This window comes from Citrobacter sp. Cpo103 (genome assembly GCF_030332605.1).
GTDB classification, from domain to species: domain Bacteria; phylum Pseudomonadota; class Gammaproteobacteria; order Enterobacterales; family Enterobacteriaceae; genus Citrobacter; species Citrobacter portucalensis.
The window spans coordinates 722,741-780,411 of record NZ_JAOWHO010000035.1 but is presented as its reverse complement, the minus strand read 5'-3'; the positions used below and the strand labels follow the sequence as shown (position 1 = coordinate 780,411).

Here is a 57,671-nt window from a genome sequence, read left to right as displayed (position 1 = left end):
TTGTTTTAGCCATCATATTTAGCTTAATGTTCTTTGCATTAAGCACATCCGAAATATTCATAACTCACCTTCATTAATATAATAGGGTTACAGCGCCCTCAACCGAATAAATCAAGAGCGAGAGTAAAGAGACAGATCGGTTAAATAGACTCTTTATCCCAAGTAATGGCTTAATACGGTTGAGCGCGCTGTAATTTTAGGCAGCGACTTCGCGCTGGTAGATATCGACCATTTTATCCCAGGCATCACTGACATTATCCGCCAGGGAGAACAGACCCGAGGTTCCCACAATAAAGACGTCAACACCGGACCGGGAGATCACATTAAAGGTTTTCTCGTTGCAGGATCCATCAATCTCAGTCAAGTAGTGGTAGCCTTTATTTTCACGCATCGCAATCAGTTCTTTGATTTTGGTGAGTGATTCCGGAATAAACTTCTGCCCTGCGTAGCCGGGGTCAACCGACATAACGGTCACTTTATCCAGCAGATGAGCGTACTCTTTAATAGCATCCGCTGGAGTTGCCGGATTCAACACGACGCCACAGCGGCGACCAGCATCTTTAATCTGGTTCAGCAGGCGGAATATTTTGTTATTCGCCGTTTCCGGATGGAAACTGATAATATCGGCTCCGGCCTCAATACACATTGGAATTATATCTTCCGGGTGATTCACCATCAGATGCACATCAATTGGCACATCGGTGATTTTCTTCAGATTTTCGATAAAGAAGGGTGACAACGTAATGTTCTTCACATAGCTACCGTCCATAATATCGACGTGATAAAAATCAGCCCGGGCGTTCATTGCCGTAATTTGTTCTCTGAACCGCGTTAAATCCATACACATTAACGAGGGCGAAAATTTAGCTGCCATACCTTACCTCTATAAGAATCAATTAGTTAAATAATGAAACGACATGCCCAAGTATGATGCCAACAACGCCGAAATCCGCATCACCAAAGGTGGTGGATGCAAAACCAAGGTCGCCCATTAGAGGCAGCAAGATTGCAGGCAAAAACGAAATCAGCAGGCCGTGCGCGAAGGCCCCCACCACCGCACCTCGGCGACCGCCGCAGATGTTGCCGTAGACGCCCGCCGTCGCGCCGCAGAAGAAGTGTGGTACCAAACCCGGAACAATGACGCTTAAACCAAACAAAGGGCATAGGAACATGCTCACCAGACCGGCGGCAAAACTTGACAGAAAACCGACGATTACGGCATTCGGGGCGAACGGAAAGACGGTTGGGCAGTCGAGCGCCGGTTTGGCGTCTTTCACCAACTTGTCGGCGATACCTTTAAAGGCTGGAACAATTTCGGCAATAATCATGCGCACACCCGCAAGGATGATCCACACGCCTGCCGCAAAGGTCAGCGACTGGATAACGGCGAAGATGATAAAGTTCTGACCACCACTGACGCTGCTCTCAACAAATTCCTTACCTGCAACCAGCACCAGAATTACAAACAGGATCATCATCGTCAGAGAGATAGCAACCGAGGAGTCCCGCAGGAAATTCAGTGATTTCGGCACCTGCATTTCTTCAATTGATGGGCTACCTTTACCGACCGCTTTTCCCACCAGCGCCGACAGCAGATAGCCAGTTGAACCAAAATGACCTAGTGCCAGATCATCAGTACCGGTTATTTTGCGAGTGAACGGCTGCAGAATGGCCGGAGAGACCACCATCATGATGCCGAGGATCACCGCCCCGACCAGTATCACCCAAAATGGTGACAAGCCGCCGACGGAGAGAATGACAGCCAGCATCGCCGCCATATACAGCGTGTGGTGCCCCGTTAGAAAGATGTATTTCAGCGGTGTAATGCGGGCAAGTACAATGTTAAACAGCATCCCCAGCACCATGATCATTGCCGTCGCGGTACCGTAGTTTTTCTGCGCCAACGCCGCCATAGCGTCAGTATTTGGCACAACGCCCTGAATATGGAATGAGTACTCAAACAACTGGCTAAACGTTGTTAACGTAGTGGCAACAATCGCCGCACCGGATGTTAGTATTACAAAACCCATTATAGTTTTAAGAGTTCCGGAAATAACCTCGGAGATTGCTTTTTTTTGCAATAATAAACCGATCATGGAAAACAGACCGACCAGTATTGCTGGTGTACCCAATACATCATGAATAATAAACTGCAGCATAGAATGACTCCGTAGGGCCGCAAAAAATTAGTCAGAGATTCTCGGAAAGAATTTCTTTGATTTTATTGTTATCCAGTAAATTTGATAAGCCAAAGACCTGTGCAGCATGGCTGGATAGGTGCTCAGCAATATCTTTAGCGCTAAGAATAATATCTGCAGTTTCGCTTTTCGCCGACGTCAGATCAGTATGAGAAACAACTGCTTCTTTATTTAACTCTTTAATGATTTTTTTCACGTTCATTTCAACGATAAAACTACTGCCTAAACCGTTACCACACACAATCAGAATTTTTTTCATCTTTACCTCACCATCCGTTGATAACGGCTTGAATTTTTTCCATTGAGGATGCTTTTAACAACGCTGAGAGTCTTTCATCATCGCTAAAAATATCCGCAAGGGCTGTGATCATATTAATGTGCTCATCTCCCGAAATCGCACATAACATAATCACCACATAAATAGGATCATTGCCTTCCGAGTCAAAAGAAATGCCTTGTTTAATATGCAAAAGCGATAAGCCATTTTTAATCCCACCCTGTTCCGGACGAGCATGGGGCATCGCCAGACCAGGTGCTAAAATATAATAAGGACCGAGTTCCTGATGGCTATTTAAAATGGCTTTAATATAAGCCTGAGTTATCGACTCTTTATCCAATAAAGGTTGTGCCGCTAACGTAATGGCCTGTTTCCAGTCACAGACTGAATCCACAATTTGGATATTTTCCGTAGGTAACCAGGTCGTAATCATAAATACCCCGATAGCGTTGAAATTGAGCCTACTATAGAGGAATGCCTTCACGCCTTACCGTGATCTCCCTCGCAAAGTTAGCGCTAACACCATGGCGATGTTAAAATTCTTGTTACCGCTAACTTCATTAACCATACTTATCATTACTTTGCAGTTGGGCAATGCGCAAAACGCTAAACATCATTTACAATGGGAGCCCAGACAGGCTATAGGAGGACATCAGTGCAGACGTTACAAGCGGACGATAGCGCGCGAGAAAAACGCAGGAAAAACACTGGCAAAATTACGCTCGCCGAAGTGGCAAAACTGGTCGGCGTTAGCACGATGACCGTGTCGCGCGCATTACGTATGCCTGAAAAAGTGAATCCTGAACTACGCATCCGCATCGAAGCAGCGGTGAACGAGTTGGGCTATGTGCCAAACCTGCAGGCCCGCAGCCTCGCCTCTGCTGACTCCAGTCTCGTAATGGGTGTGGTGCCTTCTTTTTCCTCCCCTGGATTTCTTGCCGTCTCCGAAACGCTACAGACGGTGATCGCGACCCAGGGCTACAGCATGATGTTTATCGAGTCCGGCCAGGGTGGACAAAGCGAAGAAAAAGCCTTTGCACAAATGCTCGCCTATAACCCGGCGGCAATTGTTCAGTTCAATATTGATAACATCAGCAGTTGTTCGCAGATGATAAGTAATACCGGCGTGCCGGTGGTTGAGATTGGTGCTATTAATCGCGATGCTAGCTGGGTCAGTATCGGCGTTGACTACGCTGCGGCCATTAAAAAGCTGGTTACCTCCCTTGCGCAGAGCGGATATAAAAATATCGGCTTGCTCTGCACCGCCTCCAATAACATTATGTTTCGCCAGGTGCTGAGCGGCTGGAACAGCGCCATGCTCTCGGTTAACCACTCCCCACATCGCGTGGTGACCTCTCACCTACCAGCAGGCATAACGACCGGTTTAAACCTGCTGGGAGATATTCGTATCACCTGGCCAGAGCTGGATGCGCTGATTTGTACATCTGATGAAATTGCCTGCGGCTGCATTATGGCCTGCCACGGTGCAGGACAAAAAGTGCCCAACTCCCTGGCATTGGCAAGCTTGAGTGGTGGTACTCTTGCCGCAGTTTGCTCACCTTCTCTGACTGCTGTCGAGTTCCCATGGAGTGAAACAGGAACTCGCGCAGGAAAAACGTTACTTGATCTCCTTGCTGGCAATTCGACGGATAAATTCATTGAATTACCATCAACGTTACAAGTTCGCGCGAGCACCAGAAAAATGTAATGCGCTAATATATTTATTGATTTGTCATCCTGCCTACAGCCCTGAATATCTCCGTAGGCCTGATAAGCGAAGCGCCATCAGGCATGGCAGTTATTGTCGGCTGAGCAGCGTTAACACTTCATAGTGCGCGGTGTGCGGGAACATATCGAAAAGTTGGACGCGTTCAATGCGATACCCGGGCAACTCACAAATATCCTTCGCCATGGTTTGCGCATTACAGCTGGAATAAATGATAAAACGCGGTGCCATGCGGGAGAGAAAATCGCACAGCGGCTTTCCAATCCCGCGACGCGGCGGGTTCACCAGCACCAGGTCAGGTACTTCGCCCTGAGCGGTAGCAAACTGGGTTGAATCCAGCGCCTGAAAATGCAGATTCTGCAATCCAAGCTCCTGCGCTGACTGCTTCGCGCAGGTAATCGCTTCTGGCGCGATTTCAATCCCCGTCAGTTTCATCTGCGGTGTGGCGCAGTGCAGACCAAAGCCCCCGACGCCGCAAAACAGATCCCACATATGATTAACCGGAAGCTGACGCACCCAGTCGCGCGCCGTGGCATATAACTGCCCCGCTACCACCGGGTTGGTCTGGAAAAAGCTCTGCGGGCGGATCCACAACGGCACATCGTTAAAGCGTTCCGCCAGTGCCTGTTGTTCAGTCAGGAAGATTTCGATCTCCCCTTCCATAATCGCCATATGCACCGGCTGAATATTGGCAGTAATCACTTTTAACTGTGGGAGTTGTGCCTGCAACCAGGGTAGCGCCGCGCGCAGTTGTGCCAGTTTTGCGTCAGAACGCAGGACAAAACGCAGCATCATACCGCCGTCGTACCGGCTTTCCGTTAACAGCAGATATTTCAGTTCCCCGCGTTTGCGCGCCACGTTATAGGGCGTCAGCCCCGCCCGAGCGATAAACGGCTTAAGCGCGGCAAATACGGGCGCAAAAGACTCAGGATAGAGCGGACAGTCGCACAAATCCTCAGGCGTACCGTCACGATGCAGCATTCCCAGCAGCGGTTTTTCCACGCTGCCGCTGACCACCATTTTAGCTTTATTACGAAACGCGCTTTCCGGACCACTGATCGGCGCGCACCATTCTCCGACCGGACGCTCGGCAAGCAGATTCTGCAGATCGGCTGTTTTAGCGAAGAGTTGATCGGCGACAGGCTGAGTTATCCACTGACAGGAGCGGCAGCGCTCGGCGTCATATAGTGCGCACTGCATACAAAAACCTATAAATTAACAGGGGGCCAATATTATACACGTTATTGCAAACGGAAGAACCGCCTGCTGGACGCAGGAACAAACAGTAACAGCAATACCAGCATATCCGGCAGTTTTTGCATTACCAGCGTATGCAGGATTTCGCGTCGGGACTCCCCCGCAATACTGAATAGTTCTGGGTATCCGTAGCCCAGCGAAGCAGCCCACAGATAGACGCTGGCGATAATCTGGGTCAACAGATAGATCCAGCGTGCCCAGTTCCGTCCTTTTACCAGCGAAAATGCGCAGTAAATTTCGATAAATAGCAGCACCAGACTGCCCAGAAACACCAGCGTCAAATTCCAGGTCTGCACGCTGCGATGAATAAACTCACTGGTTCCACGAAACCCAAGCGTATTAAAAATCATCAACAGATCGAGACAGCGGATCATGATAATAGCCAGCGCCGCCACCTGCACCAAAGCAGGGACGTTTAAGCGAGCATGTGATGTGGATGATTTCTTAAAAAATCCCAACGCGTCGTCTTCCATGAAAACGGCGCAACCACCACAGCTGCGCCGTATAGACAGGTTGGCAGATTTTAGTTTTTTCAGCCGCGTCTTGCACGTTGGATATCGCGGATCCGTTGTTTTTCTGTTCGCGCCATCAGATACCACGCGATAAATCCGATAATTCCTACCACACCAAGGATCAGCGTCGCCAGCGCGTTGATCTCCGGGTTCACCCCCATACGTACGCTGGAGAACACCAGCATCGGTAACGTTGTGGCGCCAGGACCAGAGACAAAGCTGGCAATAACCAGATCATCGAGCGACAGCGTGAAGGCTAATAACCAACCGGAAATCACCGCCGGCATAATCATCGGCAGGGTGATGACGAAAAAGACCTTCAGCGGCGTGGCGCCGAGATCCATCGCAGCTTCCTCAATGGAGTGATCCAGTTCGCGCAAACGTGAAGAAATCACCACCGCCACATATGCCGTACAGAAAGTGACATGCGCCAGCCAGATGGTCAGCATGCCGCGATCCGCTGGCCAGCCGATGGCGTGAGCCAACGCAACAAACAGCAGCAGCAGCGACAAACCGGTAATAACATCCGGCATGACCAGCGGCGCGGTGATCATAAAGGCGAAACCATTTGAACCACGAAAACGACCAAAGCGCACCATTACCACGGCGGCGATGGTGCCAAGGATTGCCGCCATCGTCGCAGCACCCGCAGCAATCGTTAAACTCATGCCGACGGCGCTTATCATCGCGCTATCGTGGAAAAGCTCACCATACCAACGGGTTGACCAACCCGCCCATACCGTCACCAGCTTCGAGCTGTTAAACGAATAGATAACCAGCATTAGCATCGGCGCATACAGGAAGGTAAAACCCAGCACCAGGATAAAAATACGCCACGGCGAGCGAACGACCGGTAAGTTATTCATCCGTGTTCCCCCACGCTTTTTTGCTGATATTTATGGAACCACATGATTGGCACAATCAGTAACAGCAGCATAATAATGGCGACAGCAGAAGCCACCGGCCAGTCGCGGTTATTGAAAAACTCCTGCCAAAGCACACGGCCAATCATGATGCTATCCGGGCCGCCCAACAGTTCCGGGATCACAAACTCGCCAACAGCCGGAATAAATACCAGCATTGACCCGGCGATAATACCGCCCTTGGTCAACGGCACAATCACGCTAAAGAAGGTCTTCAGCGGCCGGGCACCTAAATCCAGCGCCGCTTCCACCAGTGAGTAATCGATACGGGTCAGCGCGGTATAAATCGGCAGCACCATAAAGGGCAAATAGGCGTAAACAATACCGATGTAGACCGCCAGATTGGTGTGCAAAATCGTCAACGGTTGGTCGATGACGCCCAGCCACATCAGGAAGTTGTTCAGCACGCCGTTGTTTTTCAGGATCCCCATCCAGGCATATACGCGAATTAAAAACGAGGTCCAGGACGGCAGGATCACCAGCAACAGCAGAATATTACGCGTTGAGGGTTTACTGTGCGCGACGGCCCATGCCAGTGGGTATCCCAGCAGCAGGCAACAGATTGTCGAAATTCCCGCCACCTGTAACGATTGCAGGTAGGCATCGAAATAGAGCGGATCGTCCGTTAACTGCAGGAAGTTGGCTAAGTTGAGTGTGATGGATAGCTGATCATCAGCCCATGAAACGAGGTCCGTATAGGGAGGAATAGCGCGCGCCATTTCAGCCAAACTGATTTTGAAGACGATCAGAAAAGGCAGCAGAAACAGGAGCAGCAGCCACACATACGGCAGCGCGATCACCAGCTTGCGCCCGTGCTTCATTTGCAGCCGCGACATAAACAGCGTGAATCGCCCTGCTTTATCCACGCGTGCCGGAGGTTCAAGTGTACTCATCTTCGCTCCTTAAACCGTCAACACCACACAGCTGTCCGCATCCCAACATAAACGGACTTCGTCACCCCAGGTTGGTAATCCCTTGCGATAACGATGCTCATTTTGTAGCTGGGCGCTCAACATCTGGCCGCTTTTCAAACGTACGTGGTACACCGACAAATCACCCAGATAGGCAATGTGCACCACTTCGCCTACCGCGAAGTTATAACCCTCTGGCGGAGGGGCTTCGCAGAGCATGATTTTTTCCGGACGCAGCGCAACATACACCGGGACGTTATCGACAACAGAAGCATCGGCGTCCACTTTCAGCGGATGTACCAGACCAGGAGACTCAATCACCAGACCATCTTCCTGGCGTTCTTTTAGCAGTCCCTCAAAAACGTTTACCGAACCGATAAACTCTGCGCTGTAACGCGTAGTCGGATGCTCATAGATCTCTTCCGGCTCGCCAATCTGGACAAATTTGCCACGGTTCATGATCGCAATACGGCCCGCCATCGTCATGGCTTCTTCCTGATCGTGTGTCACCATCACGCAGGTCACGCCGACGCGTTCAAGAATATCCACCACTTCCAGTTGCATGCGGTCTCGGAGTTTTTTATCCAGCGCCCCCATTGGCTCATCCAGCAACAGCAGTTTTGGACGTTTTGCCAGGCTGCGCGCCAATGCCACGCGCTGACGCTGGCCGCCAGAAAGCTGATGTGGCTTGCGTTTGGCGAACTCCTGCATATGCACGAGTCCCAGCATCTCATTCACCCGACTGGCGATTTCAGCCTTCGACAGTTTGTCCTGCTTGAGGCCAAAGGCAATGTTCTGCTCCACCGTCATGTGCGGAAACAGGGCATAGGACTGAAACATCATATTAATCGGACGCAGATAAGGCGGGACATGCGCTAAATCGACGCCATCAAGCATGATTTGCCCGGTAGTCGGCAGTTCAAATCCCGCTAACATGCGCAGCAGAGTCGATTTGCCACAGCCGGACGCGCCGAGCAGAGCAAATATTTCACCTTTGTAGATAGTAAGATTGACGTCATCAACGGCGTGCTGACCGTCAAATGACTTGGTCAGATTGCGAATTTCAAGCAGCGGGGTCAGCGCCTTGCGGATTTTCGCTTGTGGGCGTGGGGTTGCATCATTCACTCAGGTGCTCTCCGGCATAAAACAAAGAAACGGTGCAAATAACGCACCATAACGGTGCGTATTGCCGGGTTATATGTGTCCGGGCTCAACACTGCCCGGCAGGCAAAAATCCTGCCGGGTCATGTCCCAAACATCGGTTTATTTCCCGCTTTTTACCTTCGTCCATGCGCGGGTACGTACACGATCGATCTTCGGATCCTGTACTTTCAGTGTGAACAGCTTGGCGCGAACATCCGCAGGCGGGTAGATACCCGGGTTGTCACGAACCTCAGGGCTGACCAGAGCCGTCGCTTCTTTGTTGGCATTGGCATAAAACACGTGGTCGGAGATATGCGCAATCACATCAGGGCGCAGCAGGTAATTGAGGAACTGATAGGCTTCATCTTTGTTTTTCGCATCGGCAGGCATCGCGAATACGTCAAAGAACGCCATTGCACCTTCTTTAGGAATTGAGAAGGAGATATTGACGCCATTTTTCGCTTCTTTCGCACGGTTTGCCGCCTGCCATACGTCCCCTGCCCAGCCAATCGCGACGCAGGTATCACCGTTTGCCAGGTCGTTAATATATTGCGAGGAGTGGAAGTAGCGAATATTTGGACGCAGCTTCAACAGCAGATCGGTTGCTGGCCCGGTGTAATCATCCGCTTTGGTACTGTTTGGATCTTTACCCAAATAGTTCAGCACCGTGGCAAATACCTCTTCTGGCGCATCGAGGAAAGAGACGCCGCAGCTTTTGAGTTTTTCCAGATTTTCCGGTTTGAGGATCAAATCCCAGCTGTTAACCGGCGCATCCGGCCCAAGCACCGCTTTGACTTTATCCACGTTGTAGCCAATACCGGTCGTAGCCCACATATACGGCATCGCGAACTTGTTGTCCGGATCGTGTTTACCCACCAGCTTCAGCAGTTCAGGATCAAGATTTTTCCAGCCCGGCAATTTGCTCTTATCCAGCGGCTGGAATACGCCCGCAGTCAGTTGACGCTCAAGGAAGCTGGCAGAAGGAACGACAAGGTCAAAGCCGGTACTGCCAGCCATGAGCTTACCTTCCAGTACTTCATTGGAATCAAATACGTCATAGATAACTTTAATTCCGGTCTCTTTTTCAAAATTAGCCACCGTATCCGGGGCAATATAATCAGACCAGTTATAAATATGCAGCGTTTTTTGTTCAGCAGCGAGCGTGCCGGCAGAGATGGCCATCAGAGCACCCGCAACCAGGCCTGATAACCATTTTTTATTTAAGGCGGTCATAATCTCTTTCCTTCTGAAAGTTCGTTAACAAACGAACAAAAATGTCACACTCTAATGATATGCAAGAAACGTGCATATTCTTTCATGCAGCACCGATGAAAAGAGAGACCTCTCCTCATGCCGCTGTTGCTCGCTGGCATCCGCCTATGCATTCAACACACATTGTGGCCACAGGTCAGGTCACAAGGGGCTGTTTAAATGATGACGTTGGTAAGCTTCGCAAGAATAACTTTAGCCAGGAATTGTGGATATAGCCCAGATTAAAAAACGTCTTTTATCAATTTTTTATGCAGGAATTGTCTATGACATAAAGCGGAAGGCGCTGAATCGAGGTGAATAATTCTTTAATGAAAGGTTAAATGCAGAATAAAAACAGGCAATACGCAACCGCTCTGGCAGCGGCTGCGCAATATATGTCCAGATTCAGGAAGAATTAATGGAGGAAATGAATTTCAGCGGTGCTGTTTTGCGCATCTTCTTCAGCATTAAATAACAGCTGATGCGCTCCGGCTTCGAGGATCACCATCGATATTTGCTCTTCGCTCTGGCGAACAAAACATTCAAACTGCTCAAACGTTACGCCCGGCGTAACGGATAAAGACTGGCAAACCACCAGCTTTGGCAGATTATCATCCTGCATATCCAGAAAAGCTTTCACCGTCAGTGAACTGGCATTGATCGCAGACAGATCGGCTGCCAGTGGCAGCAGTGCAGAAGGTCTGACTTCCGCCATCGCAGAAAACAGAATGACGTTATCGACCAAATCAACTTTTGCATCAAAGATGCCGTCAAAATTCTGCATGTGTGGCAAGTGCAGCGCCTGACAGGTATCGCATTCAAAAAAACTCATGCCCAGGTCGTCGAGCCATTGACGCAACGTATCCAGAGTGGGAACGACCAGTGATGTCATAATAATGTGCGACCTCTATTGATGAAAAAAATACCGGCACAGCTTACGCAAAAAGAGCGTGTCATACCACGATCGCAATCGATATTGCGCTTAGCCGCCGATTTTAAGACAAAATTCAGGAGTAGCATGGCGCTCGATCCACTGGATCATTTTCGCGGCAATGTCTATCCCGGTAGTTTTCTCCACGCCTTCCAGCCCCGGAGACGCGTTGACCTCCATGACCAGTGGCCCTCGATCAGCGCGCAGAATATCAACGCCTGCAACGTCCAGGCCCATAGTCCGGGCGGCTTTGAGCGCAATTTCTCTTTCGCGCGGCGTGATACTCGCAATAGTCGCCACACCACCGCGATGGAGATTAGAACGAAAATCGCCCTCTTTAGCCCGTCGTTCAATGGCGGCCACTACTTCATCGCCCACCACGAAACAGCGAATATCGCGCCCCTTCGCTTCTTTGATATATTCCTGAACCAGGATATGGGCATTCACCCCACGAAACGCATCTACCACGCTTTCTGCAGCCTGCCGTGTTTCCGCCAGCACCACGCCAATACCCTGGGTGCCTTCAACCAGTTTCACCACCAACGGCGCACCGCCAACCATGTCAATCATGTCGCTGGTATCGTCCGGAGAGTGAGCAATTCCGGTGATGGGTAAATCAATTCCCTGACGCGCCAGCAGCTGTAGAGAACGCAGCTTATCGCGCGCTCGCGTAATCGCTACCGATTCATTCAACGGATAGCTTCCCAGCATCTCAAACTGGCGCAGCGCCGCCGTCCCATAAAAGGTAATCGCGGAACCAATCCGCGGGATCACCGCATCGAAATGAGGAAGCTGACGGCCCTTGTAATGAATAGAGGATGCCGCTGGGCTGATGTTCATATAGCAAGAAAGGGGATCGATAACTTCAACCAGGTGACCGCGCCGCATCGCCGCTTCACGCAGGCGTTTACAAGAATAGAGCGTTCCGTCCCGGGACAAAATGGCAATTTTCACCCTGCACCTCTCTGAATGACCTGGTAAAAGCTGGCGTATCATACACTGGGTTAAAATCTTTAGCGCGTGGCCCATCCCTGTTTATGCAAATATTCCAGGATAAAGGGGCGACTTTCTTTAATGATGGTACGGCGAATATGATCGCTCCAGGTGTCGCGGCGGGTATTGCTGCCTCGGGTCAGATAGTACTGCGCGAGCTGCTCATCATATTGCGCCAACACATCGCTGTTGAGTGGCTGATATTGATTTTCGTGCACCACAAGCGACGCGGGCAGTCGCGGCTTGATATCCGGGTTATCCGCAGGCCAGCCGAGGCACAAACCAAAGAGCGGAAGAACATGTTGCGGAAGCTTCAGCAGTTCGGTGACCGGCTCAATATTGTTACGCAGGCCACCAATAAACACGCCGCCAAGTCCCAGCGACTCTGCCGCCGTCAACGCATTTTGCGCCATCATTGCGGTATCAACCACGCCCAGCAGCAGCTGTTCCGCCAGCCCAAGTTGCGCGTCAGGGCAAATCTGCAAATGACGATTAAAATCAGCGCAAAACACCCAGAACTCAGCGGCCTGTGCCACATGCTTTTGGCCGCCAGATAAGGTAGCCAGCGATTCGCGCAGAGATTTATCCGTTATGCGAATGATCGTCGTGCACTGTAGAAAACTGGAGCTTGACGTTCCCTGAGCGGCGGCAATAATCGCCTCACGCTGTGCATCCGAAATGGCATCATCAGTAAAATGGCGAATGGAACGGTGGCTGCGGAGTAAATCAATGGTTGGAGTCATCTCTTTTGTCTCTGTCTGAATCAGTTGAATCACCGGGTGTGCGAGACATCAGTTGCGGTGCCAGCAGTTGAGCAACACGCCACATCAACGCCACCGCAGCAGGGAGCATCAGCAGTACGCCCAGAAATATCATCACCACGCAGGCTAACGGGCTGTTAAGCGGTGCGGGCAAGGTGAGGTAATCGTTAAGCGATAGCAGTGCCAGCGATAACAAAACCATCCCAATTATTTCCAGCATCAATACGCTTTTGGGTAATACACCAATTGTGCGCATACGCGGCCTCCCGGCGAAATGGCTTCCATTATAAAACGTTCCGGCTTGCCGTGTTTAACAGATATAGCTTGAGGATATCAAAGCAACAGGCTGAACCTGCTTTCCATCCGTCACAAATCGCGGCATCATAACCAGTATTGCCATCCGGCCTGATAAGTTTGAGGAGAAAGAGATGTTTGCCGTTATTTTTGGTCGCCCAGGGTGCCCGTATTGCGTGCGCGCAAAAGAATTAGCAGAAAAATTAAGCAGTGAGCATGACGATTTTAACTTCCGCTACATTGATATCCATGCTGAAGGAATTACCAAAGCAGATCTGGAAAAGACGGTAGGTAAGCCAGTTGAAACCGTTCCGCAGATTTTTGTCGATCAAAAACACATCGGCGGCTGCACGGATTTTGAAGCTTGGGCAAAAGAGAACATGAATCTGTTCGCCTGATAGCGGTTTCTACGCCCTCACCTTGAGGGCGTCATCAGTTCTTTTTCCGCCGTTGATGCTGATTGAATAAGCTACTGATAAATAAAAAACATAATGCGCCAAGCGCGCACCAAAACACCGCACTAAACAACCACGCCAGCTCTTGCCACAATGAACGCGTCGGCATAAAAACGAACCGCATCAGTAACAGGCAGCACGGCGCCGCCAACATTGCACCAAGCAGGGGTTTGAGCACTTCCCGACGATGGGAAAAAAAGCTTGCTGCAGCACCAGGTAAGATAAAAAACAACAATCCGACCTCAGGATGCCCTGCCGCTCTGAATGCCCCTTTCACGTTCAGCGTTAATGAAAGACACACCACAATAAAGAGCACAAAGCAGCAGACCGCACTCGCCCAACTTTGCTTATGTTTCAATCGTTCCTCCTGACACATTCTCTATCGAACACTCTTTTCGCCCGCAGGCGTCCAGTCAGATAAAGTAACTCGGCATTCCATGCCAAAAACACACCCACACGATTCTTATAGCCGTTGATACGTAATGAGATTAAACTAACCGCATATATTGTTATGCTGCATTATTCGGGGCTGTGTACGATGCTATCGCCCCTTAATTTCTGGCAAAAACATTAGCGTAAATTGCCATTTCTTTCAATAGCTTACTAGTAAACAAGAAGTTAGTCTCCGTGAATATAAACGTCGCAGATTTGTTAAATGGGAATTACATCCTGTTATTATTTGTGGTCCTGGCTCTGGGCCTGTGTCTGGGCAAATTACGTCTGGGTTCAGTCCAACTCGGTAATTCCATTGGCGTTTTAGTGGTCTCCCTATTATTAGGTCAGCAGCACTTTAGTATTAACACCGATGCATTAAATCTCGGCTTTATGCTGTTTATTTTTTGCGTCGGCGTCGAAGCCGGTCCCAACTTTTTTTCGATTTTTTTTCGCGATGGGAAAAATTATCTAATGCTTGCCCTGGTGATGGTCGGTAGCGCAATGCTGATCGCGCTGGGGCTGGGTAAGCTATTTGGCTGGGATATCGGCCTGACGGCGGGCATGCTGGCTGGCTCGATGACCTCAACGCCGGTGCTGGTCGGCGCGGGTGATACCTTGCGCCATTCAGGAATGACAGGGACACAACTTTCAAGCGCTCTCGATAACCTGAGCCTGGGTTACGCCCTCACCTATTTGATTGGTCTGGTCAGCCTGATTGTTGGAGCGCGCTATTTGCCGAAACTGCAGCATCAGGACCTGCAAACCAGCGCCCAACAAATCGCGCGTGAACGAGGTCTGGATACCGACGCTAATCGTAAAGTGTACCTCCCGGTGATCCGCGCCTATCGCGTTGGCCCTGAGCTGGTGGCATGGGCCGATGGTAAAAATCTGCGCGAACTGGGTATTTATCGCCAGACCGGTTGTTACATTGAACGCATCCGTCGCAACGGCATTCTGGCCAACCCGGATGGCGACGCGGTATTGCAAATGGGCGATGAGATAGCCCTGGTGGGTTATCCGGACGCCCATGCTCGCCTCGATCCCAGCTTCCGTAACGGTAAAGAGGTGTTCGATCGCGATCTGCTCGATATGCGCATCGTCACTGAAGAAATTGTGGTAAAAAACCACAATGCCGTTGGTCGTCGCCTGGCCCAGTTGAAACTGACCGACCACGGTTGTTTCCTGAACCGCGTGATCCGCAGCCAGATTGAAATGCCTATCGATGACAACGTCGTGCTCAATAAAGGCGACGTGTTGCAGGTCAGCGGTGATGCTCGTCGCGTGAAAACCATTGCCGATCGTATCGGCTTCATTTCAATTCACAGTCAGGTGACCGATCTGCTTGCCTTCTGCGCCTTCTTTATCATCGGTCTGATGATCGGGATGATCACATTCCAGTTCAGTAATTTCAGCTTCGGCATCGGGAATGCGGCTGGACTGCTGTTCGCTGGGATCATGCTGGGCTTCCTGCGAGCCAACCACCCCACATTTGGCTATATCCCACAGGGTGCGCTGAATATGGTGAAAGAGTTTGGCCTGATGGTATTCATGGCAGGCGTCGGTTTAAGCGCAGGCAGCGGCATTGGTAATGGCCTGGGTGCCGTCGGCGGTCAAATGTTGATTGCCGGTCTGGTAGTCAGCCTGGTTCCGGTTGTCATCTGTTTCTTGTTTGGTGCTTACGTATTGCGCATGAACCGTGCCCTGCTGTTTGGTGCCATGATGGGCGCACGTACCTGTGCTCCGGCAATGGAAATCATCAGCGACACCGCACGCAGCAACATCCCTGCGTTAGGCTATGCCGGGACCTACGCGATTGCCAACGTTCTGCTGACATTAGCGGGGACACTCATCGTCATTGTCTGGCCTGGCCTTGGTTAGCACTGAAATTTTCCCTTAATTGAAAAATTTTTTGCAGGTAAGCAGAACTTTTCTTCAAGGCGTCAGTCATAACTATTGCCACTGCTTTTCTTTGATGTCCCCAATTTGTGGAGCCCATCAACCCCGCCGTTTTGGTTCAAGGTTGATGGGTTTTTTGTTGCCTGAAATTTGCGTTCATCGCCTTCCACCTCTGAAACTCCTCCCAAATTTGCAGCATGCCGGTTATGGCACATACTTTAAAACGGTGCTTTATCGGGGATGGGGGTTAGTCATGTTGCTTACTGGCAAAGTCGCAGTAATTTTTGGTGGTAGCGGGGCTATTGGTAGTGCGGTTGCGCAGGCCATGGCGCGCGAAGGAGCCCATGTGTGTCTGGGTGCTCGCAGCCAGGAAAAACTTGAACGGACGGCCAGTATTATCCGAACGACAGGTGGTACAGTCGAAACCTTTATCACCGATGTACTCGACGAGCACAACGCATCGAAGGAAGTTACCCGCCTTGCGCAGCAAACTGGTGGAATAGATGTGGTGGTTAACGCAACGGGATTTATGCACGAACAGGGCAAACACCTTGACGCATTATCCCTCTCTGAGTTTATGAGCGGCATCACCCCTTTCCTCTCGGCGCAGTTCAATATCGCTAAAGCCGTAACGCCGCACATGGGCGGCAATCGTGCGGGCGTCATTCTCAGCGTTGTTGCCCCCGCAGCCCCGATGACAATGCCTGGTCATCTGGGTCATATTGTTGGTTGTGCAGGAACAGAGGCTTTTATTAAAGCGCTCGCCAGCGAGGTAGGACCGGCAAATATCCGGGTCGTCGGCGTGCGCTCGCATGCGATTGTGGATGCTGTTGCAGCTGGCTCCTATACCGGAGAAATTTTCTCCGCTAAAGCACTGTCAATGGGTTTAACCGTCGATCAATGGTTAGGGGGTGCGGCGCAAAGTACCATGCTCGCGCGCCTGCCTACGCTTGCACAAATCGCTGAGGTCATGACCTTTCTCTCTTCAGATCATGCCAGCGCCATGACCGCGACGGTGGTGAATATTACCGGAGGCGCTACGCACAGCTGACTGTCGCGGGTATCCCTGCGATACGCTCCACCATCAGCAAGATATCTTCTCGCTGCAGCGGTTTTTTGTCCGTTACAAAATGCAGCGTCATTCCTTCAATAAACGCATCCAGCGCCCGCGCCGTAACCGGGTCAAACCACTGCTCCAGCGTTTGTTGGCTGCGTAGCATCCAGTTCTGCATCACCGTTTTCAACGCTGGTTTACGGCTGGCAAAAGCATACAGCTGATACATGAGCTCCATATTATCAGGCGTTGTAACCTGAGAGCCGTAAATCATATCGGTAATGGCATGGCAAGCCTGCGACGCATCCTTAACATCGGCAAAAAAGTCCTGATACTGCAGCATCATCCTGTCAGTAAAACGGCCAAATGCCTCCATCAAAAGCTCATCAATTCCCGAAAAGTAATAGGTCATAGAACCCAGTGGCACCTCGGCAATCATAGCGATTTTACGGTGTGTAACCCCATGAATACCATGGGCTATTACTGCATCCAGAGTCGCCTGAACTATTTTTTCCCGCCGCTGCGGATCGTTTGCACGTCGCACTACATTTCCTCTTATTGCATTTGTGTACAAATGTACACAGTCTTGCTAATGTTGTCTCCTTCCCTCTTTTCTTTGGCCCGAATTCATGACTGGCATCTCATCACGCAAAGCCTTAAGACGTCGCACCTGGGCGCTGTTCACGTTCTTCTTTTTACCAGGATTATTAATGGCCTCCTGGGCAACGCGTACCCCTGCCATCAGAGATATCCTCTCCATCTCCACTGCCGAAATGGGCGCGGTGTTGTTTGGGCTCTCTATTGGTTCGATGAGTGGCATACTTTGTTCGGCCTGGCTGGTGAAACGATTTGGCACTCGTAAGGTGATCCGCACCACCATGTCTTGTGCCGTTCTCGGAATGGCGATCCTCAGCGTAGCGCTCTGGCTGCATTCCGCATGGCTTTTCGCGTTTGGCCTGGGCGTATTTGGCGCCAGCTTTGGCGCGGCAGAAGTTGCCATCAACGTCGAAGGTGCGGCAGTTGAGCGCGAAATGAACAAAACCGTGCTGCCGATGATGCACGGTTTTTACAGCCTGGGAACGTTGGCAGGGGCTGGAGTTGGAATGATGCTTACCGCCTTCAGCGTCCCGGCTACCGCGCATATTCTTTTGGCTGCAATGGTTGCTATCACACCTATTTTCATCGCCATCAAAGCTATTCCTGACGGCACGGGCAAAAATGCCGCTGACGGTTCTCACTCCGGTGAAAAAGGACTGCCTTTTTATCGTGATATCCAGCTATTGCTGATCGGCGTTGTAGTGCTGGCGATGGCATTTGCTGAAGGTTCCGCCAACGACTGGCTTCCACTGTTAATGGTGGACGGACATGGATTTAGCCCGACATCAGGCTCGCTGATTTATGCCGGTTTTACGCTGGGTATGACCGTTGGGCGATTTACCGGTGGCTGGTTCATCGACCGTTACAGCCGCGTTGCGGTGGTGCGCGCCAGTGCACTGATGGGCGCTCTCGGGATTAGCCTGATTATTTTTGTTGACAGCTCTTGGGTGGCCGGTGTGTCCGTTATTCTGTGGGGACTCGGCGCATCGCTCGGCTTCCCGCTGACCATTTCAGCTGCCAGCGACACCGGTCCCGATGCCCCAACCCGCGTCAGCGTTGTGGCGACCACCGGTTACCTGGCGTTCCTTGTTGGACCGCCGCTGCTGGGCTATCTGGGTGAACACTATGGCCTGCGCAGCGCTATGCTGGTGGTGCTGGCGCTGGTGCTTGTCGCCGCCGTCGTCGCGAAAGCGGTAGCGAAACCGGATCTCAAAAATACTACGGTGATGGAGAACAGCTAATGAGTATCAAATTAATTGCAGTCGACATGGACGGCACATTTTTAAGCGACCAAAAAACCTATAACCGTGAGCGCTTTATGGCGCAATACCGCCAGATGAAAGAACAAGGGATCCGCTTTGTGGTCGCCAGCGGCAACCAATATTATCAGTTGATTTCCTTTTTCCCCGAACTGGCCAATGAGATCTCATTTGTCGCCGAAAACGGTGGTTGGGTGGTCAGTGAAGGAGAAGATGTCTTTAACGGCGAACTGGCTAAAGACGATTTCCATGCCATCGTAGAGCATCTGCTGACCCGTGCCGATATCGACATTATTGCCTGTGGTAAAAACAGCGCCTATACATTGAAACAGTACAGCGATGAGCATAAGAACGTTTCCGCCATGTATTATCATCGTCTTGAATTTGTAGATAATTTTGACAACCTCAGCGACGTTTTCTTCAAGTTCGGGCTGAATATTTCCGACGACCGAATTCCACAGGTACAGGCCGATCTCCACGAGGCGATTGGCGATATTATGGTACCGGTTCATACCGGCTACGGCAGCATCGACTTAATAATTCCCGGCGTGCATAAGGCTAACGGTCTGCGCCTGCTGCAACAACGCTGGAATATTAACGACAATGAAGTTGTTGTGTTTGGCGATGGCGGAAATGATATTGAGATGCTGCGTCAGGCAGGATTTAGTTTTGCAATGGCCAACGCCCATGAGCCGGTGATCGAGGCGGCAAAATATCGCGCAGGCTCGAACAACGAAGAGGGCGTTCTGGATATTATCGACCGCGTGTTAAAGAATGAAGCACCGTTTACGCATTAACGGCTCAGCACAGACGGCAACAAAATGATGGCATGATTTATTCATAATCCGCCTCAAATTAACCCGCTGGATTATTACTTCCAGTGAATATTTCAGGCGAGCGGATCATGAAGAAAAGTGTACTGATGGCGACATTGTTGCTGGGCTTTGCGGGGACAACATTTGCACAAAGCGTTACCGTTGATGTCCCCAGCGGTTATAAAGTGGTGGTAGTACCCTCTTCCGTCAGCGTGCCCCAGGCGGTCAGCGTAACGACCGCACCACAAACGGTATATGTTGCTCCAGCGCCTGCTCCGGCCCCTGTCTATCGCGCACATCCTTATGCGCGACATGTGGCAAGCGTTGGTGAAGGGATGGTTATCGAACATCAGATTGACGACCACCACTAAGTTGTCGCCAGGCCCGGACAACCGTAATACTGGTCAGTTAAGATCTTTGGTGAGCGGTAGGCCGGATAAGGCGTTTACGCCGCCATCCGGTAATTTGCTACAGGCCGCCGGATGGCGCTTCGCTTATCCGGCCTATAGCGTGATTCTCTTATCAACATAATGATGAATTTATCGGCGTCATTATGCTTATCTGCGCTGGATTGCGGAAATCCGGTCCTTAACCTTCCCGGGAATTCCCTACCCGTTTATCTTTCAGGAAGATAACCATCAGAATCAGCCACAGTACGCCGCTTGCCAGATTGAACAAGCTGAACAAGCCGTTCCCTCCCAGCAGATACGCGTGTTTACTCAGCTCAATACCAACGGTAAAAATCAGCATCTGCAGCATACCCATTGCGGCAGAAACGGTACCCTTACTCATTTCGCTGGCAAACAGCGTCAGGCGCACCAGCCCCGCATTCGCCACGCCAATGCCAAACGCATAGATACTCAAACCCGCCGTCATCCATAGATATGCATGGGATGACACCACCGTGGCCGCAGCGGCAATAATCAGGCCAACGGCGATTGGCCAGCCGCCCATGATAATTAGCGAACGCACGGTTTTTCGCGAAGTCAGACGCGCCAGCATCAGGTTACCAGCAATCAACGCGCCAAAAATCGGCACCTGCAACAGACCATATTCGTAGCTGCTGAGATGTTCACCGCTGATGATAATAATCGGGGACTGCGCAATCCACGCCAGTAACGGCAGGCTGACAAAACCCAACGCCAGTGCGCCTGCAACGAAGCGCACGTTCCTCAGCACCAGCTTATAATCCTTGCCCAACTCTTTAATGGACAGCTTTTCACCAAGCCGGGTTGCCGTTTCCGGCATCGCGCGTTGCAGACCAAAAAAGGAGATGGCCCCCAGAGCAGCAAACAGGATAAACATCCCTTCCCACGGCAGAACATGTACCCAGGCTGCGCCTACCAACGGACCCAGCAGTGGCGCAATCAGCGCCACGTTTGCCATCAGCGCGGTAATTTTTATGCAGACCGCTTCTTCAAAAGATTCCTGAATGGCGGCGTAACCCACCGCACCAATAAAGCACAGGCTTATCCCCTGCAAAAAACGCAGGAAGGTAAATTGCTCAATATTCTGTGCAAGCAGGGTTGCAAGGCAGGTAACGATGAACCAGATCACGCCGGTTAACATTACCGGACGACGACCAATACGGTCCGACAGCGGTCCTAACAACCACTGCAAAAACATGCCGCCTGCCAGATAGGCGGTCATAGACGTAGGTACCCAATCTAATCCGGCGTTATATTGCGCCACCACCGCCAACATTCCGGGCTGGATCATATCGTTGCCGATATAAGTGGAGAATTCGTAAAGCACCAGACAGAGCGGGAAAAGTAATGCCTGACGCCCCAAACGGACGCCTGAAGATAAACGGTTCTGCATGCAATCTCTTAACTATAGAAAAATCGCGCAAAGTGTAATAAATGCGCCGTACTGGTGATAGTGAATTATGTGATTTGAAAGCAAAATGCGCACATTTTTACACTCATTTGCTCAAGAACATTTTGCTTTAAGGTTAATTTAAGTTGAGACCGCTATCATGCTCAATAAGCCTCATAAATTGTCTTAAAAATCGTCATTTAACAGGCAAATAAGACAAGACCGCTTTTTATCCCGTGAAAGCAATTTTATGCTCTCCCCCTATGGGCCTTTTTAACGATTACACTGAGTCTGGACGTTATGCTGGAAAATCTGAACAATTCGCTTTTTTACTTGATCAATGCAACACCCGACTCTGCGCAATGGGCAATTTCGCTCGCCATTTTCATTGCCAAAGATCTGATCAGCATTGTGCCGCTGTTAGCCGTTGTGCTCTGGCTTTGGGGACCTCGTGGTCAGGTTACGCTCCAGCGCCAGTTGGTCATCAAAATGGCCATTGCGTTAGTAGTCGGTCTGACGATTTCCTGGCTGATGGGGCATCTTTTCCCCCACGATCGTCCGTTCGTTAACCACATCGGCTATAACTTCCTGCACCATGCGGCAGATGACTCTTTCCCGAGCGACCACGGTACGGTTATCTTTACCTTTGCTCTGGCCTTTCTGTTCTGGCATCGCTTGTGGACGGGTGCTCTGCTGATGGTTGTCGCCGTGGCGATTGCCTGGTCACGTGTTTACCTTGGCGTTCACTGGCCGATGGATATGCTGGGTGGATTACTGGCCGGGTTGATCGGTTGCCTGAGCGCCCAGATGATCTGGCAACGGTTCGGCACAACCTTGTACCTCGGCTTGCAGACGTGCTATCGCACCTGCTTCGCTCTCCCCATCCGTAAAGGTTGGGTACGTGACTAACCCGCGGTAAAAAGAGTAGTATTAAGCGCGAAACTGAGCACTTAATCTATTCTCCAGGGGAACTATGGAAACTCGACGCGACGAGCGTATTGGTCAATTACTGCAGGCGCTGAAACGCAGCGATAAATTACACCTCAAAGAAGCCGCGACGTTGCTGGGCGTATCTGAGATGACCATTCGTCGCGACCTGAATAATCATGATGCTCCCGTCGTGCTGCTCGGGGGCTATATTGTTCTGGAACCCCGCAGCGCTAACCACTATTTAATCAGCGATCAAAAATCCCGTCTGGTTGATGAAAAGCGTCGCGCTGCCCAGCAGGCGGCGAGTCTCGTGCAGGCGCATCAGACCATCTTTTTCGATTGCGGTACGACCACGCCGTGGATCATTGAAGCGATCGACAATGAACTGCCCTTCACCGCAATCTGCTACTCGTTGAATACGTTTCTGGTACTGCAGGAAAAACCGCAGTGCCGCGTCATTCTGTGTGGTGGTGAATTCCATGCCAGTAACGCGATTTTTAAACCGCTCGATTTCCAGGAAACGCTGAACAACCTCTGTCCGGATATCGCCTTTTATTCCGCAGCAGGTGTTCACATCGAAAAAGGCGCGACCTGCTTTAATCTGGAAGAACTGCCGGTGAAGCACTGGGCAATGTCGATGGCGCAGCATCACGTTTTGGTGGTCGATCACAGCAAGTTTGGTAAGGTGCGACCTGCAAGGATGGGGGAATTAAAACGCTTTGATACCATCATCAGTGATAACCGCCCTGACGATGCGTTTGTTGAGTACGCTAAAGCGCAACGTATCACGCTGAAGTACTAACAGATACTGCCGGACGGCGATTGCGCCATCCGGCAATAGATAAGATTAAGAGAACCAACCACCAAACCACTGGTGGAATTTCATCATCACAAAGTCCCACATGCGGCTAAAGAAACCACCCTCTTCCACATCTTCCATCACCATCAACGGACGCTGCTCAATGGATTTTCCGTTCAACTGGAAGTCGATAGTGCCCACAACCTGACCTTTCTTCAGCGGTGCTGTTAGCTGTGGTTCAGTCAGGGTAAAGCTGGCCTTCAGGTTTTTGAGCTGGCCACGCGGGATGGTCACAGACCCCCCTTCTCCGGCGCCCAAATTCACTTCACTCTTATCGCCAAACCAGACGCGCTGGGTCACGAAAGTCGCATCCGGCTTGATCGGCGTAACGGTTTCAAAGAAGCGGAAGCCCCATGTCAGCAGCTTTTCTGACTCATTAAAACGAATGCGGTCGGTTTTTGCTCCCAGCACCACGGAGATCAGGCGCATATCGCCCTGTGTCGCGGAGGCCACCAGGTTGTATCCCGCCCCGGCAGTGGTCCCGGTTTTCATACCATCCACGTTCAGGTTGGTGCTCCACAACAGACGGTTGCGGTTCGGTTGACGTATTTTATTGAAGGTAAATTCTTTCTCTTTGTGAATAGCGTACTCTTCCGGCACATCGTGGATTAACGCCTTCCCGAGCAACGCCATATCACGTGCGGTACTGAACTGTCCTGCCGCATCCAGGCCGTGTACCGTCTGGAAAGTCGTGTTAGTCAGCCCCAGTTTTTTCGCATAGCCGTTCATCAGACCAATAAAGGATTCCTGGCTGCCGGCAACGTAATCAGCGAGTGCAATACAGGCATCGTTACCTGACTGAATGATAACGCCTTTATTCAAATCGGACACCGCAACCTGATCGCCGGGCTTGAGGAACATGACCGACGAACCGCGCAGGGCTGGATTACCGGTCGCCCAGGCGTCTTTGCCCACGGTGACCATGTCGTTGAGGTTAATTTTTCCGGCCTTCAGCGCCTGCCCAACCACATAGCTGGTCATGATTTTGGTCAGACTGGCAGGATCCAGTTTCTCATCAGCATTACCTTCCGCCAGCACCTTACCACTGGCGTAATCCATCAGAATCCACGCGCGCGCGTCCACGCTCGGCGGGGCCGTCGGTTGCTCCGCCGCCTGTACGGTCGGCACCAAAAGGATTAAGAGTGCAGAACCTGCAGCAAAGCTGCGAAGTGAAGAGAAGTATTGCGTCATAAATGCCACCCGAGTATCCATTCCAAAAAACCACGTCATACCACACCGTGTTTACACAAAACCGGCCAAGCGACCTCGACCAACCCATGCAGAAAAAGTCTGATGGATGACGAGTAAAATAAGTGCGGTGAGTAATAACGCACTAACGAGCTTAAAGAAACCGTAAGTTGGTAAAGTTTTTAAAGTTTATGCAATAACGCCGCGCTGCGCTGCTCCTGGCACGATTTTTTTAGACTTTGTTGCGTAAATATTAGGTTTACCCCACCATGTGAGCTAGTCAGATGGCATCTGCAGCCATAAAGCTGCTCAATTAATTTGCGGGGTTACTATGATTACACTGTGGGGTCGCAATAACTCGACCAACGTAAAAAAAGTATTGTGGACGCTCGAGGAACTGGAACTGCCATATAACCAAATTCTGGCGGGCGGGCAGCATGGCGGTAACCGCGATGCCGACTATCTGGCACTGAACCCGAACGGACTGGTCCCGCTACTACGCGATGATGAAACGGACGTTGTTCTGTGGGAATCCAATACCATTGTCCGCTATCTGGCCGCTCAGTACGGACAAAAACGTTTGTGGATTGACGCCCCGGCCGCGCGCGCCGTCGGTGAAAAATGGATGGACTGGGCAAATCAGACGCTAAGCCCTGCGCATCGGATTATCTTATTTGGTTTGGTCAGAACACCTGCCGATCAGCGCGATATGGCGGCCATTGAGGCAAGTAAGCAAGTTTGCGATAACCTGTTTGCCATTCTGGATAACGCGCTGGCAGACCAGCCATGGTTCTCCGGGGCTGAATTTGGCACCGCGGATATCGCTGTGGCACCGTTCATCTATAACCTGTTCAACGTTGGCCTGAGCTGGACCCCGCGCCCGCATCTGGAACGCTGGTATCAACAACTGACCGAGCGCCCGGCGTTTCAAAAAATCGTGATGATCCCGGTCAGCTAACCAAATCAGGGACTCACTTTCAGTAATTCCCCGTCGGACTCGTCGGTTAGCACGTACAAATAACCGTCTGGTCCGACGCGCACATCACGGATCCGCTGCCCCCTTTCCTGCAACAGACGACCATCCTCAGTCACCGTATTCCCTTTAACGCTCAGCACGATCACTTCTTTATCTTTCAACGCGCCGATGAACAACTTTTGCCGCCACTGCGGGAAGGTACCGCTATTGTAAAAAGCCATTCCACTAACCGCCGGCGACTTTTCCCAGTAAAAGATGGGTTGTTCCGTGCCAGCAACAATTTGACCTTTTGCTTCGGGAATTTTCAAACCACTGTAGTTAACCCCCCAGGTCGCGATAGGCCAGCCGTAGTTTTTCCCTTTCTCGGGGATATTAATCTCATCGCCTCCGCGTGGACCATGCTCATTGAGCCACAGCACATCACTCCACGGATTCATCGCCATCCCCTGCGGGTTGCGGATGCCATACGACCAAATCTCTGCCCGCGCTCCCGCCTTGTTCACAAACGGATTATCCGGCGGAATTTTGCCCTCGTCGGTCAGTCTGACTAATTTACCCTGCAATTTATCCAGGTCCTGGGCGGTAGCGCGTTGATTATTCTCTCCCAGGCCAATAAACAGATAACCATTACCATCAAATACCAGACGTCCACCAAAATGGTTCCCGGTGGAAAGCTTTGGCTGTTGGCGAAAAACGGTCTGAAATCCTTGCAGATGTTTGAGATCGTCACTCAATCGCCCGTAGCCTACCGCGGTGCCCGCTTTGCCTTCGCGGTCGGCTTCAGCGAAGCTTAGCCATACCCGGCGAGATTGTACAAAATCCGGTGCTAACGCCACATCAAGCAGTCCTCCCTGACCATTCGCCCAGACTATTGGTACGCCGGTCAGCGGGTCGGAAAGCCCTTTATCAGGCTGCCAGAGTCGAAGCTGTCCACCTTTGAGCGTAATGAGCATACCGCGGTTATCGGGTAAAAAAGCCAGTGACCATGGGTGATCGAGTTTAGTTTGCAGCACTTCCACTTTTACCGCGGCGGCATAAGTGGAAAGTAGCGCGAATGAGGCAGCACAGAGAAAGAGTCGACGCATAACACCTCCTGAATAGCTCTGCATAAAGCGTAGCCAGCAAGGGGAATTATCCTGCCATATTTACATAATCTTAACGAAAAGGGGGAGCGCCCTCCCCCTGATTCAGACGTGTTCCAGCGTTGGATAAGATTGTAAACACTGGATACTCAGCGTCAGCGTTGTCAGGCAGTTTTCCAGTTTCTCTGCGTTAACGGCGATGAAGGTTGGACAATCGTGATGTCCACTCATAAGACAAACAGCGGCGGCGGCTAACGCCCCTTCAGCACGATGAAGGGCATTCCACTCTTCCTGATCAAGATGCATACCGTGAAGCTGTGATTGCTCGTGCAATTCGCGATTCAGTGCAAAAAAAACATCACGCAGGCGATCGCTCTCGCTAACTGACATGTAGCCTTTCGCTTTTCTCAACTGCAGATAAGCGGCAAGTTCGATACGGGCGTTTATCAATTTGTTGAGAAGATCGGTTCTCAGTCTGTCAACAACCATACTTTGTTCCTCCTCTTTCCAACTATGGTGCAACTTAATAGTATGGTTGTTTTTTGAACAAATAGATGTCCTACATCAACAAAGCTCAATTGATTAACATAATTTACAATGTTACAACTCCAGACGGTGTGCTCAGCGAATATGGTCAGTGTCTGACTGGCCTGACATTTTTTGCTATACCTGATGTGATTCCTGCCGTGGCGCTGATTATGAGGGGTGTATGTCGAAAGCAAATGATGCAGAGAAAATTCGCACGCTATCAAAAATTGATCTCAATCTGCTGACCATTTTCTGTTTGATCTATAGCGTGGGTAGCATTTCCAGAGTTGCTGACATGCTGAACATATCACCTTCCGCCGTCAGCCAGTCATTAAGAAAACTGCGAGAAATGATGGGTGATAATCTTTTTGTCCGTAGCGGGAATGCACTGTTACCGACGGTCTATTCTGATGAACTGTATGATAATACAATCCCAATTATCGATAAGCTGTCAACGCTGATGCCGCTTTCCACGCCTGCCGCCAAGAAAAGGTTAACGCTTTATACGGAATCTTTTATTTCCCCTATCGTTATTCCAGATGTCACCGCCAGAATAATCGAGACTGACGCCGATATCAGCCTCCTGCACCTTACCGCCGACCTGAATGAACAGAGTATTATTGAACTGCTGAATATGCGTCAGGCAGATGTCGTTTTTTCTACCTTTTCTGTAGAGTCAGCAAGTCTTTCATGCCAGAAAATATGCGATATGCGCCTGGTGCTGGCGGCCTCGCAGAATAATTCTTTATATGGTAACACCATCAGTGAAGCGCAATTCAGAAACGCTAACCTGGTCGGTTACAATACTAAGAATGAGAAAATCATTTATCATCGCAGTATTGTGGATAAAAAATTCAGAACCGGAGAACGCTGCCTGCTTACCTCATCGTTTACGGCGATTCTGACGATTGTGTCCAATACCCATTGTTTAGGGGTGATCCCGGAAAAGGTATTTGAAACACACGCTCAGCTGTATGGACTAAAAAAAATAAACACTCCGTTTCCCTTGCCACAATTTAGCGTGTTTGCCTCATCGCGCAAAGAAAGCAATACCCACAAAATCCTCTCACCTATTCTGGCTGATTTGCAAACAGCCTCCCTGTGATGAAAACCAGAGAGGCTGAGCGTTAGAAAAACTGATTACACGCGAATTTTTGCTATGCGCCAGATATGGTCGGCATATTCCTGAACCGTTCTGTCCGACGAGAAATACCCCATGTTAGCAATATTGTGCATGGTTTTTGTCGTCCACTCCCGGGGAGTACGATACAACTCGTCCACCGAATCCTGGCAATCTACATAGCTGCGATAATCGGCCAACACCTGATAGTAGTCGCCGAAGTTAATCAATGAATCCAACACCTCTCTATAACGCCCTGGCTCCTGCGGACTGAACACCCCCGTACCGATTTGCGTCAGCACCTGATGAAGTTCCTCATCCTTTTCAAAGATGTGCCTCGGGTCATAGCCATCACGTCGCAGAGTTTCAACCTGATTCGCCGTATTGCCAAAGATAAAGATGTTATCTTCCCCAACGTATTCGCGCATTTCGATATTCGCACCGTCGAGCGTACCGATAGTCAGCGCACCATTCATACCGAATTTCATATTACTGGTCCCGGAGGCTTCCGTCCCGGCCAGGGAAATTTGCTCTGACAGATCGGCTGCCGGAATAATTAGCTGAGCAAGACTGACGCTGTAATCCGGAATAAATACTACTTTCAGTTTGCCGCCAATCTGCGGATCGTTATTGACTAACTGCGCCACATCGTTAATCAAGCGAATAATTTGTTTTGCCATGTGATAAGAGGAGGCTGCTTTTCCGGCAAAGATATTCACTCGCGGTACCCAGTTGGCATCCGGCGCGGCTTTGATCCGGTTATAACGTGTAATAACGTGGAGCACATTCATGAGTTGCCGCTTGTACTCGTGGATGCGTTTCACCTGCACATCAAACAGCGCATCAGGATTCACCACCACGCCGTAGTGAGTGGCAATATGGTGCGCCAGCCGCTGCTTATTTTCACGTTTCGCACGATGCACAGCCTCATTCACCGACGGATAATCTATAAACTGCTTCAGCTCGCCCAACTGCATTAATTTAGTCCGCCAGCTGTCACCGATATTTTCGTCCAGCACTTTAGCAAGCGGTGGATTCGCCAGCGCCAGCCAACGACGCGCAGTCACACCATTGGTTACGTTGGTGAAACGCAGGGGAAAAATATTCGCAAAATCTGCAAACAGTGATTCGGTCATCAGTTTTGAATGCAATGCCGACACGCCGTTAACCTTATGACTGACAACTACCGCCAGCCAGGCCATACGAACGAGGCGACCATTGGATTCATCAATTAACGACACACGTTTCAGTAGATCGCTGTCATTACGATAACGTTCCTGTAAGGTCTTCAGAAAACGATCGTTAATCTCAAAAATAATCTGCAAATGGCGCGGCAAAATTCGACTTAGCATTTCTACTGGCCAGGTCTCCAGCGCCTCACTCATCAACGTATGGTTGGTATAAGAAAAAATCTGACAGGTCACGTCAAACGCGTTATCCCAACTAAACTGATGATGATCAATCAATAAACGCATCAACTCAGGGATCGCCAGTACCGGATGCGTATCATTAAGGTGAATCGCAATTTTATCGGCCAGATTGTCGTATGTTTTGTGCAACTGATAATGACGACTCAGAATATCCTGAATCGTCGCCGAGGCCAGGAAATAGGCCTGGCGTAAACGCAATTCACGCCCCGCATCGGTGGAATCATCCGGGTACAAAACCCGCAAGATACGATCGAAGTGGTATTTGTTTTCCACTTCAGTAGCAAAGTCGGCCTGCTGATTCAGTTTGCCCGCATTAACTTCGCTATTCACCTGCACGTTCCACAAGCGTAACGTATTAGTCGTGTCCGTCGCATAACCTGGAATAATTTGATCATGCGCCACGGCCAGAATATCCTCAGTTTCAAGCCAGCGGGTTTTATTCCCCTCCTGTTGAACACGCCCGCCAAAACGTACTTTATAATGCGTATTATGACGTTTGAACTCCCAAGGATTACCGTATTCCAGCCAATAATCCAGCGACTCTTTTTGTACACCGTTAACGATATTTTGTTTGAACATACCGTAGTTATAACGAATACCGTATCCACATCCCGGCAACCCAAGCGTCGCCAGTGAATCAAGGAAGCAGGCCGCCAGACGACCGAGACCACCATTACCTAACCCGGGATCGTTTTCTTCATCAATCAGTTCTTCCAGTTCAAGCCCCATTGCCTCCAGCGCGCTTCTGACTTCGTCATAAATACCTAAAGAGAGCAATGCATTGGATAGCGTACGACCAATTAAAAATTCCATCGACAGATAATATACCTGGCGCGCATCCTGAGAGAATTGCGCCCGATTAGAACGGTGCCAGCACTCGACCATCCGATCGCGTACCGCATATAACGTCGCATTAAGCCACTCCCGTTTCGTGGCGATTGCGGGATCTTTGCCAATAGTGAATAAAAGTTTATTAGCAATATCATCTCTAAGTTTATCAACATCAGAGTCCGTGGCGACCGGAAGTGGCGAAATATACATATTAACGTTACCTTTCAAATTTTGCAGGATGGTAATAGACAGGTGAATTATTTAAAGTTTGGGTACGTGAGCGTTAGCTTTTTGTCGAATATTCTCATGACTGGCGATGAACGTTAATTCTGTCATTAATACACGCCAACTTAAGCCTGTGGCAAGTGAAATATAATATAAACTCACACCATTAGCATAAAGAGTTTTAGCCATTTCAAGTTTCGACTTCAAAACAATATCTTTCAAATTAAACCTCATTAGTAACGCTCGACGAGATAAAATTTACGATAATGAGTGTCTATAGCCAAGAAGCGGCACTTAAAGCCGGAATTAGACTCACTAAACACCTTTCACTGACCGATCTACTCTTTATAGGTATCGCTCTTTATTCTCTCCGTCTTATGCTGATCAGATATAGATGTACCGTGAAGGCATCTGTATAATCCCCCGATTACGAGCAATGTACAGTATAAGAAAATGGCAAAAATTGGTTTTATATCACTAGGTTGTCCGAAAAACCTCGTCGATTCTGAGCGCATCCTGACCGAACTTCGTACCGAAGGCTATGATGTTGTGCCAAGCTACGACGACGCGGATATGGTTATCGTTAATACCTGCGGCTTTATCGACAGTGCGGTTCAGGAGTCCCTGGAAGCAATTGGCGAAGCGCTGAATGAGAACGGTAAGGTGATTGTCACCGGCTGTCTGGGCGCGAAAGTCGATCAGATCCGTGAAGTCCACCCGAAGGTACTGGAAATCACCGGGCCGCATAGCTATGAACAGGTTCTGGAGCACGTTCACCACTATGTGCCAAAACCAAAACACAACCCGTTCCAGAGCCTGGTTCCTGAGCAGGGCGTTAAGCTGACTCCTCGCCATTACGCCTATCTGAAGATTTCCGAGGGCTGTAACCACCGCTGCACGTTCTGCATTATTCCATCCATGCGCGGCGATCTGGTGAGCCGTCCGATTGGCGACGTCCTCAGCGAAGCCAAGCGTCTGGTCGATGCGGGCGTGAAAGAGATTCTGGTAATCTCCCAGGATACCTCTGCTTACGGTGTAGATGTGAAGCATCGTACCGGTTTCCATAACGGCGAGCCGGTCAAAACCAGCATGGTTGATCTGTGCGAACAGTTATCAAAACTGGGGATCTGGACGCGCCTCCATTACGTCTACCCTTACCCGCACGTTGATGATGTGATCCCGCTGATGGCGGAAGGCAAAATCCTGCCGTATCTGGACATCCCGTTACAGCATGCCAGCCCGCGTATTCTTAAACTGATGAAACGCCCGGGCTCCGTGGACAGACAGCTGGCGCGCATCAAGCAGTGGCGTGAAATCTGCCCTGAACTGACGCTGCGCTCCACCTTCATTGTTGGTTTCCCGGGTGAAACGGAAGAAGACTTCCAGATGTTGCTCGACTTCCTGAAGGAAGCGCGTCTGGATCGCGTGGGCTGCTTTAAATACAGCCCGGTAGAAGGCGCTGGCGCTAATGACCTGCCGGATCAAATCCCGGAAGAGGTGAAAGAAGAACGCTGGAACCGCTTTATGCAATTGCAGCAGCAGATCTCTGCTGAACGTTTGCAGGAGAAAGTGGGCCGCGAGATTCTGGTTATCGTTGATGAAGTTGACGAAGAAGGCGCAATTGGTCGTAGCATGGCTGATGCTCCAGAAATCGACGGCGCGGTATACCTGAATGGTGAAACCAAGGTGAAACCTGGCGATATCATCCGCGTGAAGGTCGAAAACGCAGATGAATACGATCTGTGGGGCACCCGCGTTTAATTAGCGTAACCCAACGTAGGCCGGATAAGGCATTTATGCCGCATCCGGCAATGCCTGATGGCGACGCTGAAGCGTCTTATCAGGCCTACGGTTTACCCTTTAATTTTCGGGTCCAGCGCGTCGCGCAGACCATCTCCCAGTAAGTTAAACGCCAGCACCGTCAGGAATATCGCTACCGCCGGGAAAATCGCCACGTGCGGCGCGATCACCATATCAGCGCGCGCTTCATTAAGCATTGCCCCCCACTCCGGCGTCGGCGGCTGTGCGCCTAATCCCAGGAATGACAAGCTCGCGGCAGAGATAATCGACGTACCAATTCGCATGGTAAAGAAGACCACGATCGATGAGACCGTTCCAGGCAGAATATGGTTGAAAATGATGGTCGCATCGCTGGCACCAATACTGCGCGCAGACTCAATAAACGTCTGTTGCTTCAGCACCAGCGTATTCCCGCGCACCAGGCGCGCGAAGGCTGGAATGGAGAAAATGGCCACGGCAATGATCACATTAGCAATTCCGCTGCCCAGCACGGCGACCACGGCTATCGCCAGCAATATCCCCGGAAAGGCGAACAGCACATCGCAGATTCGCATGATCAGTCGATCCCACCAGCCTTCGTAGTATCCCGCCAGCAGCCCCAGTACCGTACCAATCGCCGCGCCAATAAACACGGCAAAGACTCCTGCCGCCAGCGAGATTTGCGCGCCAACCAGCACGCGGCTAAAAATATCCCGTCCCAGTGAGTCAACGCCAAACCAATGCAGCATCGACGGCCCATCATTCAAACGGTCATAATCGAAGTAATTCTCGGCATCAAATGGCGTCAGCCAGCGGGCAAAAATCGCCACCATGATCAGGAGCAATACAAACAGCCCAGCGACCATCGCCATGTGCTGTCGACGGAACCGACGCCAGAACTCATGCCACGGTGTGCGTATCTGCTCTGGCTTAACAAGGGGCATCGCATTTAAAATCGCCTGTCGGCGCCAGTTAAAAAATCGCATCCTTACTTGTACCTGATAGCCGGATTAATGGCAGCGTAGAGCACATCCACCACTAAGTTAATAAGAATAAATTCCAGAGAAAACAACAGTACCTCGGCCTGAATCACCGGGTAGTCGCGCATTTCGACGGAGTCCACCAACAGTCGCCCAAGCCCAGGCCAGTTGAACACCTTCTCAACCACGATTGATCCACCAAGCAAAAAGCCAAACTGTAGTCCCATCATGGTGACCACCGGGATCATCGCATTACGCAGACCATGTTTTAACACCACCCAGGTTTCACTCACCCCTTTAGCCCGCGCGGTACGCATATAATCTTCGCTGAGCACATCAACAAACGAGGCGCGAGTAAATCGGGCTAACACCGCAGCCACCGCTGCGCCCAGCGTAATAGACGGTAGGATATAGTGCATCCAGGTGTCAGCGCCAACGGTGGGTAACCAACCGAGCTCAACGGAGAATATCTGCATCAGCAGCATGCCAAGCGCAAACGCCGGGAACGAGATCCCGGTGACTGCCAGCGTCATGCTTAATCTGTCCGGCCAACGATTTCGCCATACGGCAGCAATGATCCCTGCCGTCATACCAAACAATACCGCCCACGCCATACTGGCAATAGTCAGCCATAGTGATGGCATAAAACGACTGGCTATCTCTTCAGAAACCGGGCGACGAGAAACCATCGACGTGCCAAAATCGCCTTGCAATACATTGGTCATGTAATGCCAGAACTGAACATGCAACGGCTGGTCCAGACCCAGCTGCTTGCGCACCAGTTCAATCACCTCGGCGTCAGCTTCCGGTCCGGCAATCAGCCGGGCCGGATCGCCGGGTAGCAGGTGAACAAATAAAAATACCAGCACCGCAACAATCAACAGAGTTGGAATCAACCCCAGCAGGCGCTTGAAAACATAGTTAAGCATCACGCTCCCTTCGCCGGCCCCTGGGCTGCGGGGCCGAATGAATAGCTTATTTTAAATCCGCATCATCAAAGCTAAATCCGGTATCCGGCATGATCCAGAATCCGGTCAACCTGGTGCTGTGCGCCGAAATCAGTTTTTCCACTACCAGCGGGATCCACGGCGACTCTTTCCAGATAATATCCTGCGCGTCTTTGTACAGCTTCGCTTTCTGCGCCGGATCGTTAGTTTGCAACGCTGCCGATAAATCACTGTCCACCTGCTTATTGCTGTAGAACGCCGTGTTAAACAGAGTTGGCGGCCAGTTTTGTGATGCAAATAGCGGTGACAGCGCCCAGTCAGCTTCACCCGTAGACGCCGACCAACCGGTGTAGAACATCCGTACCCCGCTCTCTTTCTGCGCTTTCCCTTCCACTTCCGCGGCGCGCTGACCAGCATCCATCGCTGTAACCTGAGCCTTAATGCCCACCTGCGCCAGCTGCTGCTGGGTAAATTGCAGCACTTTCTGCGCGGTACTGTGGTTATGCGAAGACCATAGCGTAGTGGTAAAACCGTTCGGATAACCTGCTTCTTTCAGCAGTTCGCGCGCTTTCGCCGGGTCGTAGGGCCACGGCGTATAGCTTTGCGCATAGGCTATCGACGGGGGGAGAACGCCGGTTGCCGGCGTCGCGTAACCAGCAAAAGCCACTTTCACCAGCGCCTGGCGGTTGATGGCATAGTTCAGCGCTTCACGCACTTTTGGGTTGTCGAACGGTTTTTGCGTGACGTTCATGCTGATATAACGCTGCATAATAGACGGACTGGCCACCAGTTCCAGGTTTTTGTTCTTCGCCAGTAACGCCGCCTGCTCGTAAGGGATTGGGAAGGCAAACTGCGCTTCCCCAGTTTGTAGCATGGCTGCACGCGTGTTGTTGTCGGTCACCGGACGCCAGGTAATCGTATCCAGCTTTGGCAGCCCTTGCTGCCAGTAGCCCGCGAACTTCTTAACCTTCACGAAATCCGTCTGATTCCAGGTATCAAGCTGGTACGGCCCGGTCCCCACAGGATGGAAACCGATCTCCTTACCGTATTTCTCCAGCGCGGCGGGAGAAATCATCACCGTTGCCGGGTGCGCCAGAATATTGATAAAGGCAGAGAACGGCTGTTTCAGCGTAATCTTCACCGTCGACGGATCGACGACTTCGGTTTTATCGATATTCTTATACAGGTTGTAACGTTTCAGATGGTTTTCCGGGTTACTGGCCCGATCGAGGTTAGCTTTAACCGCAACGGCGTTGAAGTCGGTGCCATCCTGAAACTTCACCCCCTGACGCAGCTTAAGGGTATAGGTCAGCCCATCATCAGAAACCGTATAACTCTCCGCGAGCACATTTTTCAGTTTCATCTCTTTATCAAGGCCAAACAACCCCTGATAAAACGACTTCGCTACCGCCTGCGACAACGTGTCATTCGCGTCATAGGGGTCGAGCGTCGTGAAATTGGATCCCACCGCCACCACCACATCTTTGGCGGCCCAGCCAGGCGATGCGGCCAGTGCAGAGACCACTCCCACAGCAACCAGCCATTTTCGAGCAACAATTTTTGTCATGTTATTCTCCTTAAACCCTGCCTGCCTGTTATAAACGCGAAAGCGCATTTTCTGGTTGCCCACGCGCAACATAATGCCCCGGACCAACTAACTGGAGCGAAACGGGGGAAATCTCTTCGCCACGTTTGCGAATATTGCTGGGGATATCGTCCGACAACAGCACGCGCTGGGGACGGTGATGGGATGGATCGGCGACCGGAACTGCCGCCATCAGCTTGCGAGTGTACGGATGTTGCGGATTTTCAAACACCGCCCGCCGGGTGCCTATCTCAACGATCTGCCCCAGATACATCACCGCCACACGGTGACTGATCCGTTCCACTACCGCCATATCGTGGGAAATAAACAGATATGCGATACCCAATTCTCGCTGCAGGTCGAGCATCAGGTTGATGATTTGCCCACGAATTGAAACATCCAGCGCCGAGACAGATTCATCGGCAATAATCACTTTGGGATTGAGCGCCAATGCCCGTGCAATACAGATACGCTGACGCTGACCGCCGGAAAACTCATGCGGATAGCGCCAGGCATGCTCAGGTAGCAAGCCTACACGTTCCAACAACCATGCAACCCGTTTTGACCCCGCATCGCCCTGCAATAACCCATGTACCCGTAGCGGCTCCAGAATGGAATATCCCACGGTCTGGCGCGGATCGAGCGAGGCATACGGATCCTGGAAGATAAACTGAATATCCCGACGCAGCGGCTGCAACTTGCTGGCAGCAAGGGTATCAATACGCTGTCCGTTGAAAATGATTTCCCCACGCTGAGACTCAACCAGGCGCAGCAGCGCCCGCCCGGTGGTGGATTTCCCGCAGCCTGACTCCCCCACCAGCGAGAGCGTTTCTCCCGGCCACAGGTCAAAACTGACGTTTTCCACTGCATGCACCTCGCGAGTCACGCGATTTAGAATGCCGCTGCGCAGAGGAAAACGCGTCACCAAATTTCGTACCCGCAGAATAGGCTCGCCTTCAACCACGGTGTCCTGCTCGGTCTGCGGTTCTACATGACTGGGATCGTGCAATGAAATAAGCGGGAAACGGCGTGGAAGCTCATGCCCGTTCATCGCCCCAAGCTGCGGCACGGCTGCCAACAGCGCTTTGGTATAGGGATGCTGGGGATTGTGAAAAATCTGTTCAACGCTGCCGGTTTCTACCGCCTCGCCCTGATACATCACCAGCACGCGGTCGGCAATATCCGCCACGACGCCCATATCGTGGGTAATGAAGATCACTCCCATCGACATATCCTGCTGCAACACTTTTATTAGTTGCAGGATCTGCGCCTGAATGGTGACATCCAGCGCGGTCGTCGGCTCATCGGCAATTAAAACCGCAGGGCGACACGACAGTGCCATGGCGATCATCACCCGCTGGCGCATACCGCCGGAAAGCTGGTGTGGATATCGCGATAAAATCGCCTTCGCCTCGGGGATACGCACCTGATCGAGCATTCGCTTCGCTTCTACCATCGCCTCTTCATGGCTGGCGCCCTGGTGCAAGCGTATAGACTCTGCAATCTGCTCGCCCACGGTAAACACCGGATTGAGCGATGTCATAGGCTCCTGGAAGATCATCGCGATATCCGCACCGCGCACGTGACGCATTTGTGATGCGCTCTGTTCACCCAGCTCAATAACCTGTCGGTTACGGCGTCGTAGCAGCATTTCATCGCAGCTCACCTCGCCGCCGGCCTGTTCAATCAGACGCATCAGCGACAAGGCTGTTACCGATTTTCCTGAACCGGATTCGCCCACGATCGCCAGCGTTTCGCCACGCTTCAGGCGAAATGACAGATTGCGCACCGCACTGACGCGCTGCTGCTCCTGTTCAAAGGCAATATTCAGATTGCTGACTGCCAGCACGTCGCTGGCATCAAGCTCATCACTGTGTGGCAACGCTATCTCCTTTTTCCCGATAAATACCGGTGGTTGGCGTATCGCCTGCGTATCCCCAGGCGCGGTACATGCCTTCGCTATTAAACGGCAAGGCGACATTGCCCTCATGATCGATAGCAATTAAACCGCCGCTGCCACCGAGCGCCGGTAATTTTTCCATTACTACGCGTTCACACGCCTCCGATAAACTCAGGCCGCCGTAATCCATCAACGCCGCAATGTCATAGGCCGCCAGCGCACGAATAAAGACTTCCCCGGTTCCGGTGCAGGAGACTGCCACACTTGCGTTATTGGCATAACAGCCTGCGCCGACCAACGGACTGTCACCCACCCGCCCCGGTAATTTGTTGGTCATTCCACCGGTCGATGTTGCGGCCGCCAGATTGCCAAACATATCTAACGCGACCGCCCCCACGGTACCCATTTTATTGTTTTCATCCAGCGGGCTCGCGCTATGGTCCAGCACCGTTTCACCCGCTGTTCGCGCCGCCAGCAGTTGAGCATAGCGTTCTGGCGTAGAGAAAATATCCGCTGATACGCGTTCCATACCCTGCGCAATGGCAAAGTTCTCAGCCCCTTCACCTATCATCATGACGTGTGGGCTGTGTTCCATTACCAGGCGCGCCGCGAGAATCGGATTGCGTAAATGGCTGACTCCGGCGACGGCTCCCGCATTAAGCGTGTTACCGTCCATCACGCAGGCATCCAGTTCATGGGTTTCATCACGGGTATATACCGCGCCAATTCCGGCATTAAACAACGGACACTCTTCCAGTAAGCGCACGGCTTCGGTCACCACATCCAGTGCGCTACGACCGTCCTCTAGCATCCGCTGGCCGGTTTCAACGATATCCGACAGCGCCTGAATATAACGCAACTCTTGCTCCTGACTCAGCTGCGAACGGGTGATAGCCCCTGCGCCGCCGTGAATTGCAATGACTGCTTTACCCATTTTTTTCGTCCATTAGGTGGCAGGTACCGGGGTTATAAATATCAGAATTTCTGTGACTTATTGATTCGATTTTTGAATATAGAAAGATGCAGACGTCATGTAAAGGTAAAGGCCCGTACCTCACGCCCCATCCCATCAGGTTATTTAAATGAGTTAAACAGAAAGTGTATCTTCCAACATCGTTGAATATATTATTCAAGCCGATCGGCAATCTGTTTTTTTGCATAAAACACAAAGCGTTCAACAGACGGCATAGATGCAGTCCAGTTCTTTTTGGTTAACCCCAGGTATTCCGCACGTGCGGCTTGCAGCGTATCCGCATACTCATCGGGTAATTGCGGTATAAGCCAGGAGGCGGCTTCATCTTTAGCGACAATATTGCCCGTAACTACGCTGTACCAAATACGCGCCAGAGTAAGGATGATATTTCGCTCGTCACCTTCTAAATCGCCCGGTTTCTGCCACATATCAAGGATATGCCGAAATGTTTGCACGACATCGCTAAAAGGGATGACGTTGAATAACGTCTCAGCGGGTTCACCGAACAACGCTACGCTGGCGCGCCGGGCCTGGGTCAGCAGGATGGAAAGATCAGGATCCACCTGCGCCGGTTCATACACGCCAGCGCAGATATCATCACGCAACCATTCGCCAAACTGCATCTCTCTCGCCGGAGGGAATCGCCACGGCACAAGTTGTGAATAGACCACGATGGTCACTTCCAGCGCCCGATAGTTATCAACGCTGCCAGGCGGTGCTGATATTTCCAGAAAACCCTGCATCAGATCTTTTCTTTGCCAGGTATTCAGTGGCTGCCTAATGGTAACCAGTAAATCGATATCGCTTTGGGGCTTTAAGCCACCTTCAACAGCAGAGCCATACAAATGAACAGCAACCAGGTCGCCCTCTATAATCCGCGCAATCAGTGCACTGGCGGCATTCACCTGTTGTCGAATTGAATTCGGGATAGTCGCAGCCATTTAGCCTCCTGGAAAAAAGCAGAAATAATGAGTCTATACTGCATTTTTCCTGTAGCGCTATTCTCTGGCAGAAAACCTGTCTCAGATCGGATCCTAAGCCTGAGGTAGCATACTGTCCGCGTCCATTTTCTGACATAATGAGCGGATTCGATTTTGCCCCGCAGGAGTCTTCTCATGGAATTTACCGCCGGACTGATGCCGCTTGAAACGGCTCTCTCTCAGATGCTTTCGCGTATTACCCCACTTACCGCCGTCGAAACGCTGCCGCTGGTTCAATGCTTTGGTCGCATTCTGGCCACCGACGTCGTCTCCCCGATTGATGTGCCGGGATTCGATAACTCGGCAATGGATGGCTATGCGGTGCGATTAGCCGATTTACAATCAGACCAGCCTCTTGCTGTGGCTGGCAAAGCCTTTGCTGGTCAACCATTCCACGGCGAGTGGCCTGCGGGAACCTGCATCCGCATTATGACCGGTGCCCCGGTGCCTGCCGGTTGTGAAGCCGTGGTGATGCAGGAGCAAACGGAACAAACTGACGACGGTGTGCGTTTTACCGCCGACGTTCGCAGCGGACAAAATATTCGTCTGCGCGGCGAAGATATCGCAAACGGCGCGGTGGTATTCCCTACCGGAACTCGTCTGACAACCGCCGAGCTTCCTGTTCTGGCCTCGCTCGGCATTGCCGAAGTACCGGTCGTTCGCAAAGTTCGCGTGGCGTTGTTCTCCACCGGTGATGAGCTGCAACTGCCGGGTCAGCCGCTGGGCGACGGGCAGATTTATGACACAAACCGTCTGACCGTTCACCTGATGCTGCAGCAGTTGGGCTGCGAAGTGATCAACTTAGGAATTATTCGCGACGATCCCAACGCGCTGCGAGCCGCATTTATCGAAGCCGACAGCCAGGCCGACGTCGTCATCAGCTCTGGCGGCGTTTCGGTAGGCGAAGCGGATTACACCAAAACCATTCTGGAAGAGCTGGGAGAAATTGCCTTCTGGAAGCTTGCCATCAAACCGGGTAAACCGTTCGCGTTTGGTAAACTGAGCAACAGCTGGTTTTGCGGCCTGCCGGGTAACCCGGTGTCTGCAGCCCTCACCTTTTATCAGCTGGTGCAACCGCTGCTGGCGAAACTCAGCGGAAACACCGCCTGTGGGTTACCTCCGCGCCAGCGCGTGCGCACCGCCTCACGCCTGAAGAAAACGCCAGGGCGTCTGGATTTTCAACGTGGTGTATTGCAGCGTACTGCGGAAGGCGAACTGGAAGTCACCACCACCGGACACCAGGGCTCGCATATTTTTAGCTCCTTTAGCCAGGGCAACTGCTTTATCGTGCTGGAGCGCGATCGCGGTAACGTTGAGGCCGGAGAATGGGTTGAGGTCGAGCCGTTTAACGCACTGTTTGGAGGCCTGTAATGGCAGAACTCAGCGACCAGGAGATGATGCGCTATAACCGGCAAATCATTCTGCGCGGCTTCGATTTCGAAGGTCAGGAAGCGCTCAAAGATGCGCGGGTACTGGTCGTTGGTCTGGGGGGGCTGGGATGCGCAGCAACCCAGTACCTTGCGGGCGCTGGCGTCGGGCATTTAACCCTGCTCGACTTTGACACGGTCTCCGTGTCGAACCTCCAACGCCAGACGCTGCACAGCGATGCGACCGTTGGACAGCCCAAAGTGCTCTCCGCCCGCGACGCACTGGCGCGGATTAACCCTTACATCGCCATTACGCCAGTGAATGCGCTGCTGGAAGAAAACCAGATTCACGCGCTGATCGCCGAGCACGATTTGGTGCTGGACTGTACGGATAACGTCAGCATCCGCAATCAGCTGAATGCCGGATGCTTCGCCGCCAGGGTTCCGTTGGTTTCTGGGGCGGCAATTCGCATGGAAGGACAAATTACCGTCTTTACGTATCAGGAAGGAGAGCCATGCTACCGTTGCCTGAGTCGTCTGTTCGGTGAAAACGCCCTGACCTGCGTCGAGGCAGGAGTGATGGCCCCGCTGATCGGCGTGATTGGCTCGTTACAGGCGATGGAGGCCATTAAGTTGCTGGCAAACTATGGTAAACCGGCGTCTGGAAAAATCGTCATGTACGACGCCATGACCTGCCAGTTTCGCGAAATGAAGCTAATGCGCAACCCGGGGTGTGAGGTTTGCGGGCAGTAAAAAAGTCGGGTGGCGGCTTCGCCTTACCCGACCTACAACGGCTCCAACGTAGGCCGGGTAAGCGTTAGCGCCATCCGGCAACAGCATCAGATCGACGTGCGTCCAAATGCACTCTGCCAGTCGTGCTCAAACTTCGCGACGGCAGCATCAACTGCCGGAGAGCTAATCATCTGCTGAGCAACATCCAGCGGTAGCGTGATGGACTCGCAGCCCGCCAGCAGACAATCCAGCGCCTGACGCGGTGTTTTAAAACTGGCTGCCAGTACTTTGGCGTGCGGGGCATGCATTTTCAGTAACGTCTGCAGGTCGGTCACCGTCCGGATGCCATCCCCTCCTTGCGCATCCACGCGGTTAACATATGGCGCAACGTATTCCGCACCCGCCAGAGCAGCCAATAACCCTTGAGCTGCACCGTATACCGCAGTACCCAACGTCGGGATCCCTTCTTCTTTCAGCAATTTTATAGCCGCCAGACCTTCTGCTGTCACCGGCACTTTGACCACGATATTAGAAATGATTGCCCGCAGCTTACGCGCATCGCTGACCATCCCTTCGGCGGTGGTCGCCATCACCTGAGCAAACAGACGCCCTTGCCCTCCCGTCGCCTCCTGCAGTTGCGGCAGTAGTACTTCCAGCGTCTGGTTCCCTGCCGCCACAATGCTCGGGTTAGTGGTCACCCCTGCCAGCGGGAAAATGCGCGCCAGGGCTTTTACCGCATCAACATCAGACGTATCTAAATAGAGTTCCATAAGCTTTCCTCAAACGAATAATTAGCATGAATAAAAGGTAGCACGGCGAAACCTCACGGTTAGTTGACGCATGTCAATATAACTTTCATTCGAAAGTAATTTAATCTTTATACGAAAGAAAAGAGGTCGCTTATGATTTTCAATATCCAGCGCTACTCCACGCATGATGGCCCCGGGATCCGTACTGTGGTGTTCCTTAAGGGATGCTCCCTGGGCTGTCGGTGGTGCCAGAATCCGGAAAGCCGCGCCCGCACGCAGGACCTGCTTTATGACGCGCGTTTGTGCCTTGACGGTTGCGATCTCTGTGCTCAGGCTGCACCCGCGGTGATTGAACGGGCGCTGGGCGGATTACTTATTCATCGCGAAAAACTGACCGATGACGTCCTCGCAGCGCTGACCCACTGCTGTCCAACGCAGGCGCTAACCGTCTGTGGAGAGGTAAAAAGCGTGGACGACATCATGGCGACCGTATTGCGTGATAAACCGTTTTACGATCGCAGCGGAGGGGGCCTCACCCTGTCAGGCGGCGAACCGTTTATGCAGCCAGAGCTGGCGGCAGCGTTACTCAAGGCCAGCCACGACGCCGGCATTCATACCGCAGTGGAAACCTGTCTGCATGTCCCGTGGAAGTATATTGAACCATCATTACCTGACGTCGATCTATTTCTGGCCGATCTAAAACACGTGGCGGATGCGCCGTTTAAACAATGGACCGATGGGCGTGCCTCTCGCGTACTGGAAAATCTAAAAAAATTGGCTGCCGCCGGTAAAAAAATGATTATCCGCGTACCGCTGATTCAGGGATTCAACGCAGACGAAGCTGCTATTCAGGCCATTACCGATTTTGCCGCCGATGAGCTTCACGTCGGTGAGATCCATTTCTTGCCCTACCACACCCTGGGCATCAACAAATACCACTTACTCAGTCAACCCTACAACGCACCGGATAAACCGCTTGATGCGCCAGCACTGCTCGAATTTGCCCAGCAGTACGCCAGCCTTAAAGGTTTAACCGCGACCCTACGAGGATAATCGCCATGACCACTCTGAAACTGGACACACTCAGCGACCGTATCAAAGCGCATAAAACGGCCCTGATCCACATCGTGAAACCACCGGTTTGTACCGAGCGCGCCCAGCACTATACCGAGATGTATCAGCAACACCTGGATAAGCCTATCCCGGTACGTCGCGCACTGGCACTAGCCCATCATCTGACGGAACGCACCATCTGGATCAAACATGACGAACTGATCATTGGTAACCAGGCAAGCGAAGTGCGTGCCGCGCCTATTTTCCCGGAATACACCGTCTCCTGGATTGAAAAAGAGATCGACGACCTCGCCGACAGACCGGGTGCAGGATTTGCGGTAAGCGAAGAGAACAAACGTGTATTGCATGAGGTGTGCCCATGGTGGCGTGGTCAAACCGTGCAGGATCGCTGCTACGGGATGTTCACTGATGAGCAGAAAGGGCTGCTGGAAACCGGCATTATCAAAGCCGAAGGTAACATGACCTCCGGCGACGCGCACCTGGCGGTAAACTTCCCGCTGCTGCTGGAAAAAGGTCTCGACGGCCTGCGTCACAAAGTCGATGAACGTCGCTCCCGCATCAATCTGACATGTCTGGAAGACCTCCATGGCGATCAGTTCCTGAAAGCGATAGATATCGTGCTGGAGGCCGTCAGCCTGCACATTGAGCGCTTTGCCGCGCTGGCACGTAAAATGGCATCCACAGAAACTCGCGCCAGTCGTCGAGATGAACTGCTGACCATGGCGGAAAACTGTGATGTTATCGCCCATGAGCCGCCAAAAACATTCTGGCAGGCGCTGCAGCTGTGCTATTTCATCCAGTTGATCCTGCAAATTGAATCTAACGGTCACTCGGTGTCGTTTGGTCGTATGGATCAATACCTCTACCCATTCTATCGTCGCGACGTCGAACTGAACCAGAGCCTTGATCGTGAGCACGCTATTGAACTGTTGCACAGCTGCTGGTTGAAACTGCTGGAAGTGAACAAAATCCGTTCCGGCTCCCATTCGAAAGCCTCGGCGGGCAGTCCGCTGTATCAGAACGTGACCATTGGTGGTCAAAACCTGGTCAACGGTCAGCCGATGGATGCCGTCAACCCGCTCTCCTACGCCATTCTGGAGTCCTGCGGCCGCCTGCGTTCTACGCAGCCAAACCTGAGCGTGCGTTATCACGCGGGGATGAGTAATGACTTCCTCGATGCCTGCGTGCAGGTGATCCGCTGCGGCTTCGGGATGCCCGCCTTTAACAACGATGAAATCGTCATACCGGAATTCATTAAGCTGGGCATTGAACCGCAGGACGCCTATGACTATGCGGCTATTGGATGTATCGAAACCGCTGTTGGTGGGAAATGGGGCTATCGTTGCACCGGCATGAGCTTTATTAACTTTGCCCGCGTGATGCTGGCGGCACTGGAAGGTGGGCGCGATGCCACCAGTGGCAAAGTCTTTCTGCCACAGGAAAAAGCGCTCTCAGCCGGTAACTTCAACAATTTCGACGAAGTGATGGACGCCTGGGATACACAGATCCGCTACTACACGCGTAAATCCATAGAAATTGAGTATGTCGTCGATACCATGCTGGAAGAGAACGTGCACGATATTCTGTGCTCCGCGCTGGTAGACGACTGCATTGAGCGGGCGAAAAGCATTAAGCAAGGCGGCGCGAAGTATGACTGGGTATCGGGTTTGCAGGTGGGTATTGCCAACCTCGGTAACAGCCTGGCTGCAGTGAAGAAACTGGTCTTTGAACAGGGCGCTATCGGTCAACAACAGCTGGCCGCCGCGCTGGCCGATGATTTTGACGGTCTGACCCATGAGCAGTTACGCCAACGACTGATCAACGGCGCGCCGAAATACGGTAACGATGACGATAGCGTTGATACGCTGCTGGCCCGCGCTTATCAGACCTATATCGATGAACTGAAACAGTATCATAATCCGCGTTACGGACGTGGCCCGGTTGGCGGCAATTACTACGCCGGGACCTCGTCTATTTCTGCAAACGTGCCTTTTGGCGCAGCAACGATGGCAACGCCGGATGGCCGTAAAGCACACACTCCACTGGCAGAAGGCGCCAGTCCGGCTTCCGGTACGGACCATCTCGGCCCAACGGCGGTAATTGGTTCGGTGGGTAAACTGCCGACCGGTTCGATTCTTGGCGGCGTGCTGTTAAATCAGAAGCTCAACCCGGCCACGCTGGAAAATGAATCCGATAAGCAAAAGCTGATGATCCTGCTGCGCACCTTCTTCGAAGAGCACAAAGGCTGGCATATTCAGTACAACATTGTCTCCCGTGAAACGCTGCTGGAAGCCAAAAAACACCCGGATCAATATCGTGACCTGGTGGTCCGTGTAGCAGGTTATTCCGCCTTCTTCACTGCGCTTTCTCCGGATGCGCAAGACGACATCATCGCGCGTACTGAACATATGCTGTAAACAATATTGTCGGCCGGATGAGATTCCGCACCGCCATCCGGCACGCTACCCTCCCCATTGCCGGGTAAGGCGAAGCTACCACCCGGCTTTTTACTTTCATTCGAAATTAAATTTGTGCTACAGGTCACATTGTTATTAGAATGTTTCTGGTTGCAGTAATCGCCAGGAGCCTATCTTTATGACCATCAAAGTTATCGTCACCGATATGGACGGAACTTTTCTCGACGACGCCAAGAAATACGATCGTGCACGTTTTATGGCGCAGTATCAGGAACTGAAAAAACGAAATATTGAATTTGTCGTGGCCAGCGGCAACCAGTATTACCAGCTGATCTCCTTTTTCCCGGAGCTCAAAGAGGAAATTTCCTTTGTCGCCGAGAACGGGGCGTTAGTTTTTGAACATGGCAAACAGCTATTTCATGGCGAGCTAACCCGCCACGAGTCCCGTATTGTCATTGGTGAACTGCTAAAAGATAAGCAGCTCAACTTTGTGGCTTGTGGGCTGCAAAGCGCTTACGTTAGCGAAAATGCGCCGGAGTCCTTTGTCGCATTGATGTCAAAACACTACCATCGCCTGAAACCTGTAAAAGATTATCAGGATATCGACGATGTGCTGTTCAAGTTCTCGCTAAATTTACCGGACCAACAAATCCCATTGGTTATCGATCACCTGCATGCTGCGCTGGACGGCATCATGAAGCCCGTCACCAGCGGCTTCGGGTTTATCGATCTGATCATTCCGGGCTTACATAAAGCCAACGGGATCAGCCGCCTGCTTAAACGCTGGAACCTGTCACCGCAAAACGTAGTCGCCATTGGCGATAGCGGCAACGACGCGGAAATGCTGAAAATGGCGCACTACTCTTTCGCCATGGCCAACGCGGCAGAGAGTATTAAAGCGATTGCTCGCTATCAGACCGACGACAACAACCATCAGGGCGCGCTGAACGTAATTCAGGCAGTGCTGGATAACACCTCCCCTTTTAACGTCTAATCCTGCCAACCGGGGTATCCCTCATCCCGGTTTTCACTCTTTTTCCATTTTGCTCACTCCATCAAGCTTTAAACTTGCGTTAACTAAATTTTAACTTATATTATCATCTGTAAGTTATTTTTGTTTCGAATGAAAGTTAATGCGAGGTGGATATGGCTTTTACTTTTACCAGCGACACGCTGCCCGCCGATCACAAAGCGGCAATCCGGCAGATGAAACGGCAACTGCGGGCACAGCTTGGGGATGTTCAGTTGATCTTCAATCAGTTGAGCGACGCTATCGCCGCCCGCGTGGCAGAAATCAACGCCCTCAAAGCACAGGGAGCCCCGGTGTGGCCAGTGATATCTTATGCAGATATCAAAGCTGGCCACGTAAATGCAGAGCAGCGTGAAGAAATTAAGCGCCGCGGATGCGCGGTTATTAAAGGTCATTTCCCTCGCGAACAGGCTCTCGGCTGGGACAGCTCAATGCTGGACTATCTGGACCGCAACCACTTTGACGACGTCTATAAAGGACCAGGCGATAATTTCTTCGGTACCCTGAGCGCATCACGACCTGAAATCTACCCCATCTACTGGTCCCAGGCGCAGATGCAGGCCCGCCAGAGTGAAGAAATGGCCAATGCACAGTCGTTTCTCAATCGTTTGTGGACCTTTACAAGCGAAGGTAAACAATGGTTTAACCCGGATGTCAGCGTTATTTACCCTGACCGCATTCGCCGTCGACCGCCGGGAACCACGTCCAAAGGGCTGGGCGCGCATACGGATTCCGGCGCGCTGGAACGCTGGCTTCTTCCGGCATATCAGCAGGTCTTTGCTCATGTATTCAATGGCAAGCTGGAAGATTACGATCCGTGGCAGGCGGCGCATCGCACCGAGGTAGAAGAGTACACGGTGGATAACACCACCAAATGTTCGGTATTCCGTACCTTCCAGGGCTGGACTGCACTGTCCGATATGCTGCCAGGTCAGGGATTGTTGCATGTGGTCCCGATCCCTGAAGCGATGGCGTATGTACTGTTACGCCCATTGCTTGACGATGTGCCAGAAGATGAACTTTGCGGCGTCGCGCCCGGCCGGGTGCTGCCGATTTCCACGCAATGGCATCCGCTGCTGATTGAAGCGTTAACCAGCATTCCACAACTGGACGCCGGAGACTCCGTCTGGTGGCATTGTGATGTGATTCACTCCGTCGCACCGGTGGAAAATCAGCAGGGTTGGGGTAACGTGATGTACATTCCTGCCGCACCGATGTGCGAAAAGAATCTGGCCTACGCCCACAAAGTGAAGGTCGCGCTGGAAAAGGGTGCGTCGCCGGGTGATTTTCCACGGGAGGATTATGAAACTAACTGGGAAGGACGCTTCACGCTGGAGGATTTGAATATCCACGGTAAACGCGCGCTGGGGATTGTTTAATTTTATATACCCTTATCCCTAAGTATCCCGTGTTACAGGTGCAACCATCACACCTGTAACACGAGAACGACGGGATAATTATTCGACGCCTTTGCTACGCAGGTAATCTTCGTAGTTACCGGTGAAGTCAATTACACGTTCTGGCGTAATTTCAATCACGCGGGTTGCCAGCGAGCTGACGAACTCACGGTCGTGAGAAACGAAGATCAGCGTGCCCTGGTACATTTCCAGCGCCATGTTCAGCGACTCGATAGATTCCATATCCAGGTGGTTGGTCGGTTCATCCATAACCAGGATATTCGGTTTCTGCATCATCAGTTTACCGAACAGCATGCGTCCTTTTTCACCACCGGAGAGCACTTTCGCAGGTTTCTTGATATCGTCCTGGCTGAACAGCAGACGGCCAAGGAAGCTACGTACTACCTGCTCATCATCGCCTTCTTGTTTCCACTGGCTCATCCATTCGAAAACAGTCAGATCGTTTTCGAACTCGTATTCATGATCCTGTGCGTAGTAACCGACCTGGGCGTTCTCAGACCACTTAACGGTACCGTTGTCCGGCTGCAAGTCGCCAACCAACGTTTTCAGCATAGTGGATTTACCCACGCCGTTGGCACCAATGATGGCAACCTTCTCCCCTACTTCCAGCAGCAGGTTGAAGTTTTTAAACAGCGGGCCTTCATCAAAACCTTTCGCCAGCGCTTCCACTTCCAGCGCGTTACGGAACAGTTTCTTATCCTGTTCGAAGCGGATAAACGGGTTCTGACGGCTGGACGCTTTCACTTCGTCGAGCTTAATCTTATCAATCTGACGCGCACGAGAAGTCGCCTGTCGAGATTTAGACGCGTTGGCGCTAAAGCGGCTGACGAAGGATTGCAGATCGGCAATCTGTGCTTTCTTCTTGGCGTTATCGGCCAGCAGACGTTCACGCGCCTGGGTTGCCGCCGTCATGTATTCGTCGTAGTTACCCGGATAAACACGCAGTTCGCCGTAGTCCAGATCCGCCATGTGCGTACAGACCATGTTCAGGAAGTGACGGTCGTGCGAAATGATAATCATGGTGCTGTCACGCTCGTTCAGCGTCTGCTCCAGCCAGCGGATAGTGTCGATATCCAGGTTGTTCGTTGGTTCGTCGAGCAGCAGAATGTCCGGGTTAGAGAACAGCGCCTGCGCCAGAAGCACACGCAGCTTCCAGCCGGGCGCGACTTCGCTCATCGGGCCGTAATGCTGTTCTACCGGAATGCCTACGCCCAGCAGCAGTTCACCCGCACGCGCTTCCGCAGAGTAGCCGTCCATTTCGCCATACTGAACTTCGAGGTCAGCCACTTTATAGCCGTCTTCTTCGCTCATCTCGGCCAGGCCGTAGATACGATCGCGCTCCTGCTTCACTTCCCACAGTTCAGCATGACCCATAATAACGGTGTCAAGCACGGTGAACTCTTCAAAGGCGAACTGATCCTGACGCAGCTTACCGATGCGCTCGTTCGGATCGAGTGAAACGTTACCCAGCGTCGGTTCGAGGTCGCCGCCGAGAATTTTCATAAAGGTGGATTTACCGCTACCGTTCGCGCCAATCAGGCCGTAACGATTGCCGCCGCCAAACTTGACGGAAATATTTTCAAACAGCGGCTTACTGCCGAACTGCATAGTGACGTTGCTGGAAACTAACACAGGCGTATCCTGAAAGAGAAAGAAATATGTGACAAACCGCTTATTATGCCATAAGTCTGCAATAAGATCGCGCCGTTCATGCTGCGCAGATAAAGTGAAAGCAAAAGGAAAAAAATGTGATTTAGTACACATCCGAATTCCTTGTTGCTCAGAATGCACATATAATGCGTGCCCAACACTACATAAATCTCAACCCACTAGCCTGCTTGGCTTCAGAATCTCGCAAAAATGAATATGAAATTGACAACGCTTTTCGCGGCGGCGCTCGCGGTAGTTGGTTTTTGTAACACTGCTTCAGCCGTCACGTACCCGCTGCCTACCGATGGTAGTCGTTTAATTGGCCAAAACCAGGTTATCACCATTCCTGAAGGCAACACCCAGCCGCTGGAATACTATGCGGCAGAGTACCAGATGGGTCTGTCTAACATGCTGGAAGCCAACCCGGGCGTGGATACCTTCCTGCCGAAAGGCGGCACCGTGCTGAACATTCCTCAGCAGTTGATCCTGCCGGATACTGTGCATGAAGGTATTGTTATCAACAGCGCTGAAATGCGTCTGTACTACTACCCGAAAGGCACCAACACCGTAATTGTTCTGCCGATCGGTATCGGCCAGCTGGGCAAAGACACGCCAATCAACTGGACCACCAAAGTAGAACGTAAAAAAGCGGGCCCAACCTGGACGCCAACGGCGAAAATGCATGCGGAATACCGCGCTGCAGGCGAGCCGCTGCCAGCCGTTGTTCCGGCGGGTCCGGATAACCCGATGGGTCTGTACGCGCTGTATATCGGTCGCCTGTATGCCATCCATGGCACCAATGCTAACTTCGGCGTCGGCTTACGCGTCAGCCACGGTTGCGTGCGTCTGCGTAACGACGACATCAAATTCCTGTTTGAAAATGTGCCAGTCGGCACCCGCGTACAGTTTATCGATGAGCCGGTAAAAGCCACTACCGAACCAGACGGCAGCCGTTACATCGAAGTACATAACCCACTGTCTACGACTGAAGCACAGTTCGAAGGCGGAGAAATCGTACCGATTACCCTGACCAAGAGCATTACCAGCATCACCGGCCAGTCTGACGTCGATCAGGCCGTCGTTGAGCAGGCGGTACAGAACCGTTCAGGTATGCCGGTTCGTCTGAACTAATCTGCTATTTATGCCCGATGGCGCTACGCTTATCGGGCCTACCAACGCAGTAGGCCGGATTAGGCGCCGGCCGCCATCCGGCACACCACATCAATTACATCAACAGCAGCAAACCATACCCCACCAGCGCCGCCCATATCAGCATCGGTACCGAATACCAATGAAAACGCCACCAGATCCGTCGGTCGTTTGCCATCCGTAACGCAATGAGATTCGCCAGCGATCCCGGCAACAGCCCAAAGCCGCCCACATTAACCGCCCAGGCCAGCAGCAGCGTCGGCGGGACATAGTTCAGCAGCAAAATCGTACTGGGCACATTACTGATAAACTGCGACAAGCCAATAGCCGTTAACCAAAGTCCCGGTGCTGAGAGCGTGCCAATCTGGTGGGTAATCCCCTGCAAGGCCGGGAGCTGCGTCAGCAAATGCACATCAATGAACATCGCCATAAACACTAACAGCAACGTCCAGTCCACGCTGAGGATCACGCGACGCGCCAGCACCATGAACCCTGCCGCCACAATCGCCAGACCCCACAGCTCTTGCTTTAACTCCAGCGCCGCAAGGAAGACGATATACAGCGCCAGACAGCTCCATACCAGGCGTGGTTGCCAGTCAGGTGCGCGCGTACCGGTATGATAGTGCAACGCTTTAGGCGGGAAACTGAACCAGCACAGCACCACCAGCGTCAGCATCATGGCCCCCGCAAGCGGCGCCATTTGCCAGGTAAACGCGGTAAACGATAAGCCTGAGCGTCCCCACATCAGAATGTTTTGTGGATTGCCTATTGGCGTGAGCAACGATCCGGCATTTACCGCCAGCGCCTCAAAGATAATCAGGCGATTCACCGGAATGGCACATAATTTTTTCAGCGTGATGGTTAGCGGAACAACAATAAACAATGCAACGTCGTTGGTCAGAAACGTCGACAACAACGCCGCCGCCAGCACCATAAATATCGCCAGCTGGCGCTCTGTTTTGAAGCGGCGGGTCATCTTACGCCCTAACACATCGAAATAACCGCTTAGCTCTACGCCTTTGGTCAGTAACATCAGGCCGCTAAGCGTGATAATCGTGTGCCAGTCAATCGCCCCTGGCCAGGACCGGGGCGTAAATGGCGTGAACAGACTCAGTACAACCCCAACGATGATTAACAGCTGGAAAAAACGATCGCGCTGTAAGGCACGTAATAAAGGAAAACTCATTCAGAGCCAGTTCCTTGCTGTTGCGTAAACCGGCTAAAAGCCTCCAGCGTTTCCTTACTGACGTGATGCTCCATCCCCTCCGCGTCGCGACGGGCAATTTCCGGGCTGATGCCTAACATCAACAGGAAATTTTCCACAATCTGATGACGTTCCCGGCTCTCCTGGGCTAGTCGTTCACCTTCTGCGGTTAAAAACACCCCACGCCACGGAATCATTTCAATCAATCCGACTGAAGCAAGGCGCTTAAGCATTTTAGCAACCGTCGGCTGAGAAACCCCAAGTCGCGCTGCCATATCCACCTGGCGCGCTTCACCCACCTCAATAATGAGATCGGAAATCAGCTCTACGTAGTCATCAATCAGTTCGCGGCGATGCGCCTCCCGGACCTGACGAAATCCTTCAACGTGTTCTTCGACATTCACCAATTGCGTCACTTTTTTTGTTGTTGGCATACCTGCGCGACGACTCATTCTGCTTCCTCGTTACTGTGACGCGTTAACGGCATCTGATTAGAGAGCGCTCATTGTAAACCAGAGTTGCGTGGGCACAAAAAATTAACGTTTTAGCAATAGCTATATAATATAGCCTGTGCTATATCTGTATATAATAAAGACATCCCTCAAGGACTGATGGGATCGTGAAGTCAGGAGGTTTACATGAATGAATTTAAGAGGTGTATACGCGTGTTTAGCCACTCTCCCTTTAAAGTACGGTTGATGCTGATCTCTATGCTGTGTGACATGATTAACAGCAAACCAGAGCAGGATAAACCTTCAGAAAAATAATGCGGCGTCGCGGTACGCCGCTTCATTTTCCTACCGTCATCCGGGTACGGTGGTGGTTTTCGTCTCAATAACCCTTCTTTTTGTCAGTTTTGCCACGTCCCTCGCAAAACAATTTCTTTGTAGTAGTTGACCTTCTCTTGCGCACACTCTATCTTTTCGCAGCCCTGCGTATATTGCGGCTCGCGGATGCGGACCCTATCCCTCTTCTCGCTCTCTCAGGCAGGCAATGACCCTTAGCGCCAGGGTAAGCACATGGCGTTTTTGTAACAGTGGCATATGAATTTAACCCTCAAAGATTCAATCATTGCTCGTAGCCGGGCAATTAGTCCGTGGACTGGCCTCTATTTCTTACAGTCTCTGCTGATCAACCTTGCACTGGGCTATCCACTTAGCCTGCTCTATAGCGTTGCTTTCACCTGTATATTGATGCTGCTGTGGCGTAGCGCGCCGCGCGCGCAGAAAGCACTGATTGGCATTTGCTCACTCGTTGCGGCAATGTATTTTCCGTTCGGCCAGGCTTACGGCTCACCGAACTTCAATACCTTACTGGCGCTGCACTCAACCAATATGGAAGAGTCAACCGAGATCCTGACCATCTTCCCCTGGTACAGTTATCTGGTTGGAGTGTTTATTTTTGCCCTTGGCGTTATCGCCGTACGCCGTAAAAAAGATGTGCAGCAGCGCAGCTGGAATAAGTTCGACAGCATTTGTTTGCTGTTCAGCGTTGTCGCATTCTTTGTTACCCCGGTACAAAACCTGGCCTGGGGCGGCGTGTTCAAGCTGAAAGATACTGGCTATCCAGTTTTCCGTTTCGCCAAGGACGTTATCGTCAATAACAACGAAGTGCTCGACGAACAAGAGCGTATGGCGAAACTGTCGAGCGTAAAAGACAGCTGGACGGTAACCGCCGTTAAACCGAAGTATCACACCTACGTCGTGGTGATCGGTGAAAGCGCCCGCCGCGATGCGTTAGGCGCGTTTGGCGGTCACTGGGATAACACCCCGTTTGCCAGCTCCGTTAACGGCTATATCTTCGCGGATTACATTGCTGCCAGCGGTTCAACGCAAAAATCGCTCGGCTTAACGCTTAATCGGGTAGTGGATAATAAACCCCAGTTCCAGGATAACTTTGTCACCCTGGCTAACCGTGCGGGCTTCCAGACATGGTGGTTTTCCAATCAGGGACAGATTGGTGAATACGATACGGCCATCGCCAGCATTGCGAAGCGCGCTGATGAGGTTCAGTTCCTCAAAAGCGGTGACTTCGAAGCGGATAAAAACACCCGTGACGAAGCGCTGTTGAAGATGACTGCCCAGGTGCTGGCAACCGAGCGCACTCAGCCACAGCTCATCGTGCTGCATTTAATGGGCTCGCATCCGCAGGCCTGTGACCGAACACAGGGTAAATACGAGACTTTCGTCCAGTCAAAAGAGACATCTTGTTATCTGTACACCATGACGCAGACGGATGACCTGCTTCGCCAGCTTTACGAGCAGTTACGTAACAGCGGTAATAGTTTCTCGATGGTCTATTTCTCCGATCATGGCCTCGCGTTTAAAGAGCGGGGAAAAGAGGTGCAGTACCTGGCGCATGACGATCAGTTCCAGCAGAATTTCCAGGTGCCTTTCATGGTGCTTTCGAGCGATGATAAAGCGCATCGGGTGATTAAAGCCCGTCGCTCCGCCAATGATTTCCTCAGTTTTTTCTCGCAGTGGACAGGGATCAGCGCAAAGGAAATCACCAACAGCTACCGCTTTATCTCAGAGAAAAAAGCCGGGCCGGTGTACATCACCAACTTCAAACTGCAGAAGGTGGACTACAACCATCTGGGTACCGATATTTTCTCAACCAAATAATACGCTTGTAGGCCGGATAAGACGCACTGTGTCTTATCCGGCCTACAACGAACTTCCTTCCAGGATTACAGACAAAAAAAATCCGCCCCAAGAGGCGGATTTTTCATATCACCGAAGTGATTAGAAGCGGTAACCCACGCCAGCAATCCAGGTGCCAACGTCAACGCTACGAATACGGCTCTGCTCGTAGGAGAAGTCCAGAGCAACGTTTTCGATCGGGTTGAACTGCAGGCCCGCACCATAAGAGAAACCGTAGTCGCTGGTGCTGTGGTTGTAAGTCGAAGATTCTACGTTCTGGAATTTACCGTAACCAACACCCACAACGCCGTAGATGCTTGCCCAGTCGTTCAGACGGTAAGCCGGACCAGCAGTGATGCCGTAGTATTGGGTTTTGTTGTAGTCGCCAGAAGCATCGGTACGATCTTTTTCAGTGTAAGTAAAGGAACCGATAACACCCAGCGGGTTGTTGTCCTGCTCGTAGCGATACTTCAGGTTGAAACCGTTCATTTTGTTCGCTGCGCCCTGAGCATCGCTCTGAGCGTAACCACCGGTAACGGTAGAAGTAGCAGCTACAGCAGTACCTGCGGAGAAAGCCAGAACAGCGGCCAGTGCTGAAAGACATGCAATTTTTTTCATAACCACCTCAAATGTGCTTCAAGTAAATCTTAAGTTTTAAATATACCAAAAATTGATGGGAAACTCTTTGCGATTCGCGATGTCTAACGGGGTCTTTCATGTAACAGAACATTTCAAAAACCCGCTATCTCTTTCAATTAACATCACTTTTTCAATTGAAAATACCATTATTGCGCGCACAATATGGCACATTCATCCAGAACATTCCTAATCACACAGATTATTAATCCATCGTTTTCATGCCATTGTACGGAACTGAGCAATTTTTTTTTCAACGAATACTCAACCAGTTGAGCGTAATTCCATTACACTCGCTGTTTTACTTTTCTATACATAAAATCATCTGCGTCGTAACAATGCTGAAGCGTGGCACAGATGGATATGTGTAATCATCATTTGACAGGAGAAAGGATGCCGGGGTTGTCACGTAAAGCGCCAGTCTGGTTGCCTATTTTGGTTTTGCTTATTGCTATGTCCTCCATTCAAAGCGGAGCATCACTGGCAAAATCGTTGTTCCCACTCGTCGGTGCGCCAGGCGTTACCGCGCTGCGCCTTGCGCTGGGTACGCTCATTCTTATCACTTTCTTTAAGCCCTGGCGTTTACGATTCGCCAAAGAACAACGCCTGCCGCTACTGTTTTATGGCCTGTCTCTGGGCGGGATGAACTACCTTTTCTACCTGTCAATCCAAACCGTCCCACTGGGAATCGCCGTGGCGCTGGAATTTACCGGCCCGCTCGCGGTAGCGCTGTTTTCATCCCGACGCCCGGTGGATTTCATTTGGGTTGCGTTGGCAGTGCTCGGGCTTTGGTTCCTGCTGCCTCTGGGTCAGGACGTTTCTCACGTAGATTTAACGGGTGCTGCACTGGCGCTGGGGGCTGGTGCCTGCTGGGCCATCTATATTCTTACCGGGCAGCGAGCCGGCGCGGAACACGGTCCTGCGACCGTCGCGGTAGGGTCATTCATTGCAGCACTGGTATTTGTACCAATCGGCGCACTCCAGGCCGGAGATGCCCTGTGGCACTGGTCCATTTTGCCGTTAGGTCTGGCCATTGCAGTCCTCTCTACTGCGCTTCCCTATTCGCTGGAGATGATTGCGTTAACGCGCCTACCTACGCGTACTTTCGGTACATTGATGAGCATGGAACCCGCGCTGGCCGCGATTTCCGGAATGATCTTCCTCGGTGAAACGCTGACGCTTATCCAGACGTTCGCTCTGGGCGCCATTATTGTCGCATCAATGGGCTCTACGCTCACTATTCGTAAAGAGCCACAAATAAAACAAGTCGACGTGAATTAACCACGTAATATTCTGCATGGTTTGCATAATCATGCAGAATATCCAATTGTAAATCTGCGTGATAATAATTCTAATAAATATAATTTTCTCATCCGCATATTTCATTTAATCTTAAAATTAACATAAAAATAACACCACACAAGTAACAAAACACTCATTGCATTGATTTTATTTGATATTTTATATTTACCCTCGTCTTCGCTATTAAAGTGATAGGCAACACCGGAAACAAAAATCCAAATTTAGCGCTATACTTAATTCCGTTGAAGAGTTGGGACATAAATATCAAGAGGATATGAAAATATGAGTACCGCGAAACTGGTAAAAACAAAAGCATCCGCCCTCCTTTATACCCGCAACGATGTGTCTGATAGCGAAAAGAAAGCGACCGTAGAACTGCTGAATCAGCAAGTAATCCAATTCATTGACCTGTCATTGATCACCAAACAGGCTCACTGGAACATGCGCGGTGCAAACTTCATTGCAGTACATGAAATGCTGGA

General features: G+C 51.5%; 56 protein-coding genes (2 of these 56 running past the window's edge). 23 read left to right on the top strand and 33 right to left on the bottom strand.

The features are described 5' to 3' along the window. From OGX89_RS20240 to OGX89_RS20220, 5 genes are all read right to left on the bottom strand, one after another. Nucleotides 1-61 carry the start of a PTS sugar transporter subunit IIA gene (locus OGX89_RS20240; RefSeq protein ID WP_063940633.1) on the bottom strand. It extends 410 nt beyond the left edge of the window, so 61 of the gene's 471 nt are visible here — the first part of the coding sequence; it begins with the start codon at nt 59-61; its stop codon lies off the left edge, out of view. 135 nt (nt 62-196) lie between these two features. Next, the gene (gene alsE / locus OGX89_RS20235; protein ID WP_063940634.1) at nt 197-874 is read right to left on the bottom strand and encodes a D-allulose 6-phosphate 3-epimerase; all 678 of its coding nucleotides are present in this window, start codon (nt 872-874) and stop codon (nt 197-199) included. A gap of 22 nt (nt 875-896) precedes the next feature. Then, complete coding sequence (ulaA, locus tag OGX89_RS20230; protein WP_126956752.1) at nt 897-2,159, bottom strand: PTS ascorbate transporter subunit IIC; 1,263 nt, start codon at nt 2,157-2,159, stop codon at nt 897-899. 31 nt (nt 2,160-2,190) lie between these two features. Next, entirely contained in the window at nt 2,191-2,457 is a 267-nt protein-coding gene (locus OGX89_RS20225; RefSeq protein ID WP_063940636.1) for a PTS sugar transporter subunit IIB, read from the bottom strand. Nucleotides 2,458-2,464: 7 nt separating this feature from the next. Then, nucleotides 2,465-2,908 carry a PTS sugar transporter subunit IIA gene (locus tag OGX89_RS20220; RefSeq protein WP_126956750.1) on the bottom strand — a complete coding sequence of 148 codons (444 nt, stop codon included), beginning with the start codon at nt 2,906-2,908 and terminating at the stop codon, nt 2,465-2,467. A gap of 222 nt (nt 2,909-3,130) precedes the next feature. Here OGX89_RS20220 and OGX89_RS20215 point away from each other — a divergent pair, with 222 nt between their 5' ends. Then, nucleotides 3,131-4,183, top strand: a complete 1,053-nt coding sequence (locus OGX89_RS20215) for a LacI family DNA-binding transcriptional regulator (protein WP_080470551.1) — start codon at nt 3,131-3,133, stop codon at nt 4,181-4,183. Between the two features lie 90 nt (nt 4,184-4,273). On the opposite strand, the gene rlmC is transcribed toward OGX89_RS20215, so the two are convergent. The 10 genes from rlmC to OGX89_RS20165 form a co-directional block, all read right to left on the bottom strand. Further along, nucleotides 4,274-5,401: a 23S rRNA (uracil(747)-C(5))-methyltransferase RlmC gene (rlmC, locus tag OGX89_RS20210; RefSeq protein WP_126956748.1), complete on the bottom strand. Its 1,128-nt coding sequence runs from the start codon at nt 5,399-5,401 to the stop codon at nt 4,274-4,276. A 41-nt stretch (nt 5,402-5,442) separates the two neighbouring features. Continuing rightward, a complete protein-coding gene (locus OGX89_RS20205) occupies nt 5,443-5,931 on the bottom strand; it encodes a YbjO family protein (RefSeq protein WP_003035378.1) in 489 nt (162 codons plus the stop codon). Nucleotides 5,932-5,990: 59 nt separating this feature from the next. Continuing rightward, nucleotides 5,991-6,836 (bottom strand): putrescine ABC transporter permease PotI, encoded by an 846-nt coding sequence (gene potI / locus OGX89_RS20200; protein ID WP_003831669.1) that lies wholly within the window; start codon nt 6,834-6,836, stop codon nt 5,991-5,993. Further along, the gene (potH, locus tag OGX89_RS20195; protein ID WP_003831667.1) at nt 6,833-7,786 is read right to left on the bottom strand and encodes a putrescine ABC transporter permease PotH; all 954 of its coding nucleotides are present in this window, start codon (nt 7,784-7,786) and stop codon (nt 6,833-6,835) included. Before potH ends, potI begins: the two co-directional genes overlap by 4 nt. Nucleotides 7,787-7,795: 9 nt before the next feature. Beyond that, a complete protein-coding gene (gene potG / locus OGX89_RS20190; protein WP_126956746.1) occupies nt 7,796-8,929 on the bottom strand; it encodes a putrescine ABC transporter ATP-binding subunit PotG in 1,134 nt (377 codons plus the stop codon). A gap of 138 nt (nt 8,930-9,067) precedes the next feature. Beyond that, on the bottom strand, nt 9,068-10,180 hold the full coding sequence (potF, locus tag OGX89_RS20185) for a spermidine/putrescine ABC transporter substrate-binding protein PotF (RefSeq protein ID WP_003831664.1): 1,113 nt from the start codon (nt 10,178-10,180) through the stop codon (nt 9,068-9,070). 433 nt (nt 10,181-10,613) lie between these two features. Next, nucleotides 10,614-11,090, bottom strand: coding sequence for a type III secretion system chaperone family protein (locus OGX89_RS20180; RefSeq protein ID WP_003831662.1), 477 nt, complete (start codon nt 11,088-11,090; stop codon nt 10,614-10,616). A 90-nt stretch (nt 11,091-11,180) separates the two neighbouring features. Next, nucleotides 11,181-12,083: a 30S ribosomal protein S6--L-glutamate ligase gene (rimK, locus tag OGX89_RS20175; protein WP_126956744.1), complete on the bottom strand. Its 903-nt coding sequence runs from the start codon at nt 12,081-12,083 to the stop codon at nt 11,181-11,183. Nucleotides 12,084-12,142: 59 nt separating this feature from the next. Beyond that, nucleotides 12,143-12,865 (bottom strand): nitroreductase NfsA, encoded by a 723-nt coding sequence (nfsA, locus tag OGX89_RS20170; RefSeq protein ID WP_048235739.1) that lies wholly within the window; start codon nt 12,863-12,865, stop codon nt 12,143-12,145. Further along, complete coding sequence (locus tag OGX89_RS20165; RefSeq protein ID WP_003831656.1) at nt 12,849-13,139, bottom strand: DUF1418 family protein; 291 nt, start codon at nt 13,137-13,139, stop codon at nt 12,849-12,851. The genes nfsA and OGX89_RS20165 overlap by 17 nt, the downstream gene beginning before the upstream one ends. Nucleotides 13,140-13,311: 172 nt before the next feature. Between OGX89_RS20165 and OGX89_RS20160 the strand changes: the two genes are divergently transcribed. Then, a complete protein-coding gene (locus OGX89_RS20160; protein WP_003035358.1) occupies nt 13,312-13,575 on the top strand; it encodes a GrxA family glutaredoxin in 264 nt (87 codons plus the stop codon). 34 nt (nt 13,576-13,609) lie between these two features. On the opposite strand, the gene OGX89_RS20155 is transcribed toward OGX89_RS20160, so the two are convergent. Beyond that, nucleotides 13,610-13,990: an inner membrane protein YbjM gene (locus tag OGX89_RS20155; protein WP_003035356.1), complete on the bottom strand. Its 381-nt coding sequence runs from the start codon at nt 13,988-13,990 to the stop codon at nt 13,610-13,612. 269 nt (nt 13,991-14,259) lie between these two features. Here OGX89_RS20155 and OGX89_RS20150 point away from each other — a divergent pair, with 269 nt between their 5' ends. Together OGX89_RS20150 and OGX89_RS20145 are read left to right on the top strand one after the other, a co-directional pair. Then, nucleotides 14,260-15,945, top strand: a complete 1,686-nt coding sequence (locus tag OGX89_RS20150) for an aspartate:alanine antiporter (protein WP_003831652.1) — start codon at nt 14,260-14,262, stop codon at nt 15,943-15,945. Between the two features lie 271 nt (nt 15,946-16,216). Further along, nucleotides 16,217-17,014: an SDR family NAD(P)-dependent oxidoreductase gene (locus OGX89_RS20145; protein WP_126956742.1), complete on the top strand. Its 798-nt coding sequence runs from the start codon at nt 16,217-16,219 to the stop codon at nt 17,012-17,014. Here OGX89_RS20145 and OGX89_RS20140 read toward each other — a convergent pair. Continuing rightward, a complete protein-coding gene (locus OGX89_RS20140) occupies nt 17,001-17,561 on the bottom strand; it encodes a TetR/AcrR family transcriptional regulator (RefSeq protein ID WP_003831648.1) in 561 nt (186 codons plus the stop codon). The genes OGX89_RS20145 and OGX89_RS20140 overlap by 14 nt on opposite strands. A gap of 85 nt (nt 17,562-17,646) precedes the next feature. Here OGX89_RS20140 and OGX89_RS20135 point away from each other — a divergent pair, with 85 nt between their 5' ends. From OGX89_RS20135 to OGX89_RS20125, 3 genes are all read left to right on the top strand, one after another. Further along, nucleotides 17,647-18,855, top strand: coding sequence for an MFS transporter (locus OGX89_RS20135; RefSeq protein ID WP_032934393.1), 1,209 nt, complete (start codon nt 17,647-17,649; stop codon nt 18,853-18,855). Further along, a complete protein-coding gene (locus tag OGX89_RS20130) occupies nt 18,855-19,670 on the top strand; it encodes a Cof-type HAD-IIB family hydrolase (protein WP_003831644.1) in 816 nt (271 codons plus the stop codon). Before OGX89_RS20135 ends, OGX89_RS20130 begins: the two co-directional genes overlap by 1 nt. Nucleotides 19,671-19,777: 107 nt before the next feature. Beyond that, on the top strand, nt 19,778-20,059 hold the full coding sequence (locus tag OGX89_RS20125; RefSeq protein WP_003831642.1) for a hypothetical protein: 282 nt from the start codon (nt 19,778-19,780) through the stop codon (nt 20,057-20,059). 217 nt (nt 20,060-20,276) lie between these two features. On the opposite strand, the gene OGX89_RS20120 is transcribed toward OGX89_RS20125, so the two are convergent. After that, the gene (locus OGX89_RS20120) at nt 20,277-21,509 is read right to left on the bottom strand and encodes an MFS transporter (protein WP_126956740.1); all 1,233 of its coding nucleotides are present in this window, start codon (nt 21,507-21,509) and stop codon (nt 20,277-20,279) included. Between the two features lie 297 nt (nt 21,510-21,806). On the opposite strand from OGX89_RS20120, the gene ybjG reads away from it, so the two are divergent. Together ybjG and deoR are read left to right on the top strand one after the other, a co-directional pair. Next, nucleotides 21,807-22,415, top strand: a complete 609-nt coding sequence (gene ybjG / locus OGX89_RS20115) for an undecaprenyl-diphosphate phosphatase (protein WP_126956738.1) — start codon at nt 21,807-21,809, stop codon at nt 22,413-22,415. 64 nt (nt 22,416-22,479) lie between these two features. Beyond that, nucleotides 22,480-23,238 (top strand): DNA-binding transcriptional repressor DeoR, encoded by a 759-nt coding sequence (gene deoR / locus OGX89_RS20110; RefSeq protein WP_003831632.1) that lies wholly within the window; start codon nt 22,480-22,482, stop codon nt 23,236-23,238. A gap of 45 nt (nt 23,239-23,283) precedes the next feature. Here the strand turns inward: deoR and dacC are convergent, their stop codons facing one another. Then, nucleotides 23,284-24,486 carry a serine-type D-Ala-D-Ala carboxypeptidase gene (gene dacC, locus OGX89_RS20105; protein WP_003831630.1) on the bottom strand — a complete coding sequence of 401 codons (1,203 nt, stop codon included), beginning with the start codon at nt 24,484-24,486 and terminating at the stop codon, nt 23,284-23,286. A 328-nt stretch (nt 24,487-24,814) separates the two neighbouring features. Between dacC and OGX89_RS20100 the strand changes: the two genes are divergently transcribed. Continuing rightward, nucleotides 24,815-25,441: a glutathione S-transferase family protein gene (locus OGX89_RS20100; RefSeq protein ID WP_063940642.1), complete on the top strand. Its 627-nt coding sequence runs from the start codon at nt 24,815-24,817 to the stop codon at nt 25,439-25,441. Nucleotides 25,442-25,446: 5 nt separating this feature from the next. On the opposite strand, the gene OGX89_RS20095 is transcribed toward OGX89_RS20100, so the two are convergent. Then, complete coding sequence (locus tag OGX89_RS20095) at nt 25,447-26,544, bottom strand: PQQ-dependent sugar dehydrogenase (protein WP_126956735.1); 1,098 nt, start codon at nt 26,542-26,544, stop codon at nt 25,447-25,449. A 102-nt stretch (nt 26,545-26,646) separates the two neighbouring features. Further along, nucleotides 26,647-27,030 carry a biofilm formation regulator BssR gene (gene bssR, locus OGX89_RS20090; protein WP_048225978.1) on the bottom strand — a complete coding sequence of 128 codons (384 nt, stop codon included), beginning with the start codon at nt 27,028-27,030 and terminating at the stop codon, nt 26,647-26,649. Nucleotides 27,031-27,250: 220 nt separating this feature from the next. Here bssR and OGX89_RS20085 point away from each other — a divergent pair, with 220 nt between their 5' ends. After that, nucleotides 27,251-28,174: a LysR family transcriptional regulator gene (locus OGX89_RS20085; protein WP_063940643.1), complete on the top strand. Its 924-nt coding sequence runs from the start codon at nt 27,251-27,253 to the stop codon at nt 28,172-28,174. 35 nt (nt 28,175-28,209) lie between these two features. On the opposite strand, the gene glgP is transcribed toward OGX89_RS20085, so the two are convergent. Next, nucleotides 28,210-30,660 carry a glycogen phosphorylase gene (gene glgP, locus OGX89_RS20080; protein WP_286561001.1) on the bottom strand — a complete coding sequence of 817 codons (2,451 nt, stop codon included), beginning with the start codon at nt 30,658-30,660 and terminating at the stop codon, nt 28,210-28,212. Between the two features lie 468 nt (nt 30,661-31,128). On the opposite strand from glgP, the gene rimO reads away from it, so the two are divergent. Further along, the gene (rimO, locus tag OGX89_RS20075; RefSeq protein WP_003831616.1) at nt 31,129-32,436 is read left to right on the top strand and encodes a 30S ribosomal protein S12 methylthiotransferase RimO; all 1,308 of its coding nucleotides are present in this window, start codon (nt 31,129-31,131) and stop codon (nt 32,434-32,436) included. A 92-nt stretch (nt 32,437-32,528) separates the two neighbouring features. Here rimO and gsiD read toward each other — a convergent pair whose 3' ends face one another. From gsiD to OGX89_RS20045, 6 genes are all read right to left on the bottom strand, one after another. After that, the gene (gene gsiD / locus OGX89_RS20070) at nt 32,529-33,440 is read right to left on the bottom strand and encodes a glutathione ABC transporter permease GsiD (protein ID WP_003831612.1); all 912 of its coding nucleotides are present in this window, start codon (nt 33,438-33,440) and stop codon (nt 32,529-32,531) included. A 2-nt stretch (nt 33,441-33,442) separates the two neighbouring features. Further along, nucleotides 33,443-34,363, bottom strand: a complete 921-nt coding sequence (gsiC, locus tag OGX89_RS20065) for a glutathione ABC transporter permease GsiC (protein WP_048235754.1) — start codon at nt 34,361-34,363, stop codon at nt 33,443-33,445. Nucleotides 34,364-34,409: 46 nt separating this feature from the next. Further along, on the bottom strand, nt 34,410-35,948 hold the full coding sequence (gsiB, locus tag OGX89_RS20060) for a glutathione ABC transporter substrate-binding protein GsiB (protein WP_126956731.1): 1,539 nt from the start codon (nt 35,946-35,948) through the stop codon (nt 34,410-34,412). Between the two features lie 28 nt (nt 35,949-35,976). Beyond that, nucleotides 35,977-37,848, bottom strand: a complete 1,872-nt coding sequence (gene gsiA / locus OGX89_RS20055) for a glutathione ABC transporter ATP-binding protein GsiA (RefSeq protein ID WP_126956729.1) — start codon at nt 37,846-37,848, stop codon at nt 35,977-35,979. Then, nucleotides 37,835-38,800, bottom strand: a complete 966-nt coding sequence (gene iaaA, locus OGX89_RS20050) for a beta-aspartyl-peptidase (protein ID WP_003836974.1) — start codon at nt 38,798-38,800, stop codon at nt 37,835-37,837. The genes gsiA and iaaA overlap by 14 nt, the downstream gene beginning before the upstream one ends. Nucleotides 38,801-38,991: 191 nt before the next feature. Next, a complete protein-coding gene (locus OGX89_RS20045; RefSeq protein WP_126956727.1) occupies nt 38,992-39,780 on the bottom strand; it encodes an aminoglycoside adenylyltransferase family protein in 789 nt (262 codons plus the stop codon). 174 nt (nt 39,781-39,954) lie between these two features. On the opposite strand from OGX89_RS20045, the gene moeA reads away from it, so the two are divergent. Beyond that, nucleotides 39,955-41,190 (top strand): molybdopterin molybdotransferase MoeA, encoded by a 1,236-nt coding sequence (gene moeA, locus OGX89_RS20040; RefSeq protein WP_003836978.1) that lies wholly within the window; start codon nt 39,955-39,957, stop codon nt 41,188-41,190. Continuing rightward, the gene (gene moeB / locus OGX89_RS20035; RefSeq protein ID WP_003831603.1) at nt 41,190-41,939 is read left to right on the top strand and encodes a molybdopterin-synthase adenylyltransferase MoeB; all 750 of its coding nucleotides are present in this window, start codon (nt 41,190-41,192) and stop codon (nt 41,937-41,939) included. Before moeA ends, moeB begins: the two co-directional genes overlap by 1 nt. A gap of 86 nt (nt 41,940-42,025) precedes the next feature. On the opposite strand, the gene fsa is transcribed toward moeB, so the two are convergent. Beyond that, nucleotides 42,026-42,688, bottom strand: a complete 663-nt coding sequence (gene fsa, locus OGX89_RS20030) for a fructose-6-phosphate aldolase (RefSeq protein ID WP_126956725.1) — start codon at nt 42,686-42,688, stop codon at nt 42,026-42,028. A gap of 132 nt (nt 42,689-42,820) precedes the next feature. Here fsa and OGX89_RS20025 point away from each other — a divergent pair, with 132 nt between their 5' ends. From OGX89_RS20025 to OGX89_RS20010, 4 genes are all read left to right on the top strand, one after another. After that, nucleotides 42,821-43,720 carry a glycyl-radical enzyme activating protein gene (locus tag OGX89_RS20025; protein ID WP_126956723.1) on the top strand — a complete coding sequence of 300 codons (900 nt, stop codon included), beginning with the start codon at nt 42,821-42,823 and terminating at the stop codon, nt 43,718-43,720. A gap of 5 nt (nt 43,721-43,725) precedes the next feature. Continuing rightward, nucleotides 43,726-46,158, top strand: coding sequence for a glycyl radical protein (locus OGX89_RS20020; RefSeq protein WP_126956721.1), 2,433 nt, complete (start codon nt 43,726-43,728; stop codon nt 46,156-46,158). Nucleotides 46,159-46,336: 178 nt separating this feature from the next. Beyond that, nucleotides 46,337-47,152 carry a Cof-type HAD-IIB family hydrolase gene (locus OGX89_RS20015; RefSeq protein WP_126318719.1) on the top strand — a complete coding sequence of 272 codons (816 nt, stop codon included), beginning with the start codon at nt 46,337-46,339 and terminating at the stop codon, nt 47,150-47,152. A gap of 152 nt (nt 47,153-47,304) precedes the next feature. Continuing rightward, nucleotides 47,305-48,567, top strand: a complete 1,263-nt coding sequence (locus OGX89_RS20010) for a DUF1479 domain-containing protein (protein WP_003831596.1) — start codon at nt 47,305-47,307, stop codon at nt 48,565-48,567. A gap of 78 nt (nt 48,568-48,645) precedes the next feature. Here OGX89_RS20010 and OGX89_RS20005 read toward each other — a convergent pair whose 3' ends face one another. After that, complete coding sequence (locus tag OGX89_RS20005; protein WP_032934551.1) at nt 48,646-50,238, bottom strand: ABC-F family ATPase; 1,593 nt, start codon at nt 50,236-50,238, stop codon at nt 48,646-48,648. A 228-nt stretch (nt 50,239-50,466) separates the two neighbouring features. Between OGX89_RS20005 and ldtB the strand changes: the two genes are divergently transcribed. Next, nucleotides 50,467-51,387 carry a L,D-transpeptidase gene (ldtB, locus tag OGX89_RS20000; RefSeq protein ID WP_063940654.1) on the top strand — a complete coding sequence of 307 codons (921 nt, stop codon included), beginning with the start codon at nt 50,467-50,469 and terminating at the stop codon, nt 51,385-51,387. A 94-nt stretch (nt 51,388-51,481) separates the two neighbouring features. On the opposite strand, the gene OGX89_RS19995 is transcribed toward ldtB, so the two are convergent. Both OGX89_RS19995 and mntR read right to left on the bottom strand, forming a co-directional pair. Then, a complete protein-coding gene (locus tag OGX89_RS19995; RefSeq protein WP_003831588.1) occupies nt 51,482-52,591 on the bottom strand; it encodes an anion transporter in 1,110 nt (369 codons plus the stop codon). Then, on the bottom strand, nt 52,588-53,061 hold the full coding sequence (mntR, locus tag OGX89_RS19990; RefSeq protein ID WP_003831586.1) for a manganese-binding transcriptional regulator MntR: 474 nt from the start codon (nt 53,059-53,061) through the stop codon (nt 52,588-52,590). Before mntR ends, OGX89_RS19995 begins: the two co-directional genes overlap by 4 nt. A gap of 186 nt (nt 53,062-53,247) precedes the next feature. Between mntR and mntS the strand changes: the two genes are divergently transcribed. Both mntS and OGX89_RS19980 read left to right on the top strand, forming a co-directional pair. After that, a complete protein-coding gene (gene mntS, locus OGX89_RS19985; protein ID WP_003831584.1) occupies nt 53,248-53,376 on the top strand; it encodes a manganase accumulation protein MntS in 129 nt (42 codons plus the stop codon). Nucleotides 53,377-53,652: 276 nt separating this feature from the next. Next, a complete protein-coding gene (locus OGX89_RS19980; RefSeq protein WP_126318725.1) occupies nt 53,653-55,233 on the top strand; it encodes a phosphoethanolamine transferase in 1,581 nt (526 codons plus the stop codon). Between the two features lie 120 nt (nt 55,234-55,353). Here the strand turns inward: OGX89_RS19980 and ompX are convergent, their stop codons facing one another. Beyond that, nucleotides 55,354-55,869, bottom strand: a complete 516-nt coding sequence (ompX, locus tag OGX89_RS19975; protein WP_003831579.1) for an outer membrane protein OmpX — start codon at nt 55,867-55,869, stop codon at nt 55,354-55,356. A gap of 411 nt (nt 55,870-56,280) precedes the next feature. On the opposite strand from ompX, the gene rhtA reads away from it, so the two are divergent. Both rhtA and dps read left to right on the top strand, forming a co-directional pair. Next, nucleotides 56,281-57,168, top strand: coding sequence for a threonine/homoserine exporter RhtA (gene rhtA / locus OGX89_RS19970; protein ID WP_003831578.1), 888 nt, complete (start codon nt 56,281-56,283; stop codon nt 57,166-57,168). 303 nt (nt 57,169-57,471) lie between these two features. Next, on the top strand, nt 57,472-57,671 hold the start of the coding sequence (gene dps, locus OGX89_RS19965) for a DNA starvation/stationary phase protection protein Dps (RefSeq protein ID WP_003035253.1). The gene runs 304 nt beyond the window's last position; the window shows 200 of its 504 coding nt (coding positions 1-200); the start codon lies at nt 57,472-57,474; its stop codon lies beyond the right edge, outside the window.

Bases quoted from the DNA above. Each gene is read 5' to 3' on its own strand.
- alsE (WP_063940634.1), bottom strand. From the start codon at position 874: ATGGCAGCTAAATTTTCGCCCTCGTTAATGTGTATGGATTTAACGCGG.
- ulaA (WP_126956752.1), bottom strand. From the start codon at position 2,159: ATGCTGCAGTTTATTATTCATGATGTATTGGGTACACCAGCAATACTG.
- OGX89_RS20225 (WP_063940636.1), bottom strand. From the start codon at position 2,457: ATGAAAAAAATTCTGATTGTGTGTGGTAACGGTTTAGGCAGTAGTTTT.
- OGX89_RS20220 (WP_126956750.1), bottom strand. From the start codon at position 2,908: ATGATTACGACCTGGTTACCTACGGAAAATATCCAAATTGTGGATTCA.
- rlmC (WP_126956748.1), bottom strand. From the start codon at position 5,401: ATGCAGTGCGCACTATATGACGCCGAGCGCTGCCGCTCCTGTCAGTGG.
- OGX89_RS20205 (WP_003035378.1), bottom strand. From the start codon at position 5,931: ATGGAAGACGACGCGTTGGGATTTTTTAAGAAATCATCCACATCACAT.
- potI (WP_003831669.1), bottom strand. From the start codon at position 6,836: ATGAATAACTTACCGGTCGTTCGCTCGCCGTGGCGTATTTTTATCCTG.
- potH (WP_003831667.1), bottom strand. From the start codon at position 7,786: ATGAGTACACTTGAACCTCCGGCACGCGTGGATAAAGCAGGGCGATTC.
- potF (WP_003831664.1), bottom strand. From the start codon at position 10,180: ATGACCGCCTTAAATAAAAAATGGTTATCAGGCCTGGTTGCGGGTGCT.
- OGX89_RS20180 (WP_003831662.1), bottom strand. From the start codon at position 11,090: ATGACATCACTGGTCGTTCCCACTCTGGATACGTTGCGTCAATGGCTC.
- nfsA (WP_048235739.1), bottom strand. From the start codon at position 12,865: ATGACTCCAACCATTGATTTACTCCGCAGCCACCGTTCCATTCGCCAT.
- OGX89_RS20165 (WP_003831656.1), bottom strand. From the start codon at position 13,139: ATGCGCACAATTGGTGTATTACCCAAAAGCGTATTGATGCTGGAAATA.
- OGX89_RS20160 (WP_003035358.1), top strand. From the start codon at position 13,312: ATGTTTGCCGTTATTTTTGGTCGCCCAGGGTGCCCGTATTGCGTGCGC.
- OGX89_RS20145 (WP_126956742.1), top strand. From the start codon at position 16,217: ATGTTGCTTACTGGCAAAGTCGCAGTAATTTTTGGTGGTAGCGGGGCT.
- OGX89_RS20135 (WP_032934393.1), top strand. From the start codon at position 17,647: ATGACTGGCATCTCATCACGCAAAGCCTTAAGACGTCGCACCTGGGCG.
- OGX89_RS20130 (WP_003831644.1), top strand. From the start codon at position 18,855: ATGAGTATCAAATTAATTGCAGTCGACATGGACGGCACATTTTTAAGC.
- OGX89_RS20125 (WP_003831642.1), top strand. From the start codon at position 19,778: ATGAAGAAAAGTGTACTGATGGCGACATTGTTGCTGGGCTTTGCGGGG.
- OGX89_RS20120 (WP_126956740.1), bottom strand. From the start codon at position 21,509: ATGCAGAACCGTTTATCTTCAGGCGTCCGTTTGGGGCGTCAGGCATTA.
- ybjG (WP_126956738.1), top strand. From the start codon at position 21,807: ATGCTGGAAAATCTGAACAATTCGCTTTTTTACTTGATCAATGCAACA.
- deoR (WP_003831632.1), top strand. From the start codon at position 22,480: ATGGAAACTCGACGCGACGAGCGTATTGGTCAATTACTGCAGGCGCTG.
- dacC (WP_003831630.1), bottom strand. From the start codon at position 24,486: ATGACGCAATACTTCTCTTCACTTCGCAGCTTTGCTGCAGGTTCTGCA.
- OGX89_RS20100 (WP_063940642.1), top strand. From the start codon at position 24,815: ATGATTACACTGTGGGGTCGCAATAACTCGACCAACGTAAAAAAAGTA.
- OGX89_RS20095 (WP_126956735.1), bottom strand. From the start codon at position 26,544: ATGCGTCGACTCTTTCTCTGTGCTGCCTCATTCGCGCTACTTTCCACT.
- bssR (WP_048225978.1), bottom strand. From the start codon at position 27,030: ATGGTTGTTGACAGACTGAGAACCGATCTTCTCAACAAATTGATAAAC.
- OGX89_RS20085 (WP_063940643.1), top strand. From the start codon at position 27,251: ATGTCGAAAGCAAATGATGCAGAGAAAATTCGCACGCTATCAAAAATT.
- glgP (WP_286561001.1), bottom strand. From the start codon at position 30,660: ATGTATATTTCGCCACTTCCGGTCGCCACGGACTCTGATGTTGATAAA.
- rimO (WP_003831616.1), top strand. From the start codon at position 31,129: ATGGCAAAAATTGGTTTTATATCACTAGGTTGTCCGAAAAACCTCGTC.
- gsiD (WP_003831612.1), bottom strand. From the start codon at position 33,440: ATGCGATTTTTTAACTGGCGCCGACAGGCGATTTTAAATGCGATGCCC.
- gsiC (WP_048235754.1), bottom strand. From the start codon at position 34,363: ATGCTTAACTATGTTTTCAAGCGCCTGCTGGGGTTGATTCCAACTCTG.
- gsiB (WP_126956731.1), bottom strand. From the start codon at position 35,948: ATGACAAAAATTGTTGCTCGAAAATGGCTGGTTGCTGTGGGAGTGGTC.
- iaaA (WP_003836974.1), bottom strand. From the start codon at position 38,800: ATGGGTAAAGCAGTCATTGCAATTCACGGCGGCGCAGGGGCTATCACC.
- OGX89_RS20045 (WP_126956727.1), bottom strand. From the start codon at position 39,780: ATGGCTGCGACTATCCCGAATTCAATTCGACAACAGGTGAATGCCGCC.
- moeA (WP_003836978.1), top strand. From the start codon at position 39,955: ATGGAATTTACCGCCGGACTGATGCCGCTTGAAACGGCTCTCTCTCAG.
- moeB (WP_003831603.1), top strand. From the start codon at position 41,190: ATGGCAGAACTCAGCGACCAGGAGATGATGCGCTATAACCGGCAAATC.
- fsa (WP_126956725.1), bottom strand. From the start codon at position 42,688: ATGGAACTCTATTTAGATACGTCTGATGTTGATGCGGTAAAAGCCCTG.
- OGX89_RS20025 (WP_126956723.1), top strand. From the start codon at position 42,821: ATGATTTTCAATATCCAGCGCTACTCCACGCATGATGGCCCCGGGATC.
- OGX89_RS20020 (WP_126956721.1), top strand. From the start codon at position 43,726: ATGACCACTCTGAAACTGGACACACTCAGCGACCGTATCAAAGCGCAT.
- OGX89_RS20015 (WP_126318719.1), top strand. From the start codon at position 46,337: ATGACCATCAAAGTTATCGTCACCGATATGGACGGAACTTTTCTCGAC.
- OGX89_RS20010 (WP_003831596.1), top strand. From the start codon at position 47,305: ATGGCTTTTACTTTTACCAGCGACACGCTGCCCGCCGATCACAAAGCG.
- ldtB (WP_063940654.1), top strand. From the start codon at position 50,467: ATGAATATGAAATTGACAACGCTTTTCGCGGCGGCGCTCGCGGTAGTT.
- OGX89_RS19995 (WP_003831588.1), bottom strand. From the start codon at position 52,591: ATGAGTTTTCCTTTATTACGTGCCTTACAGCGCGATCGTTTTTTCCAG.
- mntR (WP_003831586.1), bottom strand. From the start codon at position 53,061: ATGAGTCGTCGCGCAGGTATGCCAACAACAAAAAAAGTGACGCAATTG.
- mntS (WP_003831584.1), top strand. From the start codon at position 53,248: ATGAATGAATTTAAGAGGTGTATACGCGTGTTTAGCCACTCTCCCTTT.
- OGX89_RS19980 (WP_126318725.1), top strand. From the start codon at position 53,653: ATGAATTTAACCCTCAAAGATTCAATCATTGCTCGTAGCCGGGCAATT.
- ompX (WP_003831579.1), bottom strand. From the start codon at position 55,869: ATGAAAAAAATTGCATGTCTTTCAGCACTGGCCGCTGTTCTGGCTTTC.
- rhtA (WP_003831578.1), top strand. From the start codon at position 56,281: ATGCCGGGGTTGTCACGTAAAGCGCCAGTCTGGTTGCCTATTTTGGTT.